51 protein-coding genes and 2 pseudogenes (1 of these 53 running past the window's edge) are annotated in these 55753 nt (G+C 69.4%); 20 read left to right on the plus strand and 33 right to left on the minus strand.

Going from position 1 to position 55753, the window contains the following annotated elements; translation table 11 throughout:
• From AB0436_RS11670 to AB0436_RS11680, 3 genes are all read right to left on the minus strand, one after another.
• Positions 1 to 34 carry the 5' portion of a subtilase-type protease inhibitor gene (locus AB0436_RS11670; RefSeq protein ID WP_366467608.1) on the minus strand. It extends 443 nt beyond the left edge of the window, so the window shows 34 of its 477 coding nt (coding positions 1-34); it begins with the start codon at positions 32 to 34; its stop codon lies off the left edge, out of view.
• Positions 35 to 332: 298 nt separating this feature from the next.
• Positions 333 to 1037, minus strand: coding sequence for a ribonuclease H (locus AB0436_RS11675; RefSeq protein WP_366467609.1), 705 nt, complete (start codon positions 1035 to 1037; stop codon positions 333 to 335).
• Positions 1038 to 1071: 34 nt separating this feature from the next.
• Positions 1072 to 1542 (minus strand): DUF5954 family protein, encoded by a 471-nt coding sequence (locus AB0436_RS11680; RefSeq protein ID WP_366467611.1) that lies wholly within the window; start codon positions 1540 to 1542, stop codon positions 1072 to 1074.
• A 176-nt stretch (positions 1543 to 1718) separates the two neighbouring features.
• Between AB0436_RS11680 and AB0436_RS11685 the strand changes: the two genes are divergently transcribed.
• Positions 1719 to 2441 (plus strand): FCD domain-containing protein, encoded by a 723-nt coding sequence (locus AB0436_RS11685; RefSeq protein WP_366467612.1) that lies wholly within the window; start codon positions 1719 to 1721, stop codon positions 2439 to 2441.
• Positions 2442 to 2450: 9 nt separating this feature from the next.
• Here AB0436_RS11685 and AB0436_RS11690 read toward each other — a convergent pair whose 3' ends face one another.
• The 4 genes and pseudogenes from AB0436_RS11690 to AB0436_RS11705 all read right to left on the minus strand — a co-directional run bounded on the left by AB0436_RS11690 (position 2451) and on the right by AB0436_RS11705 (position 6220).
• Positions 2451 to 3329: an LLM class F420-dependent oxidoreductase gene (locus tag AB0436_RS11690; protein WP_366467613.1), complete on the minus strand. Its 879-nt coding sequence runs from the start codon at positions 3327 to 3329 to the stop codon at positions 2451 to 2453.
• A gap of 59 nt (positions 3330 to 3388) precedes the next feature.
• Positions 3389 to 4015, minus strand: coding sequence for an FMN reductase (locus AB0436_RS11695; protein WP_366467614.1), 627 nt, complete (start codon positions 4013 to 4015; stop codon positions 3389 to 3391).
• Positions 4012 to 5141 (minus strand): annotated as a pseudogene (locus tag AB0436_RS11700) (LLM class flavin-dependent oxidoreductase). Before AB0436_RS11700 ends, AB0436_RS11695 begins: the two are co-directional and overlap by 4 nt.
• A gap of 17 nt (positions 5142 to 5158) precedes the next feature.
• Positions 5159 to 6220 (minus strand): aminoglycoside phosphotransferase family protein, encoded by a 1062-nt coding sequence (locus tag AB0436_RS11705; RefSeq protein WP_366467615.1) that lies wholly within the window; start codon positions 6218 to 6220, stop codon positions 5159 to 5161.
• A 230-nt stretch (positions 6221 to 6450) separates the two neighbouring features.
• Here AB0436_RS11705 and AB0436_RS11710 point away from each other — a divergent pair, with 230 nt between their 5' ends.
• From AB0436_RS11710 to AB0436_RS11725, 4 genes are all read left to right on the plus strand, one after another.
• Positions 6451 to 7488: a glutathione S-transferase C-terminal domain-containing protein gene (locus AB0436_RS11710; RefSeq protein ID WP_366467617.1), complete on the plus strand. Its 1038-nt coding sequence runs from the start codon at positions 6451 to 6453 to the stop codon at positions 7486 to 7488.
• Between the two features lie 68 nt (positions 7489 to 7556).
• Positions 7557 to 7883, plus strand: a complete 327-nt coding sequence (locus tag AB0436_RS11715) for a hypothetical protein (protein ID WP_366467618.1) — start codon at positions 7557 to 7559, stop codon at positions 7881 to 7883.
• A 109-nt stretch (positions 7884 to 7992) separates the two neighbouring features.
• On the plus strand, positions 7993 to 8499 hold the full coding sequence (locus tag AB0436_RS11720; RefSeq protein WP_366467619.1) for a hypothetical protein: 507 nt from the start codon (positions 7993 to 7995) through the stop codon (positions 8497 to 8499).
• Positions 8500 to 8671: 172 nt separating this feature from the next.
• Positions 8672 to 9904 carry a chitinase gene (locus tag AB0436_RS11725; protein WP_366467620.1) on the plus strand — a complete coding sequence of 411 codons (1233 nt, stop codon included), beginning with the start codon at positions 8672 to 8674 and terminating at the stop codon, positions 9902 to 9904.
• A gap of 164 nt (positions 9905 to 10068) precedes the next feature.
• Here AB0436_RS11725 and AB0436_RS11730 read toward each other — a convergent pair.
• Positions 10069 to 10461, minus strand: a pseudogene (locus tag AB0436_RS11730) (hypothetical protein); the annotation flags it as partial.
• Positions 10462 to 10962: 501 nt separating this feature from the next.
• On the opposite strand from AB0436_RS11730, the gene AB0436_RS11735 reads away from it, so the two are divergent.
• Entirely contained in the window at positions 10963 to 12441 is a 1479-nt protein-coding gene (locus AB0436_RS11735; protein ID WP_366467621.1) for a SpoIIE family protein phosphatase, read from the plus strand.
• Here the strand turns inward: AB0436_RS11735 and AB0436_RS11740 are convergent.
• A complete protein-coding gene (locus AB0436_RS11740) occupies positions 12438 to 13937 on the minus strand; it encodes a hypothetical protein (RefSeq protein ID WP_366467623.1) in 1500 nt (499 codons plus the stop codon). The two genes, AB0436_RS11735 and AB0436_RS11740, sit on opposite strands and share 4 nt — an antisense overlap.
• A gap of 232 nt (positions 13938 to 14169) precedes the next feature.
• Between AB0436_RS11740 and AB0436_RS11745 the strand changes: the two genes are divergently transcribed.
• Entirely contained in the window at positions 14170 to 15309 is a 1140-nt protein-coding gene (locus AB0436_RS11745; protein ID WP_366467624.1) for an aminoglycoside phosphotransferase family protein, read from the plus strand.
• Between the two features lie 57 nt (positions 15310 to 15366).
• On the opposite strand, the gene AB0436_RS11750 is transcribed toward AB0436_RS11745, so the two are convergent.
• The 3 genes from AB0436_RS11750 to AB0436_RS11760 form a co-directional block, all read right to left on the minus strand.
• Positions 15367 to 16698 (minus strand): peptidoglycan recognition family protein, encoded by a 1332-nt coding sequence (locus AB0436_RS11750; protein ID WP_366467625.1) that lies wholly within the window; start codon positions 16696 to 16698, stop codon positions 15367 to 15369.
• A gap of 293 nt (positions 16699 to 16991) precedes the next feature.
• Positions 16992 to 17492: a hypothetical protein gene (locus AB0436_RS11755; RefSeq protein ID WP_366467626.1), complete on the minus strand. Its 501-nt coding sequence runs from the start codon at positions 17490 to 17492 to the stop codon at positions 16992 to 16994.
• Positions 17493 to 17619: 127 nt separating this feature from the next.
• Entirely contained in the window at positions 17620 to 17862 is a 243-nt protein-coding gene (locus tag AB0436_RS11760) for a DUF397 domain-containing protein (protein ID WP_366467627.1), read from the minus strand.
• 238 nt (positions 17863 to 18100) lie between these two features.
• Here AB0436_RS11760 and paaK point away from each other — a divergent pair, with 238 nt between their 5' ends.
• Positions 18101 to 19402: a phenylacetate--CoA ligase PaaK gene (gene paaK / locus AB0436_RS11765; protein WP_366467628.1), complete on the plus strand. Its 1302-nt coding sequence runs from the start codon at positions 18101 to 18103 to the stop codon at positions 19400 to 19402.
• Here paaK and AB0436_RS11770 read toward each other — a convergent pair.
• Positions 19356 to 20867: an acyl-CoA synthetase gene (locus AB0436_RS11770; protein ID WP_366467630.1), complete on the minus strand. Its 1512-nt coding sequence runs from the start codon at positions 20865 to 20867 to the stop codon at positions 19356 to 19358. The two genes, paaK and AB0436_RS11770, sit on opposite strands and share 47 nt — an antisense overlap.
• Positions 20868 to 21042: 175 nt before the next feature.
• Here AB0436_RS11770 and AB0436_RS11775 point away from each other — a divergent pair, with 175 nt between their 5' ends.
• Complete coding sequence (locus tag AB0436_RS11775; RefSeq protein ID WP_366467631.1) at positions 21043 to 22893, plus strand: serine hydrolase; 1851 nt, start codon at positions 21043 to 21045, stop codon at positions 22891 to 22893.
• Positions 22894 to 23064: 171 nt separating this feature from the next.
• Positions 23065 to 23787, plus strand: a complete 723-nt coding sequence (locus AB0436_RS11780) for a DUF4232 domain-containing protein (protein ID WP_366467632.1) — start codon at positions 23065 to 23067, stop codon at positions 23785 to 23787.
• Between the two features lie 6 nt (positions 23788 to 23793).
• On the opposite strand, the gene AB0436_RS11785 is transcribed toward AB0436_RS11780, so the two are convergent.
• Genes AB0436_RS11785 through AB0436_RS11795 form a run of 3 tightly spaced genes read right to left on the minus strand, consistent with a single transcriptional unit; the run spans position 23794 to position 28577 of the window.
• Positions 23794 to 25365 (minus strand): NAD(P)/FAD-dependent oxidoreductase, encoded by a 1572-nt coding sequence (locus AB0436_RS11785; RefSeq protein ID WP_366467633.1) that lies wholly within the window; start codon positions 25363 to 25365, stop codon positions 23794 to 23796.
• Between the two features lie 39 nt (positions 25366 to 25404).
• Positions 25405 to 27630, minus strand: a complete 2226-nt coding sequence (locus AB0436_RS11790) for a serine/threonine-protein kinase (RefSeq protein WP_366467634.1) — start codon at positions 27628 to 27630, stop codon at positions 25405 to 25407.
• A complete protein-coding gene (locus tag AB0436_RS11795; protein ID WP_366467635.1) occupies positions 27612 to 28577 on the minus strand; it encodes an oxygenase MpaB family protein in 966 nt (321 codons plus the stop codon). The genes AB0436_RS11790 and AB0436_RS11795 overlap by 19 nt, the downstream gene beginning before the upstream one ends.
• Positions 28578 to 28765: 188 nt before the next feature.
• On the opposite strand from AB0436_RS11795, the gene AB0436_RS11800 reads away from it, so the two are divergent.
• Positions 28766 to 29599, plus strand: coding sequence for an aldo/keto reductase (locus AB0436_RS11800; protein WP_366467636.1), 834 nt, complete (start codon positions 28766 to 28768; stop codon positions 29597 to 29599).
• A 292-nt stretch (positions 29600 to 29891) separates the two neighbouring features.
• Here the strand turns inward: AB0436_RS11800 and AB0436_RS11805 are convergent, their stop codons facing one another.
• On the minus strand, positions 29892 to 30404 hold the full coding sequence (locus tag AB0436_RS11805; RefSeq protein ID WP_366467637.1) for a DUF664 domain-containing protein: 513 nt from the start codon (positions 30402 to 30404) through the stop codon (positions 29892 to 29894).
• A 241-nt stretch (positions 30405 to 30645) separates the two neighbouring features.
• Here AB0436_RS11805 and AB0436_RS11810 point away from each other — a divergent pair, with 241 nt between their 5' ends.
• A complete protein-coding gene (locus tag AB0436_RS11810; RefSeq protein WP_366467638.1) occupies positions 30646 to 30963 on the plus strand; it encodes a hypothetical protein in 318 nt (105 codons plus the stop codon).
• 47 nt (positions 30964 to 31010) lie between these two features.
• Here the strand turns inward: AB0436_RS11810 and AB0436_RS11815 are convergent, their stop codons facing one another.
• From AB0436_RS11815 to AB0436_RS11835, 5 genes are all read right to left on the minus strand, one after another.
• The gene (locus AB0436_RS11815) at positions 31011 to 31178 is read right to left on the minus strand and encodes a hypothetical protein (protein WP_366467639.1); all 168 of its coding nucleotides are present in this window, start codon (positions 31176 to 31178) and stop codon (positions 31011 to 31013) included.
• A 42-nt stretch (positions 31179 to 31220) separates the two neighbouring features.
• Positions 31221 to 31577 carry a PRC-barrel domain-containing protein gene (locus AB0436_RS11820; RefSeq protein ID WP_366467641.1) on the minus strand — a complete coding sequence of 119 codons (357 nt, stop codon included), beginning with the start codon at positions 31575 to 31577 and terminating at the stop codon, positions 31221 to 31223.
• Positions 31574 to 32260, minus strand: a complete 687-nt coding sequence (locus AB0436_RS11825; protein ID WP_366467642.1) for a DNA polymerase ligase N-terminal domain-containing protein — start codon at positions 32258 to 32260, stop codon at positions 31574 to 31576. Before AB0436_RS11825 ends, AB0436_RS11820 begins: the two co-directional genes overlap by 4 nt.
• A gap of 18 nt (positions 32261 to 32278) precedes the next feature.
• Positions 32279 to 33778 carry an MFS transporter gene (locus tag AB0436_RS11830; RefSeq protein WP_366467643.1) on the minus strand — a complete coding sequence of 500 codons (1500 nt, stop codon included), beginning with the start codon at positions 33776 to 33778 and terminating at the stop codon, positions 32279 to 32281.
• Positions 33779 to 33930: 152 nt separating this feature from the next.
• The gene (locus tag AB0436_RS11835; protein ID WP_164262258.1) at positions 33931 to 34134 is read right to left on the minus strand and encodes a cold-shock protein; all 204 of its coding nucleotides are present in this window, start codon (positions 34132 to 34134) and stop codon (positions 33931 to 33933) included.
• 402 nt (positions 34135 to 34536) lie between these two features.
• On the opposite strand from AB0436_RS11835, the gene AB0436_RS11840 reads away from it, so the two are divergent.
• Both AB0436_RS11840 and AB0436_RS11845 read left to right on the plus strand, forming a co-directional pair.
• Positions 34537 to 35367 (plus strand): PP2C family protein-serine/threonine phosphatase, encoded by an 831-nt coding sequence (locus AB0436_RS11840; protein ID WP_366467644.1) that lies wholly within the window; start codon positions 34537 to 34539, stop codon positions 35365 to 35367.
• 65 nt (positions 35368 to 35432) lie between these two features.
• Positions 35433 to 36428, plus strand: coding sequence for an MASE1 domain-containing protein (locus AB0436_RS11845; protein ID WP_366467945.1), 996 nt, complete (start codon positions 35433 to 35435; stop codon positions 36426 to 36428).
• Positions 36429 to 36446: 18 nt separating this feature from the next.
• Here AB0436_RS11845 and AB0436_RS11850 read toward each other — a convergent pair whose 3' ends face one another.
• Genes AB0436_RS11850 through AB0436_RS11860 form a run of 3 tightly spaced genes read right to left on the minus strand, consistent with a single transcriptional unit; the run spans position 36447 to position 39222 of the window.
• Entirely contained in the window at positions 36447 to 37016 is a 570-nt protein-coding gene (locus tag AB0436_RS11850; RefSeq protein WP_366467645.1) for an isochorismatase family cysteine hydrolase, read from the minus strand.
• Positions 36992 to 38746 (minus strand): MFS transporter, encoded by a 1755-nt coding sequence (locus tag AB0436_RS11855; RefSeq protein ID WP_366467646.1) that lies wholly within the window; start codon positions 38744 to 38746, stop codon positions 36992 to 36994. The genes AB0436_RS11850 and AB0436_RS11855 overlap by 25 nt, the downstream gene beginning before the upstream one ends.
• Positions 38746 to 39222, minus strand: a complete 477-nt coding sequence (locus AB0436_RS11860; protein ID WP_366467647.1) for a MarR family transcriptional regulator — start codon at positions 39220 to 39222, stop codon at positions 38746 to 38748. The genes AB0436_RS11855 and AB0436_RS11860 overlap by 1 nt, the downstream gene beginning before the upstream one ends.
• A 272-nt stretch (positions 39223 to 39494) precedes the next feature.
• Between AB0436_RS11860 and dhaK the strand changes: the two genes are divergently transcribed.
• From dhaK to AB0436_RS11875, 3 genes are read left to right on the plus strand one after another with little or no spacing between them, the layout of a single operon-like run.
• Entirely contained in the window at positions 39495 to 40487 is a 993-nt protein-coding gene (dhaK, locus tag AB0436_RS11865; protein ID WP_366467648.1) for a dihydroxyacetone kinase subunit DhaK, read from the plus strand.
• A gap of 51 nt (positions 40488 to 40538) precedes the next feature.
• Entirely contained in the window at positions 40539 to 41135 is a 597-nt protein-coding gene (gene dhaL, locus AB0436_RS11870; RefSeq protein WP_366467649.1) for a dihydroxyacetone kinase subunit DhaL, read from the plus strand.
• A complete protein-coding gene (locus AB0436_RS11875) occupies positions 41132 to 41536 on the plus strand; it encodes a PTS fructose transporter subunit IIA (RefSeq protein WP_366467650.1) in 405 nt (134 codons plus the stop codon). The genes dhaL and AB0436_RS11875 overlap by 4 nt, the downstream gene beginning before the upstream one ends.
• Before the next feature lie 114 nt (positions 41537 to 41650).
• On the opposite strand, the gene proP is transcribed toward AB0436_RS11875, so the two are convergent.
• Positions 41651 to 43204, minus strand: a complete 1554-nt coding sequence (proP, locus tag AB0436_RS11880) for a glycine betaine/L-proline transporter ProP (RefSeq protein WP_366467652.1) — start codon at positions 43202 to 43204, stop codon at positions 41651 to 41653.
• A 309-nt stretch (positions 43205 to 43513) separates the two neighbouring features.
• On the opposite strand from proP, the gene AB0436_RS11885 reads away from it, so the two are divergent.
• Entirely contained in the window at positions 43514 to 44629 is a 1116-nt protein-coding gene (locus AB0436_RS11885) for a chemotaxis protein (RefSeq protein ID WP_366467653.1), read from the plus strand.
• Here the strand turns inward: AB0436_RS11885 and AB0436_RS11890 are convergent.
• The 4 genes from AB0436_RS11890 to AB0436_RS11905 form a co-directional block, all read right to left on the minus strand.
• The gene (locus AB0436_RS11890; RefSeq protein WP_366467654.1) at positions 44623 to 46722 is read right to left on the minus strand and encodes a xanthine dehydrogenase family protein molybdopterin-binding subunit; all 2100 of its coding nucleotides are present in this window, start codon (positions 46720 to 46722) and stop codon (positions 44623 to 44625) included. The two genes, AB0436_RS11885 and AB0436_RS11890, sit on opposite strands and share 7 nt — an antisense overlap.
• 117 nt (positions 46723 to 46839) lie before the next feature.
• Positions 46840 to 47832: a xanthine dehydrogenase family protein subunit M gene (locus AB0436_RS11895; RefSeq protein WP_366467655.1), complete on the minus strand. Its 993-nt coding sequence runs from the start codon at positions 47830 to 47832 to the stop codon at positions 46840 to 46842.
• The gene (locus AB0436_RS11900; RefSeq protein WP_366467946.1) at positions 47829 to 48326 is read right to left on the minus strand and encodes a 2Fe-2S iron-sulfur cluster-binding protein; all 498 of its coding nucleotides are present in this window, start codon (positions 48324 to 48326) and stop codon (positions 47829 to 47831) included. Before AB0436_RS11900 ends, AB0436_RS11895 begins: the two co-directional genes overlap by 4 nt.
• A 124-nt stretch (positions 48327 to 48450) precedes the next feature.
• Positions 48451 to 48915: a DUF5709 domain-containing protein gene (locus tag AB0436_RS11905; protein WP_366467948.1), complete on the minus strand. Its 465-nt coding sequence runs from the start codon at positions 48913 to 48915 to the stop codon at positions 48451 to 48453.
• Positions 48916 to 49283: 368 nt separating this feature from the next.
• Here AB0436_RS11905 and rho point away from each other — a divergent pair, with 368 nt between their 5' ends.
• Positions 49284 to 50432: a transcription termination factor Rho gene (gene rho / locus AB0436_RS11910; protein ID WP_366467656.1), complete on the plus strand. Its 1149-nt coding sequence runs from the start codon at positions 49284 to 49286 to the stop codon at positions 50430 to 50432.
• A 131-nt stretch (positions 50433 to 50563) separates the two neighbouring features.
• Here the strand turns inward: rho and pgm are convergent, their stop codons facing one another.
• A complete protein-coding gene (pgm, locus tag AB0436_RS11915) occupies positions 50564 to 52204 on the minus strand; it encodes a phosphoglucomutase (alpha-D-glucose-1,6-bisphosphate-dependent) (RefSeq protein WP_366467657.1) in 1641 nt (546 codons plus the stop codon).
• Positions 52205 to 52524: 320 nt separating this feature from the next.
• Between pgm and AB0436_RS11920 the strand changes: the two genes are divergently transcribed.
• Positions 52525 to 54180 carry a glycoside hydrolase family 18 protein gene (locus AB0436_RS11920; protein ID WP_366467949.1) on the plus strand — a complete coding sequence of 552 codons (1656 nt, stop codon included), beginning with the start codon at positions 52525 to 52527 and terminating at the stop codon, positions 54178 to 54180.
• A 56-nt stretch (positions 54181 to 54236) separates the two neighbouring features.
• Here AB0436_RS11920 and AB0436_RS11925 read toward each other — a convergent pair whose 3' ends face one another.
• Positions 54237 to 55007 (minus strand): class I SAM-dependent methyltransferase, encoded by a 771-nt coding sequence (locus AB0436_RS11925; RefSeq protein WP_366467658.1) that lies wholly within the window; start codon positions 55005 to 55007, stop codon positions 54237 to 54239.
• 62 nt (positions 55008 to 55069) lie between these two features.
• Positions 55070 to 55699 (minus strand): helix-turn-helix domain-containing protein, encoded by a 630-nt coding sequence (locus AB0436_RS11930; protein ID WP_366467659.1) that lies wholly within the window; start codon positions 55697 to 55699, stop codon positions 55070 to 55072.
• Positions 55700 to 55753 lie beyond the last annotated feature (54 nt).

Consider the following 55753-nt stretch of genomic DNA (forward strand, 5'->3'; position numbering starts at 1 on the left):
TCATCTTCGAGCCGGTCATCTTCGAGCCGGTCATCTTCGGACGGTGAGGCATGACTCTCCTGTTCGTCGGGATCCCGCTCGCTGGGATCGATCGCGGACAGGAGTCTCGCCTGCGCGGAGAGTCATTGCACCTGGCCGATCGGTTTTCGGACGGCAATGTTCACGCAACCCGCCCGAATGGTCGTTCGGGCAGCTCAGAGAGGCCACGTCATGAGATACGAGCCGTCCAACATGTGGACAAATGGTAAGTGGTTTTCCGGTAAACCGCCCGCCGACCTGCTAAAACGCGCGCTTGCTTACTTCTTCAACTGGGGCCTTTCGGCCAGAACCAGCTACCCCGTGGCGGCATCTGCCGTGCGGCACGCCGGGTGCCCCCAGCCGTCCGCGTTCTTGGCGATCTTCTCGCCCGCCGCGTAAGCGCGCCCACAGCGGCAGCGACCGGGGAACTTGGCGTTGAGCGTCCGCACCGAGGCCGCCCGCTTCGACGATCCGCCGGAGCCACGCCGTGCCGTGCCGCCGGCGGAAGCGGTTCCGGACGAGGGTGGCGGCTGCGGTGAGCCGTGCGCACTGCCCGCGACCTGCTGGGCGACCGCCGCCGCGCTCGCCGCGCGGTCCGCGAAGTCATTGAGCGGGTCACCGTTCACCTGGTGCGCCGGCACATAGCGGAACTCCACGGCACGACCGGTGAGCAGCGCGTCGATCCTGACGACGAGCTCCTGGTTCGCGACGGGCTTGCCCGCGCTCGTCTTCCAGCCCTTGCGCTTCCAGCCGGGCAACCAGGTCGTGACGGCCTTCATCGCGTACTGCGAGTCCATCCGGATCTCCATCGGGACGTCCACCGGGACAGCCGCCAACAACCGCTCCAGAGCGGTGAGTTCAGCGACATTGTTGGTCGCAGTGCCCAGCGGCCCCGCTTCCCAGCGCACCGGCGCCCCAGCCCCGTCGGCAACGACCCAAGCCCAGCCCGCCGGTCCCGGATTTCCTTTGGACGCGCCGTCACAAGCGGCGATTACGCGTTCAACCATGCTGGGCATCATGCCAGCTCCACGCGTCTCCGGGCGCGGGCGCCTCTCAGTGCTCGGACTCCCGGTCGTCGAACTCCTCCGGGAAGGGACGGTCGGTGGCCTGCGGCGGTTCGGGGCCGTACTCGGTCATGATGACGCTCTGCTCGACACGGACGACGCGGTAGACGTTCTCGCCCAGGACGACCTGGTCGGCCCCGTTCTCGACCGCGTCAGCAGCCTGGGCGTAGCGACCGGGGCCCACGTGCGGATGTGCGGTGCTCCGGCGCAGTACCGCCGCCAGGTCGAGGCGCGCCTCGTCCTCGCTCGGCTGCGCCGGGAACATCTGCCGCCAGCCGGTTCCTTCGAGAACCATCGCCGCGTACGCGGTATACGGGCCCATACGGGTACGTTCGAAGGATCTCGACTCGATGGGGTATCTGCGGCGCAGCTTCTCCTCGCGAGCCCCTACCGCGAGCACGTGCCGCGCTTCCTCTTCGAAGGCACTCTCACTGCCTGCCGTCTCGTCGTGATCGCTCATGAGGTCATCATCGTGCCCCCGGGCGCTTCGCCGGAAGGCTCGCGGAGGGTGTCAGGCGCCAACGGGAAGGCGCCGCTTATCGGACATCTGATGTCTGACGGCTGGTAAACTGCGAGAGCAATCGGGCCGAGGTGGAGGAGAGGGAACAAGAGGTGCACAGCGGGCAGACTCGGGAAGTGCGTCGGGGGCGTTCTCTGCTGCGGCAGGAGGTCAGCGACGGCATCAAGCGCTACATTCTCGACAACAAGCTCGGCCCGGGCGACGCGCTGCCGACGGAGAGCGAGCTGAGCGCGACTCTCGGAGCGAGTCGGTCGAGTGTGCGCGAGGCGGTCAAAACTCTTGACGCGCTGGACATCGTGGAAGTCCGGCACGGGCACGGCACCTACGTCGGTCGGCTCAGCATGTCCGCGCTGGTGGAAGGCCTCACCTTCCGTGGGTTGCTGAGCCGGGAAGACGACTTCAAAGTGATGTCGGATCTGGTCGATGTGCGTGAACTGTTCGAGCGCGGCATGTCCGACCGCATCCTCGCCACACTGGCCGACGAACACTTCACTGATCTGAATCGACTGGTCGATGACATGGAGCAGTCGGGGAGCGGTGACGGAACGGGATTCGTCGAAGCTGACCGCGCCTTCCACGCGCTGCTGGTCGCTCCCCTGGGCAATGAGCTCATCGGGCAGCTGTCGCTGGCGTTCTGGGACGTATACACCGTCGTCGTGCCGCACCTGGGTGTGATCACCAGCGAGGACGAGGCCGAGACGGTGACCAACCACCGAAGGATCATCGATGCCGCCCGTGCCCGCGACGCCGACGCGTTCGCCCGCGCCATCACTGAGCACTATGCGCCGATCCGCCACCGCGTCGACAGGGCCCGGGCGGCGACTTCCGCGGGCGGCTGACCCTCGCCATCACCCCAGGGAGAAGGCCGATGCCAGCGTGCGCCATTGCGCACGCGGCAGGTCGTGGTGCCGGTCGCCCGTGAGGACCTGGAGCGCCACGTGGTCCGCACCCGCCTCCCGGTAGGCGTCCACCCGGGCGTGCACCGTTTCCGCGTTGCCCAGAGCGAAGAGCGCGTCCAGCAGCCGGATGCTCCCGCCACCGAGGAAGTCGTCGTCGGTGAATCCGAGCCGGAGCAGGTTGTTCGTGTAGTTCGGGAGTTGCAGGTAGGTGGCGAGGGTGTCCCTGGCGACGGTGCGAGCCCGGTCGAGGTCGTCGTCGAGGACGACCTTGAGCTCGGGAGCGAGCAGGGCTTCCGGACCCAGCGCCGAACGGGCCTGCGCGGTGTGCTCTGCGGTCACCAGGTAGGGGTGCGCGCCGAGGGAACGGCCTGCGGCCAGCTTCAGCATCTTCGGGCCGAGCGCGGCGAGTACCCGGCGCTCTGCCGGAAGCGGATCGGGCGCGGTGTCCAGTGCGTCGAGGTAGCCGACCATGGCCGAGTACGGACGGGCGTACTGCGGAGTCAACGCGTCATGGCTGACGCCCAGACCGAGCACGAACCGGCCCGGCGTGTCCTTCTCGAGCTCCGCTACCTGCCGCGCCACCTCGCCGGCCGGATGCTGCCAGATGCTCAGGATCCCGGTGGCGACGGTGATGCGCCGGGATGCTTCGAGGATCGGCACCACCTGGTCGACGGAGGGGCTGCCACCGATCCAGATCGTGCCGTAGCCGAGCTCGTCCAGCTCGGCCACGGCTTCCGCAACGTCGCTGCGGCGGTCGGGGTCGGCGGTGTGCAGGGCGGGGCTCCAGATGCCGACGCGACCAAAACGGGCCTGCTTTTCGGATGTCATGCAGCAGCGAACCAGCGTCCTGCCCCTGCTTATTCCGGGGTTCACCCCTTCGGGTGCGGTCAGTCGACGCGCAGGTCGGCGAGTTGCTGGGCGAACGGCACCATGTCCTCGTACCCGTCCTTGGCAGTGACCGCCGCGGGCCGGCCCGCCATCAGGGCGGCGAGCTCCTGCCCCGCGCGGGCGATGCGGCCCGGCAGATGCTCGGTGTGCGGGTCCCCGTCCGAGCCCCAGTCCTCCGAGGCCGCGTAGACGGCCGTCGGAACGACCACGGCCCGCAGATAGGCGAACAACGGACGCAGCGCGTGTTCCAGTACGAGCGAGTGCCGGGCGGTCCCGCCGGTCGCCGCCACCAGGACCGGCTTTCCGACGAGTGCGGTGTTGTCGATCAGGTCGAAGAACGACTTGAACAGGCCGCTGTACGAGGCGGTGAAAACCGGCGTGACCGCGATCAGTCCGTCCGCTCCCGTCACCGCGTCGAGCGCCTCGCGCAGGGCGGGGCCGGGGAAGCCGGTCACCAGGTGGTTGGCGATCGCGGCTGCCAGATCGCGCACCTCGATGACGTGTACATCGACCTCGGCCCCCTGGAGCTGCTCCATGGTGGCCGCCGCCAGCCGGTCGGCCAGCAACCTGGTCGACGACGGCCGGCTGAGCCCGGCCGTGACGACCACCAGCTTGCGCGTCGTCATGCCGCCACCTCCTCCTCACGCTTGGTACCGTCCTGCTTCTCGGCGCTCCGCGCCCGGTCCCGCTCCGCCACGAGCGCTGCGTGGGTGGGGCCGTCCGGTACCTCGGAGGGGCGGCCCTTGGCGAACTCCTCGCGCAGCACCGGAACGACCTCCGAACGAGCATGTCGAGCTGCTCCAGGACGGTCTTCAGCGGAAGGCCTGCGTGGTCCATCAGGAACAGCTGCCGCTGGTAGTCGCCGAAACTCTCCCGGAAGGCCAGTGTCTTCTCGATGACCTCCTGGGGACTGCCGACGGTCAAGGGTGTCTCCTCGGTGAACTCCTCCAGCGAGGGCCCGTGGCCGTACACCGGCGCGTTGTCGAAGTACGGCCTGAACTCCCGCACCGCGTCCTGCGAGTTCTTCCGCATGAACACCTGGCCCCCGAGCCCGACGGTTGCCTGCTGCGGCGTTCCGTGTCCGTAGAACTCGAAGCGCTCACGGTAGAAGGTGATGAGCCGCTTGAAGTGGTCCTTCGGCCAGAAGATGTTGTTCGCGAAGAAGCCGTCGCCGTAAAAGGCGGCCTGCTCGGCGATCTCCGGGCTACGGATCGACCCGTGCCAGACGAACGGTGGCACGCCGTCGAGCGGACGCGGCGTCGCGGTGAAACTCTGGAGCGGCGTACGGAACTTGCCTTCCCAGTTCACCACGTCCTTGCGCCAGAGCTCATGCAGCAGGGCGTAGTTCTCCACCGCGAGCGGGATGCCCTGGCGGATGTCCTGCCCGAACCACGGGTAGACCGGGCCGGTGTTGCCGCGTCCCATCATCAGGTCCACCCGCCCGTCGGCCAGATGCTGCAGCATCGCGTAATCCTCCGCGATCTTCACCGGGTCATTGGTGGTGATGAGCGTGGTGGAGGTGGAGAGGATGAGGTTCTCGGTACGCGCCGCGATGTGGCCGAGCAGGGTGGTCGGGGAGGACGGCACGAACGGCGGATTGTGGTGCTCGCCGGTCGCGAACACGTCAAGGCCGACCTCTTCCGCCTTGAGGGCGATCGCCACCATGGCCTTGATCCGCTCGTGCTCGGACGGTGCCTTCCCCGTGGTCGGGTCGGTCGTGACGTCCCCGACGGTGAAGATCCCGAACTGCATCCCTCTCACCTCTCCTATTAGTTGAATCTTGAATTGTTTTCTACAACGGCACCCCCCTCCTCTCTATTCCGGACGCTGTCCGGTCCGGCCGGCTCCAGCTCCTCCAGGGCCCTGACGAGCTGAGGACCGGCATGGCTCCAGGTCCATTCCCGGTGATCGGGACCGTACTGACGCGGTACCACTTCGACCAGCATGATCAGGTAGAGGTAGCTGCGGTAGAAGGCCAGCCGCCGGCGCAGCGAGGCGTCGAAGCGGACGGGCCCGCCGGTCGCCGCGTAGCCCGCCAGGAAGTCCTCGTCCTCCTCGATGTTCCCGAAGAGCGCCGTCGAGACGAAGTCCGCGACCGGGTCTCCCCAGAACATGCGCTCGCCGTCGATGACACCGCTGAGGGTCCGCGCCCCCGGTGCCCCCGCGATCAGCAGGTTTCCCTGCCAGAGATCGAAGTGCACCAGGGCGGGCCGGGTCACGTCGTCCAGCACGTCCCGCGCGGCGGAGAAGATTTCGCGGATCTCGGCCACCGGACATGGCAGCCGGGCCGCATAGCGCTCGGCATCGGCGAGCAGCGCGTCCGTCATGGTGGTGAAAGCCTGCCGCCAGGTCCGGGCCAGCGGACCCAGCTGACCGGCCGGGTAGCCGTAGCCGGGCCCCGTGACGGCGTGGAGCCGGCCGATGAGCCGACCGAGATCCTCCCTGAGGCGGCGGGCCTCCCCCGCCGACAGGCTGCCTTCGGCCTCGTGCCAGGGCGCTCCCTCGCGGGTGGTCATGATCAGATGGGGACCCGGCGTCGCTGCCGGGTCCAGTTCGCTGTGCACGATCTCGGGCAGGACGGGCTCCCGCAGTGCGGCCGCCGAGGCGTAGAAGGTGACCTCGCCCTTCAGCAGGTTCTGCTCGTAGCTCAGTCCCACGGCCGGGGCGGGGGGTATCTTCACCACCCAGTCACGCCCATCGTCGAGGGTGACGCGGACCACCGTGTTGTAGGTCCCCCCGGTCAGCGGCAGACGGCGAACTGTGCGCCCCTCTCCCACGCCCGCGGCTTCGAGCGCTGCCCCCACCGGATCCACGCCGTTCCCTGGGCTCATTCAGGTCCCCCTCCGGTCCATCGCGGAACTGTCTGTCTCTGCTCTCAGGTTCTACTTCCTCTCGACGGCTGCACGCCAGATCGCGGGCGAGCCGCTGTCCTCAGCCACGGGAGCCCATGGGTCGTCTTCGTGCGTTCGGCTGGGTTACGCGGCCGAACGGTGTCAGCCTGGGAGGCGTGGGTCGCGTGCGAACACCGCACGGAGCAGCGGCGAACGAACGGAGCACGGTGATGGACAAGGCCACCGAGGGCAGCGACGGCAACACCGGATACGGAAAGAAGCCGTTCAAGCGTTCCCGGAGCCATTTCGCGGACCGCATCACCGCGGACGGGCGGGACGGCTGGCCGACCGAGGCGCACCGCTACCGGCTAGTGGTCAGCCGGGCCTGCCCGTGGGCCAGCCGCGCCCTGGTCTCGCGGCGGCTTCTGGGACTCGAGGAAGCCCTCTCGCTGGCCGTCGCCGACCCGATCCAGGACGACCGCAGCTGGCGCTTCACGCTGGACCCGGGGGGCCGCGACCCCGTACTCGGCATCCGGTTCCTCGGCGAGGCGTACGACGCACGGGAGACCGGCTACCCGGGCGGGGTCAGCGTGCCCGCGATCGTGGACGTGCCCAGCGGCAAACTGGTCACCAACGACTTCCAGCAGATCACTCTCGACCTCGCCACCGAGTGGACCGCCTTCCACCGGCCGGGCGCCCCAGACCTCTACCCGGAGCCGCTGCGCGACGAGATCGACGAGGTGATGGAAGGCGTCTACCGGGACGTCAACAACGGCGTCTACCGGGCCGGTTTCGCCACCGAACAGAGCGAGTACGAAGACGCCTACCGCGATGTCTTCCGACGACTCGACCTGGTGTCGGAGCGGCTGACGGACCGCCGCTACCTGGTGGGTGAGAGCATCACCGAGGCCGACATCCGGCTGTTCACCACGCTGGTACGCTTCGACGCCGTCTATCACGGTCACTTCAAGTGCAACCGGTCGAAGCTCACCGAGGACCCGGTGCTGTGGGCCTATGCCCGGGACCTCTACCAGACACCCGGTTTCGGCGACACGGTCGACTTCGACCACATCAAACGGCACTACTACCAGGTGCACGCGGGGATCAACCCGACCCGGATCGTGCCGCTCGGCCCGGACCTCGCCGGCTGGTCGGCTCCGCACCACCGCGAGGACCTGGGAGGCCGTCCCTTCGGCGACGGCACCCCGCCCGGACCGGTGGCCGCCGCCGAGCGGATCGCCCCGGTCGGGTGTCCCGCACCGCGGTGACGACAGACCCGTCACTCTCCGGCCCCATCCAGCGGGCGGACACCCTGGCAGAGACCCACGATGGAGCGGTGACACACACCCAGAAGCTGGATCATCTCGCTCAGGTCACGACGGGCTGGGTCGCACGCGACCTGAGCTCTCCGCACGGCCGGCTCAGGGACGCGCTCATCAACTGGCGCCTGGCCTTCCCCCCTTCCTTCACCACCGACTCGGCCGGGGCAAGCACCGCCCGACTGGTGATCGCCCCGCCCGGCCCCGCGCAGCCCGACGACGCACTGCTGCTCCATCTGACGCGGGCCGAGGCGGACCGGCTCATCGGGCTGCTGCATCAGGACACCACCCAACGGCTGGACGATCCCGCCCGCGCGAACGAACATCTCGGCGTCAGCCGCTGAGCCGGTGCGGACCGGGTTCAAGGAGTTCGGCGATTTCGGGCCTCATCCGCTCGGGCGGCTGTCGGCGTAGCATTTTCGCGTCAGCCGACCGACCACAGCGGGAGCAGCCGTGTCCTCGACCTCCGTGCCCCGTGTCATCGCCTACGCCGCGGGCCTCGTCCGGGAGGCGTCCGCCGGACAGCGCGGAGCGCTGTGGCGGCTCGCGGAGCCGGGTCGCCAACTGGACGCCGACGTGGTTCGGCTGGAGCCGGGCGCCGAGGCGGCAGGGCGCGTCGAGCCCGATGTCGACGTCCTGTTGTGCGTGATCGCGGGCCGCGGACGGCTGCTGACCGACGTGGCCGAGCAGGATCTCGTCCCGGGCGGGATCGCCTGGCTCCCGCACGGTTCCCGGCGCGCCCTGGCGGCGGGCTCCGAGGGGTTGGTCTACCTCACCGCGCACCGGCGCCGCACGGACCTGGCCGTTGCACCGGCGGCCGTCGCGCCGGCTGCCGTCGAACGGGAGGGCGGCGAAGCGGCCTGTCTGCTGAACCTGGTGTGTCCCGAGTGCGGCCGTCTTGCCCAGGAATCCGGCGCGCGGTTCTGCAGCCGGTGCGGTGAACGGCTGCCTGGCGAGTAACTCCCGGAATTCGTCCGGCGCGAGCTGCCGCGTCCGCCTGCCGGACTGTCCGTTTCGGGCGGGATCCGCAAGCTTCGATCCCCAAGAAATAGCAATGGTCTAGTCCAAGTTGTTGACGCGCACTCGACAGCGCTCGATTCTGGCGGCCCCGCCCCACTCAGGAGACCGCCCCATGAAACGCATACGTGCACTGTTCTGCGGCGTGGCCACCGCCGCGCTGGCCGCCGCCGGCCTGGCCACGCTCACCACCGGCCAGGCAGCCGGTGCGACCGAGCACCCCACCGCTCTCAGCAACCGCTGGTACGCGGCCGCTCCCTACCTGATGCCGCTGGACAACGATCCGCCGGACGCGGTCGCCATCATGGACGCCACCGGACTCAAAGCCTTCCAGCTCGCCTTCATCCTGGCCCCCAATGGCGGTGGCTGCAGCCCCACCTGGGGCGGCACGTCGGCCGTTTCGTCGGACACCGCCGTGGGGTCCGTCATCAGCGCGATCCGCGCCAAGGGCGGCGACGTCTCGGTGTCGATCGGCGGATACGGCGGGACCAAGCTCGGGCAGGCGTGCTCCGACGCGGCGTCCACAGCGGCCGCCTATCAGCAGGTCATCACCAAATACCAGCTGAAAGCCATCGACTTCGACCTGGAAGAACCGGAGTACGAGAACACGGCCGCCGTAGCCCACGAGATCGGCGCGGCCAAGATTCTTCAGCAGAACAACCCGGGTCTGTACGTGTCGGTGACCACCGCGGGCACCGCCGACGGAACCGGCTGGTTCGGCAAGCAGATGCTGAACGAGGCCAAGGCGCAAGGCTTCACCCCCAACAACTTCTCGATCATGCCCTTCGACGGGGGCTTCAGCGGAGCAGCCGCCCAGACCAGCGCTCTGACGAATTTCAACGCGATCCTCCAGTCGACCTTCGGCTGGAACGAGGCGACCGCATACGCCCATGAGGGCTTCTCCGGAATGAACGGCCGCAGCGACAGCGGCGAGTACTTCCGGCAGGCCGACTTCCAGACCGTCCTCGACTTCGCCACCAGCCATCACATGGACCGCTTCACCTTCTGGTCGCTCAACCGGGATCGGGAATGCAGCCCCCCGGACAACGGCAAAACGTCCGGTACCTGCAGCAGCGTGCCCCAGTCGGCCTGGGAGTTCGCCAAGTACTCGGTGACCTTCGCCGGTGCGACACCGCCCACCGACCCGCCGACCACTCCCCCGACATCACCCTCTCCCACGCCGGGTGGATCATGCACTGCGGCAGCGTGGAGCGCAGCAGCCGTCTACACCCAGGGCAATACGGTCTCGCACAACGGTCACACCTGGCAGGCCAAGTGGTGGACCCAGAACGAGGAGCCCGGCACCACCGGCACCTGGGGCGTCTGGCAGGACGAGGGGCCGTGCTGACTTCCCCGGTCCGCGGCTGATACCGGCCGCCGACGCTGCGGCGGGATGACGGTCACACTCGGCCGTCACCCCGCCGCAGAGCTGAACACCACGGTGGAGCCCTGCAGATGGGCGAGCAGCGCCGCTCCCGACGGCAGCACGCAGAATTCCGCCGTGGAGGGCGAGAGCGCTGGAACGGCCCGCTGCATGCGCAACGCATCGACCGACTCCGCAAGAAGTTCGTATTCCGTGGTGTCGTCCCGGGCCGCGAATCGCATCAACAGGCCGTCCGCCAGCGCCTCCGCCGCCCTTTCCTGGCGACCCGGGTCGTCGCGCCAGGCGCGGAAGGCGCCCGGCACGTCCGGAGCGTCCACCGGCAGCTCGATCAGCGCCTGTGGCGGGAAAGCGGCACTGTCGGGGCGGGGGTCCAGCCGCTCGGAGATCCAAGTGGCCCGGTCCCTGAGCCACCACAGGGCCAACGGGAGGGTCGGCGCGCGATAGGTTCCCAGAGGCACACCGACACGTCGGCCACCGCAGACTCCGTACGCGGTGACGTGGCACAGGAATTCGTCGTGCACAGCCACTCCCCCCGGGCAGTTTGCGGCTAGGCAGGTCATTAGCCTGTCGTTCACGGGCCGACATTGTCACCATAGAATTCTGGCCAGATCAGTTGGCATATGCGCACAGCCGGCAAACGGAGGCTGGTGGGGTCACATCGGCCCGAGGTGACAAAGCCCCGGCTGGTCGGGGGAGGCCAGCCGGGGCGGTACCGGGTGCAGACGCGGAGGGCAACCGCCTCCCACGGGGGCGGGGACCACGGGTCCCGGCCGCGCCTACATGTAGTAGAACGATGAACCATGCCGGGGCGTTCCACCTCGGTTCATCTTTCCGGTGTGAGCTGCGGCACCCGGTACGCAGAGGGTCGCCGACTCCGGGGACCGAGCGCCATTGACATATGCCAGAGGCATCATCGTATCGAGTGTTGCCAATTCCCTTACGGGCCTTAGCTCACTGTGCAACAGTCGTAACCGGCCCATCCCGCAGCCTTCGGCCGCGCCGCGCCCGTATCGGAGTACGTCATGCCGTCCCATGTGTTCGCGGACCGCCCCGCCCCGCAGCCGCCGGAGCGGGAAACAGTCGACGCGCTCATCACCCGGACCCGCAGACTCCGCGGCGACCTCGACGCGGTCCGCCGGGACTCGGCGTCCCTCGACGACGACGTCCAGGGCCGCTGGCACCGGGCGCTGTGCGATCTCGCGGTTCATCAACTCGACGACCTGGGCACACATCTCGGCCAGCTCAAGGACGGTCTCCCTGCCGACGGCACGGATGGACCCCGCGACGAACACTCCTGGCACGCGGCCTTCTCCGAACACTTGACCGGCGCCCGGCCGGGATCGCTGATCAGCCGGGTCGGCAGCGCCGAATGGAACCTGATCACCGATGAGATGAGCTGGTCGGAGGAGGTCTACCAGATCTTCGGGCGGCCTCCGGAGAAGGGGCCCCTTTCCCTCGACGAGTTGCCCTCCTTGCTGCTGCCCGACGATCAGACGCGTCTCACCGCAATGGTCACCGACTGCCTCGTGGACGGGAAACCGATCGACGGCGAGTTCCGCATCATCCGGGGCGACGGCAAGCTGCGAACCCTGCACATGATGGGTGAGCCGGTACTGGACAGCGACGGCTGCACGGCTTCCATGTGGGCCGTCCTGCGCGACGTCAGCGACCTACGACGCAGCCAGCATGCGGTGCGCGAGTCACAGGACACCTTGCAGCGCAGGCAACAGATCGCCAGCACGGAGCGCCGGATAGCGGTCGAGCTGCAGCGGTCCGTACTGCCGCACTGGTGCGGCCCGGTACGACTCGCCCACGGCGACCCTGCGGCGCTGGACCTCGCAGCGCACCACCTGTCCGCCGCAGCCCCTACGCTCATCGGCGGCGACTGGTACGACACGATGGAACTGCCGGGCGGCGGCTCGCTGCTCACGGTGGGCGACCTCACGGGTCACGGTCTGAGCGCCGCCTCCGGAATGGCGATGCTGCTCGGTGCGCTGCGCGGGATGGCCGTGGCAGGCATCGCTCCGGGCCCTTTGCTGGGGCACCTGAACCATCTTCTGGAAGTCTCCGCACAGCCGGCCTTGGGCAGCGCCGTGTGCTGCACGTACGACCGGGGCGCCCGGAAGCTGGTCTGGGCCCAGGCCGGACACCCCGCCCCCCTGCTGTTCCGCGGGGGTACGGGGCGTGCCCTTGCGCCGCCGAGTGGGGCGCTGCTCGGTGCGGCGCCCGGCGCCGCCTACGGGCAGGCGGAAGTGCAACTCCTCCCCGGTGACCTGCTGGTCCTGCACACCGCCGGATTGGCGCGGCGCGACGCCATGGACGAATCCGGCCCGGACCGGCTGCTCGCACTCGCACCTCGGCTCGCCGCCGCCGGAACCGCCGAGGAGTGCCTGCGGGTGATCACCGACGAGTGCGGCGAGACGGAACGGCGGGACGATGCCTGCGTTCTGGTCGCCCGGGTCCCGCGCGGCGGCTCCCCGGATGGAGTCCCGGCCCGCTAGGCACCCGCGTTGCGTGGCCGCTTCGTCTGCTGGGGCAGGGCCAGGCCGATTTGCTCCCGCAGGTCCTGGATCGTCGCGTGACCGGCGTACTGGTTCGTGAGCCGGTACATCTCACGGAGCCGGTCCCAGGTGCGATGCGAGGATGTCTCCCCCATCGACACCAGCGCGAGACGGGCATAACGGTCTGCCTGCTCGGGGTCGTCGGCGATGAAGCAGGCGGACGCCAGCGAGATGTAGTCGAAGATCTTCGATCGCTGGCGGCCGTTGATCCGCAGCTGCAGCGCCTGCTTGGCGTGTTGCTGGGCCGCCACGGCGGCCGAGGGCTCATGGTCCGCGAGCGTACGGAAGGCGAGCGCCTGCATACCGTGCAGATCCGCCTCGTCGAACATCTGCATCCAGCTCGGCGGCGGCACGTCGCCCCGGTCCGACACGAAGAGTTCCTCGGCCTCGCCGAGCGTGCGGCGCATGGCCTGGCCACGGCCCATCGACGCCTGCGCCCAGGCCTCGATGGTGTGCAGCATGGCGCGGGTGCGCGGCAGGGTCTCTTCTCCGGAGCCGGTCTTTGCCAACTTCATCAGATCGAGTGCGTCGTCCGGGCGGCCGAGATGCACCATCTGACGTGCGGCGCGCGAGAGGGCCTCGCCGGCCCGGGGCCGGTCGCCGCCCTCGCGAGCCGCGTGAGCGGCGATGACGAAGTACTTCTGGGCCGTCGGCTCGAGACCGACATCGTGCGACATCCAGCCTGCGAGGACCGCCAGGTTGGCCGCGACGCCCCACAGTCTCCGCTGGAGTACCTCGGGGTGGCGGTAGGAGAGCATGCCGCCCACCTCGTTGAGCTGCCCCACAACGGCCTTGCGCTGGAGTCCACCACCGCGAGAGGCGTCCCACGCGCGGAAGACCTCGACGGAGTGCTCCAGCGCCTCGATCTCCTGCGAACCGATGGGAGCGGCCTCGTACCGGTCGAACGCCGTGGGGTCGGCCTGCAGCGGGTCGGAGATGCGGGGGGCGTCCGAGGCGAGGGCCGGATCGGTCTGTAGCCAGTCGTGGATGGCGCTGCTGAGTGCGGAGCCTGCGGCAAGCGCAGCGCCTGCGCCCACCAAGCCGCGTCGGTTGAGCATGAGGTCCATTCCCGTGAATTCGGTGAGGACCGCTGCCGTTCGTTCTGGCGCCCAGGGGAGGCCGTCCGGATTCGCCGTGTGTTCCGCGTTCCCGACGTCCTGCCGTTTCCCCGCGCGCCCAGGGCGTACGAACCCGAGGTCCTCGATGGTCACGACACGACCGAGCCGCTCGGTGAACAGAGCCGCCAGCACCTTCGGTACGGGATCGCGCGGGCTCTCGCCCATGTCGATCCAGCGCCGTACCCGCGACGTATCGGTCGCCAGCTGCTGGTGGCCCATCACGGCCGCCTGCCGGTTCACGAGTCTCGCAAGCTCACCCTTGGACCAGCCGGCCAGGCCGAACAGGTCTGCTAGGCGGGTGTTGGGTACTCCGGTCACGTCAAGCCCCCAGGTTCTCGGCTGATTTGACAGTAACCCTCTGTCAGATGCCCCGCGACTATTCGCCAGGGTTCGCCAGGGTGCGCCAGATGGTGTGCCACCCGCGGGCCGGTGTCAGGTAGGAACGCGCCACCCCGACCCGATGGCCGGGGCGTACTCCCCAGGGTATGTCCCGGCCGCCGCCGGGACGGCGCAGGCAACTCGTCGGCACACGAAGGGATCTGTATCCCCCATGTACACAGCATCGTCCTCCGTGTCCGCCCCACCTCGGTCGCACCGCGCTCTCCCGATAAGTGGCGGACCGTACCTCGACCCCTCCCACGCCGTGGCCGCTCTCGGCGCGGGCCGGGCCCGGCGGGCTGCGGGTCAGGGCAACCAACCGCTCAGCGGGAGACTCGACTTGTCCGGCCCCCAGGGCGCGCAACTGCGCATGGTCATCGCGTCGGTGCACCGCATCTGTCCCGAGTTCAATCCGGTGCAGGTGATGCGCCGCAGCAGCCGTTCGGTGCTGCTCGTCGGCACCACCGGACGGACGACGGCGGTCGCCAAGTGCTTAATCGATCACTCGCCCGCATGGTCGGAGCGCTTCCGGCAGGAAATAGCTGCCTACCGCGCGTTCGTCCGGCATCGCCCACCGGTTCGGGTGCCGCGGCTCATCGCCGCGGATCCCGAGGACTGTGTCCTGGTGATCGAGCGAATGCCCGGACGAGCGGCGGCCCTCCAGCGGCACCCGGTGCAGGCTCCGCCCCGTGCGGATCTCCGGTCGGCCCTGGGCGCCATCACCAAGGTCAACGGGTGGCGGCCGCCCGCCGGGATGTTCGACCAGCCGCTGGACTACGCCTCCCGGATTGCGCGCTACCACGAGCTCGGTCTCTTCACCGACCGCGATCTGGGTGATCTGCAGAAGCTCCTGCACGGTCTCGCGCACTCCGGCGGGCGGCAGGGCATGGGGCAGTTCTGCCACGGTGACGCGCTGCTCTCCAACCTCCTGCTGTCCCCGGCCGGTCCCGTACTCGTCGACTGGGAGCACGCCGGCTGGTATCTGCCGGGCTACGACCTGGCGACGCTGTGGTCGGTGCTGGGCGAGGCGCCGGTGGCGCGCCGGCAGATCAGCCAGCTGGCTCAGTCGGCCGGCCCGGCGGCCCGGGACGCGTTCCTGGTGAACCTGATGCTGGTGTTGACCCGCGAGATCCGTACGTACGAGACAGCGGTGCAGCGCACCATCCGCGAGGCCGCACCGACCGGTGGCGGCCAGCAGGCCCAGCCCGGCGTGCTGTCCCACGGCGAGGAGCAGCGGCTGTTGCTCCGGCGGCTGCACGACGACTGCGCGCTGGCCCGCCGTGCCGTGCGCGCCGCCGTCGGCACCCGCTGAGCCGGCGGGCACAGCGTTCATCCGAGGCCCCGGGGTCGCCCCCGGGGCCTCGGGACCTCAGCGGGTACGGACGATATCGACGTCGGCCGCCTTGACGAACGCGACCCGGTGACCGATCTGGACCGTCACATATTCCGTGCTGCCGGGGAAGTACGTGTGGTCGTACGGATAGGAGGAGTCGATGGTCGGTGCGTAGTAGTAACCCGTGGGGGCCTCGCCGCCCCCGGGGTAGGCCTGGCCGGGCTTGATGGTGTACTTCAGGGCCGTGCCGACATGGGGTGCGGTGAAGTCCGATGGGTAGTCGCTCTTCTCCGGGTAGGCGACCCCGTAAACCGGTACACCGGTGCTGCCGGCCTTCGGCTTGACCACGTAACCCGACGTGGGGGTGGTGGTCCTGGTGTGTGAGGGGCTCTGCATCCAGGCTTCCTGGCCGTACCACCAGATCGCCGTCCAGCCGGGCCTGCGCTCGGCGACGACCGCCTGCTGGGAGGCGCTGATCTTGCTGCCCCAGTCGGCGGCGCAGTTGGTGCCCGGTGACCCGTCGGTGTGCAGACCGGGGTCGGAGAAGAGGGGTGCGTCGGTCGAGGGCTTCGTGTACAGCGGCACGGCGCTCGACGGCTGAGGCGGCAGGTCGACGTTCTTCTCGCAGTCCCTGAAGGCCTGGATGTTCTCCTTGAACACCGGGTTGACGGTGACCAGTTGGCTGCTGGGCCGAGCGGTGGGGACCGTCGGCCTGCCCAGCAGCTTCATGAAGTAGTTCCAGTCCCAGTAGGTGCCGGGGTCCCAGTGCATGGCCGCGGTTCCCGAGGCGCTGGTGGGCGGCACATTGTCATGCCCGATGATGTGCTGGCGGTCGAGCGGGACGTCGTACTTGGCCGCGAGGTAGCGCACGAGTTCGGCCGTGGAGCGGTACAGCGCGGGCGTGTACCACCTCGCACCTTCGGTCGCCACACCCTCCTGTTCGATGCCGATCGACTGTTGGTTGATGTACCAGTTGCCGGCCTGCCAGGCGACGTCCTTGTCCTTCACCATCTGGGCCACGTGACCGTCGCTGGAACGGACCACATAGTGCGCCGACGTCTGGTTGTGCGGGTCCTGGAAGATCTTCAGGGTCTTGTCGAAGGTCTCCTCGGTGTCGTGCAGGACGATGTACTTGATCTTTGCAGTGTGCGGGCGATCGGCCGTGTCGTAATTGCCGTACGTCTCCTTGTCGGCGGGATCGCCGGTCTGCTGGTAGGCGGCGGGGGCCCAGGCACAGTCCAGGGTGCGCGGGCACTCCGGTCGGGTGCCCTGCGGACTCGCCTGCGCCGCCGGGCTGAGCAGCGCGAGACTGAAGGCGCTCGTTGCGGTCAGCGCGAGTGCGAGTCTGATCCTCTGCTTGGACGTCATGGGCGGCCCTTCTTGCCGGGGAGTTGCGCCGGGTGATCTCACACGCGGTATGCGCGCACTCTCCGACCTGAGGTGACAGCACGTCAAGGGCACCGTGTGAGCCGCCTGTTGAAACAGTTGTCCAGACCACTGGCATGCCGGTTGACCTGTGCGAAGGCGGCGGCCACCACATGCTGGCGAAGCCGCGTTACCCGACTTTTACGTCCGCCTGCGCGCGGACACGCCGATACGCCCCGCGGCATGAGAGGCCGGGGGGCGTTGTGCGGGTGCGTGGGGACTCAGGTTGAAGGGGCTCAGCCCTGCTGGAACATTTCGGCCGGCAGCGGCTTCAGCAGCGTGTAGAGATCGTCCGTGATCGGCCTGTCCCAGCTCGCGATGGTGACGAGGACGTTGTCGCTGCGGTCGAACTGGACACAGGAGATCCGCGTCTCGGAGAGCTTGAGGCGCCGGACGATGAGGAGATTATCTCCCTGCATCACGGGCGTGTCCTCGGCGTCCAGCACGTCGACGTGCTCGTCGTTCTCCAGCGCTGCGAGCAGTTGCGTGACCTCGAAGGGGACCTCCCCGTCGGCGAGGTCCCGGGCCGGTGAGCCTTCCGGCAGATTTCCGATGATCATCGCCGGGCCGCGACCGCCGAAGAGGTCGTACCGCAGAAACACACCCTGGCAGCTGCCGTCCGGAGCCGGCAGCAGTCCGGCGCCGAGATTGCCGGGCCAGTCACCCGGGTCCATGGCCAGGACGTCGAAGTCCGGACCCGCGGGAGTGGCGGCGCTGCGGCGGCGGAGGAAGGACATGCAGCCATGGTACGTGTCCTGGCGTGCTGCCGAAGCCCGGGCCGTCCCCGGTCGGCGGCACCGGCCCGCCCCCGGCCGGCGCCGTACCGGTCGCCGCGCCCGTCGGCGACCGGGTCGGCAACCGGAGTCAGGTCAGATCGAAATCCCCGTCGCGTGCCCCCAGTACGAAGGCCCGCCACTCACCCGGATTGAAGATCAGCGAGGGGCTGCCCGGTTTGCCGCCGTTACGCATCGCGATGAAGCCGTCGACGAAGGCGATCTGCACGTCGCCCCGCCCCTGGCTCCCGGATTGCCAGTCCGCATGAGTGAGATCGAGCTCCGGTTTGTCCCAGCCGGCCAGGGTTCGCTGAGGGGTGGTGCTCTCGGCCACGTCCGTGCTCCTCCCGCGTTCGTCGTCCGGGACCACCCTAGCGATGGACGCGGATAACGAACAGGCCACGGCAGAAGTACCCCCCTGCGTGCCTGGACTGCTCCGTGCACCTTGGACTGCACGGATGACGGCCGCGGCCCCACGCCGATCCCTTGACGCTCCCCTCCCCTCCTGAATTACTGATCACGCACAGCACAACCGAATGATCGGTTGTCCGGTTGGGACGGGAGTGGCCCCTATGACAGATCTGCTGGATGCGGCAGAACGGCTCAGCCGTGAGGATCTCGCGGCACTCCAGATCGATCGCCTGCGCGCCACACTGCGGCATGCCTACGAGAATGTCGGTTTCTACCGGGACTCCTTCGACCGGGCCGGCCTGCGCCCGGACGACTGCCGGACACTCGCCGACCTCGCCCAGTTCCCTTTCACCGTCAAGGCCGATCTGCGCGACCACTACCCGTTCGGCATGTTCGCTGTGAAACAGGCGGACATCCGCCGCATTCATGCCTCCAGTGGCACCACGGGACGCCCGACGGTGGTCGGTTACACCGAGCGTGATCTGTCCATCTGGGCCGATGTGGTGGCCCGCTCGATCCGCGCGGCCGGCGGGCGTCCTGGACACAAGGTCCATGTGGCCTACGGATACGGCCTGTTCACCGGCGGGCTGGGCGCGCACTACGGAGCCGAGCGGCTCGGCTGCACGGTGATTCCCGCGTCCGGCGGTATGACCGCCCGCCAGGTGCAGTTGATCCGGGATTTCCGTCCGGAGATCATCATGATCACACCGACCTACATGCTCACGCTGCTCGACGAGTTCGAGCGCCAGGGCATCGATCCGCGCAGCACCTCGCTCCGGGTGGGCATATTCGGCGCTGAGCCGTGGACCGAGGAAATGCGGACCGAGATCGAGGAGCGGTTCGCGATCGACGCCGTCGACATCTACGGGCTCTCCGAGGTGATGGGTCCGGGCGTCGCGCAGGAGTGCGTCGAGACGAAGGACGGCCTTCACGTGTGGGAGGACCATTTTTTCCCGGAGATCGTCGACCCGGTGACCGGCGAGGTGCTGCCGGACGGGGAGCAGGGCGAGCTCGTCCTCACCTCGCTCACCAAGGAGGCGATGCCGGTGATCCGTTACCGGACGAGGGATCTGACGCGGCTGCTGCCGGGGACCGCTCGGGTGTTCCGCCGGATGGAGAAGGTCACCGGGCGGAGCGACGATCTGGTGATCGTGCGTGGGGTGAATCTCTTTCCCACCCAGGTCGAGGAGATCGTGCTGCGTACGCCCGGACTCGCCCCGCACTTTCAGCTGCGGCTCACCCGGGAGGGGCGGCTCGACGCGCTCACCGTGCGGGTCGAGGCGAGGCCGGAGACTCCGTGGCAGGTACGCGATGCGGCAGCCGGGCAGGTGGCCCACGCCGTCAAGGACTCCATCGGGTTGTCCGTGCGGGTCGAGATCCTCGACCCGGAGACGCTGGAGCGGTCCGTCGGGAAGATCAAGAGGATCGTGGATCTGCGAAACGGTCCCGAAGCTCGCGCTTGAGCAGCTTGCCGCTGGCGTTGCGCGGCAGCGCCGTCACGAACAGGATCCGTTTGGGAGCCTTGAAGTGCGGAAGCATCTCGCGGGCGTGAGCGACGAGTTCGTCCTCGGTCGCCTCTTCCCTGCGGACCACGACAGCCGTCACCGCTTCGATCCAGCGCTCGTCCGGCAACCCGATCACCGCCACCTCCGCGACGGCCGGGTGGGTGTAGAGCGCGTCCTCGACCTGGCGGGAGGCGACCAGGACGCCGCCGGAGTTGATGACGTCCTTCACCCGGTCGACCACGGTGAAGTAACCCTCGGCGTCCCGCACCGCCAGATCACCGGAGTGGAACCAGCCGTCCCGAAACGCCTCTGCCGTCTCATCGGGCCTGTCCCAGTAGCCCTCGCAGAGTTGCGGGGAGCGGTACACCACCTCCCCGGCGGTTCCGTCCGGCGCGTCCTTGCCGTCCTCGTCGACCACCTTCGCCTCGACGAAGAGAACCGGCCTGCCGCAGGAATCCATCCGTCCCGCATGCTCGTCGGGTCCGAGCACCGTGGCGAGCGGGCCGATCTCGCTCTGCCCGAAGCAGTTGTAGAACGCCAGCGCGGGCAACTGCTCGCGCAGTCGTTCCAGGACGGGCACCGGCATGATCGACGCGCCGTAGAAGGCCTTGCGCAGCGCGCTCAGATCGCGGGCCGTGAAGTCCGGGTGGTTCGCCAGGCCGATCCAGACGGTGGGCGGCGCGAAAAGGCTGTCGGCCCGGCCCGCTTCGACCAGATCGAAGATCGTCGTCGCGTCCGGGGTATCAAGAATGGTGTTCTCCGCGCCCACCGCAAGATAGGGCAGCAGGAAGACGTGCAACTGTGCCGAGTGATAAAGCGGCAGTGAGTGCAGGGGCAGGTCACTCTCCCGCAGGTCCAGCGCGGTGATGGCGCTGACGTACTCGTGCACCAGCGCGCGGTGGGTCATCATCGCGCCCTTGGGGAGCGCGGTGGTCCCCGACGTGTAGAGCAGCTGGGCCAGATCTTCGGTCCCCGGTGCCCGCTCCGGGACAAAGGTCCGCGGGGTGCTCAGTTCGGCGAGCAGCGAGTCGTCGCTGCCCCGCAACAGCCGCACCGGCAGCCCCGCGGGGACCCGGGCCATCAGCTCCGGGTCGGTGAGTACCAGCGCGCTGCCCGACTGGTTGAGGATGTACGTCAGGTCTTCCCCGGTCAGGTTCTGGTTCACCGGGACGTGCACCAGCCCCGCGCGGGCGCAGGCCAGGAAGCCGATGAGGTAGGCGTCCGAGTTGTGACCGTAGGAGGCGACCCGGTCGCCGGGACGCAGCCCATGCCCGACGAGAACAGCGGCGGCTGTGGTGACCGCTTCGTCGAGGGAGGCGTAGGTCCAGGAGCGTTCCCCGTAACGGACCGCGGTGCGCCCAGGTACCCGCCGGGCACTGCGGCGCAGGACTCCGTCGACTGTGCTGCTGCGTACTTCGGTCATGGCGCGATCCTGCGGTCCGTGACCGAGCGGGTCAAGGTGGCGGGCTTGCCGATAGGCCATCAGGTTCCTTGCCGGCTCGGCGGACACGCGAGCGGAGGGTTGACAGCCCCGCATCGGCGGCAGAATGTTTCGGGGTCGGTGAAGTTTTCGAAAGATACTTTCAGGGAGTCGCCGGATGAGCGGACAGGCAGCAGGCGGGGACGCAGCGAGCGGAGAGATCAGCAGACGCCGGCTCGGCGGCGGAATGCTCGCCCTCGGCGGGGTACTCGCGCTGGCCTCCCTCCCGGCAGGGCCCGCACGGGCGGACCCCGGCGGCAGCGACAGTGCGGTGGCCGGCTCGCGCCGTACCACATTGCGGCACGGCTCCGCCGAACAAGCGGGACTGCTCGGCGCCCACTTGGAGCAGTTGGTGAAGGACGCGGAGGCGTTCCTCGGCCCCTCCCCCACCCACCCCTGGTATGCGGGCGCGGTTCTGCTCGCCGGTCGCGGCGCCACCGTGGCTCTGCACCGGCCGATCGGCCGGGCGGTGCGCTACGCGGCATACGACGAGACGTCCGACACCGGCGTGGAGTTCCCCGCGGACCAGCAGATCACCACGGCCCAGGACACCCTTTACGACCTGGCGTCCGTCACCAAACTCTTCACCTCGATCATGGCGGTTCAGCAGATCGAGCGCGGCTCACTCGAGCTGACGGCGACGGTGGCCTCCTATCTGCCCGATTTCGCGGCGGCGGGCAAGGAGAACGTGACGGTACTTCAGCTGCTCACCCATACCTCCGGATTTCGTGCGACGCTGGCTCTCTACAAGGAGCCGACCCGGGAGGGGAAGCTGCGGCTGCTGTGGAACGAAGCACCGATCAACCCGCCCGGGACCGCATATCTCTACTCGGACCTGAATCTCATCTCCCTGCAACTGGTCCTGGAAAAGATCACCGGTCGCACTCTTGACGTACTGCTCCGGGAAGAAATCACCGTTCCGCTGGGCATGCACCGCACGCGCTACAACCCTCCCGCTGCCTGGAAGCCGAAGATCGCCGCGACGGAGGACGCCCGGCTGCCCTGGTCGGGGCTGGACCGCGGACTCGTCTGGGGCGAAGTGCACGACGAGAACGCCTACAGCTTCGGCGGCGTGGCCGGCCACGCGGGGGTCTTCTCCTGCGCGTGGGACCTGGCCGTCCTGGCCCGCACCCTGCTCAACGGTGGGGCGTACGGAGCAGCCCGCATCCTCCGGGCCGAGTCGGTGGATCTGCTCTTCACCGACTTCAACACCGCCTTCCCCGGCGACAACCACGGCCTGGGGTTCGAGCTCTACCAGCACTGGTACATGGGAGCGATGGCGACGCCGCGCACAGCGGGCCACACCGGGTTCACCGGCACCAGCCTGGTGCTCGACCCGTCCACCGACTCGTTTCTGATCCTGCTGGGGAACTCGGTCCACCCGGTACGCAACTGGCGCAGTGGGAGCGCGCCGCGGGTCGCCGCCGGCAACAATCTGGCGCGTGCGGTGCCCGTACGTCCCGTGCAGGGGCGCACCGCATGGTTCACCGGCATGGCGAGCGCGAGCACGACCACCCTCGCGCTGCCTTCGCTCAGGCTGTCCCCGCTCGCCACCGGCTCCCCGGCCTCCACACGTCAGCGGGCGCGTCTCACCGCCTCGGTCTGGTGGGACACCGAGCCGCACTCCGACTTCCTGTTTCTGGAGGTGTCCGCGGACGCGGGGGCGACGTGGCAGGCGCTGCCCTTCTCCACCACGCTCGATGGGCGGCCACCACAGATGCATCCGACGGGTGCGGTGGAGGGATGGTCCGGCCGGGTGTGGCAACGGATGGAGGCGGATCTGACCGCCTGGCAGGGCAGGCAGCTCCAACTGCGCTGGCGCTGCACGACGGACCCGCTCTACGTGGGACGTGGGGTGTACCTGGGCGGGATCCTGGTGGAGGACGGCCGGCACGCGGTCTTCGACGAGATGCGGCCGCGTGACGCGGCAAGGATCGCAGCCGCCGGGTGGGTACGATCGCGGGACTGATGACAGGCGGTCAGGACGCGGGCGGAGCGGAGCGGTTGACTCGCCGACGCGAGATCCATGTCACAGGCAGCCGTGCCGGATTCTCTGCAACCGCTCGCGGCTGTCGGAGCGTGATGTCGGACGTAGATCACTTGTGGTGGACACCACCGCCGACACCGGAGGCCTGTACCCATGCACGCGCAGCTGAACCGATTCCCCCGACGTCTTGCCGCCGTGCTGGCTGTGACCGCGCTGAGCCTGGGCGCCGCCGCCTGTTCGTCTTCGTCCGATTCCTCCGGCGCCAAGGGGCCGGGGACGGACGGAAAGAAAGCGGCGAACGCCGGGCAATCCAGCACCGCGGCCTCCACCGGCGGCAAGAAGTCGAACAGCAGCTCTTCGGCCGGCGACTCCTCGGGCAGCAACTCCTCCGCGTCCACCAGCGGCACGTCCGACAAGGGCAGCACCGCCGGCGGCTCCGGGTCGACCCGGTGCCACACTGCCGGACTGAAAGCCGCCTTCGCCGCGGGCGGTGACGCGGTTCCCGACATGAAGTCCGACAAGCAGACCCAGGCCTCCGTCGCCCTCACCAACACCGGTTCGCGCAACTGCACGCTCACGGGCTTCCCCGGCGTGGACCTGATCGGCAATCAGGCCGACGACGGCACCTGGTCGCTGCCCCGTTCGTCCAAGCCGGTCACCACGATCACCCTGGCTCCCGGTGCCACCACTGATTTCACCATCACCCTGGGAGCCACCACCCAGACGGGTTCCGGCACCTTCGAGCCCGGTCTCGTCCGTATCACCCCGCCCAACGAGAAGACCCAGTTCTCGCTGAAGTGGCCTTTCGGCGGGGCGGTCATCCAGCAGGACGGCGCCACGCACCCGGCGACCTTCGTCAACCCGATCGGTTCCTGAGCGTCGTCACTTCCCCAGGACCGCCATGGCGGCGTTGTGGCCGGGGATGCCGCTGACTCCGCCGCCCCGGACGGCGCCCGCACCGCACAGCAGGACGTTCGCGTGCGCCGTCTCCACGCCCCAACGGCCGCTGGTCCCAGCGGCGTTGCCCGGCCCATCGGTTGTGAAGGGAAAGGCCAGGTCCCGGTGGAAGATGTTTCCGCCGGGCAGCCTCAGTTCGCGCTCGAGATCGAGAGGGGTCTTCGCCTCGATACAGGGGCGGCCGTCCTCGTCGAGCGCCAGACAGTCCGCGATCGGCTCCGCAAGATGGGCGTCGAGCTGAGCGAGGGTCGCCGTCAGCAGGGCGTCCCGCACCGAGTCATGGTCCTGTGCGAAGAGCCGGGCGGGGGTGTGCAGCCCGAAGAGGGTGAGCGTCTGGCAGCCCTCGGCGGCCGCCGAAGGGCCGAGAATCGACGGGTCGGTGAGCGAGTGGCAGTAGATCTCGGAGGGCGGCGCGGCCGGCAGGCGGCCACCCGCGGCCGCCGTGTATGCGGCAGCCAACTGCCCGTATCCCTCAGCGATATGGAAGGTTCCGGCAAAGGCCTCGCGGGGGTCGACGGAGTGATCACGCAGTCGCGTCAGCCTGCGCAGCAGCATATTGACCTTGAGCTGAGCGCCCTCGGCGGGCGACGGCTGCTGCTCGCCGAGCAGCGTGGCCAACGCCTGGGGCGAGGCGTTCACCAGGACATGGCCGGCCGCGACGGTGGCCTCGGTGTCGCCGGTACGGAACGTCACTTCGGCCCGGCGGCCGTCGGTCTCGATGCGGGTGGCCTCGTGCCGGGTGGCGAGGTCGGCGCCGGCGCCGCGAGCGGACGTGGCGAGGGCATCGGTCAGCGCTCCCATGCCACCCACCGGGACGTTCCAGTCACCGGTGCCGTTACCGATGACGTGGTAGAGGAAACAGTGGTTCTGCCGCAGCGACGGGTCGTGGGCGTCGGCGAAGGTGCCGATCAGCCCGTCGGTGAGGACGACGCCGCGGACCAGGTCGTCGGCGAAGTACTCCTCGATCGCGACGCCGATTGGCTGTTCGAAGAGCATCCGCCAGGCCGCATCGTCGCCGATCCGCTCGCGCAGCGATGACCGGCTGGGCAGCGGTTCGGTGAGCGTCGGAAAGACCCGCTCGGCAACGTGCCGGGTTCGCGCGTAGAACCGCTGCCATGCCGCGTACTCCCGGTCGCCCCCGGTCAGCGCCGCGAAGGACGCACGGGTGCGCTCCGGCCCGCCGCCCACCAGCAGCCCGGTGGGCCGGCCGCCGCGGACCGCGGGGGTGTACGAGGAGACGGTGCGCTCACCGACCGCGAAGCGCAGATCCAGTTCCCGCACGATCTTCTGCGGCAGCAGACTGACCAGGTAGGAGTAGCGCGAGAGCCGCACGTCCCGGCCGGCGAAGGGGCTGGTGGACACCGCGGCCCCACCCGTGTGGCCGAGGCGTTCGAGGACCAGGACGGAACGTCCGGCGCGAGCCAGATACGCGGCGGCGACCAGTCCGTTGTGGCCACCGCCGACGATCACGACGTCATACGAGTGAGGTACGGGCATGGCTCTTGGTAACACGTGTGGATCACCGTCCGCCAGATGTCAGTGGCTCTGCACACTCCGCTGCTGGCGCCGGGCGGCGACCCTGCGGTACAGATCGGCGGCCTCGACACCGCGGCCGAGCTGCTCGAGACAGTGCGCCTCGTCGTTACGGCTGGCCAGTGCGTCGGGGTGGTCGGTGCCCAACACCCGCTCGCGGGCCGCGGCCACCTGCCGGTAGATCACGAGGGCGTCCGCCCACCGGCCCAGCCAGCCCAGCCCGACAGCGATCTCCCGGTGGCTCACCAGGGTGTCCGGATGGTCGGCGCCCAGTACCTGCTCGCGGAGTCGGCAGACGTCCCGTGCCTCGGCGAGAGCGTCTTCCCAGCGCCCCAGCCGGCCCAGGTTGACGCCCAGGCCGTGCCGCGCGCGCAGGGTCTCCGGATCGTCGGGACCGTGTGCCCGGGCCCGGTCGGCGACCAGGGCCCGGAACAGATCGAGCGCCTCGGCGCTGCGGCCCAGCCGGCCCAGGCTGATGCCGACCTCGTACCGGGCGGCGAGGGTGTCGGGATGGTCCGGTCCGAGCGCCTGCACGCGTGCCTGTGCCACCTCCCGGTAGGTCTCCAGCGCCTCCGGCCAGCGCCCCAGCCGTCCCAGCGCGTACCCGACTTCGTACCGGGTGACCAGTGTGTCGGGGTGGCCGGCGCCGAGCACTTCGGACCGGGCTTTCGCGACGTCGCACGCCATGCGGTAGGAGTCCTCCAGGCGCCCCAGCATGCCGAGGTTGAACGCGAGGTTGTGGCGACACCGCAGGGTATCGGCGTGCTGGGGGCCCACGGTGCGCTCCCGAGCGGCCAGCACCGCTGTGTACACCTGATGTGCCTCGAAATGCCGGCCGAGCCGGCCCAGCACGAACGCCAGTTCCTGCCGGGCGGCGAGCGTCTCCGGATGATCGGCGCCCAGGCTGCGCTCCCGGCCTTCGGACACCCGGGTGAACTCGCGCAGTGCGTCCGCCGCTCGTCCCGTGCGGCTGAGCGTGAAGCCGATCTCGTAGCGGCTGGCGAGGGTGTCGGGATGGTCGGGGCCCAGCAGGTATTCGCGCTCCGCGGCGACGGCACGGTGTACCTCGCCCGCTTCGTTCCACCGCCCCAGTCTGCTCAGGCTGAGGCCCGCGCTGTGCCGGCCGGCGAGGCCGGCCAGCACCTCGGGCGCCGGCGTGGGGCGCCGGTTCGAGGAGGACACGGCCGGAGCTTCGGTAGCGTGCGGCGCGGCGGCTGTCGTCCACTCGCCGGTCAGGGCGGTCGCCCGGTCGGAAGGGGTGGAGACGAGAGTCCAGGTCCCGGTCGCCTTCGGACCGGTGGTCATCCCCCGCGTCCAGGACGGCAGGCCCGGGGCCGGGGACGGCCGTTGCTCCCCGGGCAGCGCGGGCAGTTGCGGAGTGGGAACCCCGGCGCGGAGGCGGTCGGCGAGGTCCCTGGCGTCCGCGGGCCGTTCTCCGGGCGCTTTGGCGAGCAGGTCGAGCACGAGCCGGTCGAGGAAGGCCGGCAGCTCGGCCCGATGGGTGCTCGGCGGCGTCGGAATGGTGTCCCGGTGGCCGACCAGCACCGCCCAGGCGTCCTCGAAATCGAACGGCGGGATACCGGTCGCGATTTCGTACAGCACGCAGCCCAGCGAGTAGAGATCGCTGCGGGGGTCGACCTCGCCGCCACCGATCTGCTCGGGGGACATGTAGTGCGGGGTGCCCATGGCGATGCCGGTGCCGGTGAGCTTCGAGGTGAGGCCGATGTCGTGGCCCAGTCGCGCGATGCCGAAGTCACAGATCTTCACTGTGCCGTCGGTGAGCCGCATGATGTTGGCCGGCTTCAGGTCCCGGTGCACGATGCCCTGTTCATGGGTGTACGCCAGAGCGGACGCGACCTGCCGGGCGATGTCGACGACATCAGGCACCGGCAGGGGCTGCTGGTCGTTGGACTCCAGGAGCTGGCTGAGGTTCCGCCCGTCGAGCAGCTCCATCACGAGGTACAGGACGCCTTCGTACTCCCCGAAGTCGTGTACGACGGTGACACCTCGGTGCTGGAGCGCGGCGGCCACCCGAGCCTCGCGGCGGAAGCGTTCGCGCAGCACTCGGGTGAAGGACTGATCAGGCTGCGGGCTCATCGGTTTGAGGCACTTGACCGCGACCTGGCGGCCCAGCGACTCGTCACGGGCCCGCCACACCTCGCCCATGCCGCCGCGACCGATCTGATCGAGCAGCCGGTACCGGCCGTGGATCAGCCTGGTGTCCGCCATGTCGTGCTGTCGCCCCCGTTGCTCAGCTTCGCCCTCCCCGGCCCGTCCAGTATGGCGTCCGGTGTCCGGAGTTTGTACGGTGCCGGACGGCTGCCGGGCCCCAGACGGGCCATCGCCTTCAGGATATGGCCGGGCGGCAGTTGCCAGCGCAGCCGGGCGGGGATGCAGCGCAGGGCATTCCCGGTGACGGTCAGCCTGCGGTCCACGGTCCCGGGGGCGGGTGCTTGTCTGCCGTAGAGCTCCTGGGCGTACCGGGGCAACGAGCCGTACGCGAGGCCTGCCACCTGCCGCCAGAGGACCTCGCGCGCCGGAACCAGGAGAGCGGGCACCGGGGGATGCGACAGGAAGTCGTCGACCCGGCGCGATTCCTCCGTGGCGGCCAGCTCGGGGCGCACCGCGTCGAAGTAATCGGCGAGCGCGGCCCGACTCGCCGGGACACCTGCCGGGTCGAGACCCACCAGCCGGGCGCCGGACCGGTTCTCGTCGACGTATCGGTCGGCCTGGGCGTCACTGATCGGAAATCCGGAGCGGCGGAGCACCTGGAGATACGAGTCGACTTCGGCGCAGTGCACCCACAGCAGCAGCTCCGACTCGCCGATGCCGTACCGCTCGCCGGTGCCGGGATCGGTGGCGCCGAGCAGGCTGTGTATCTTCCGCACCCGGGCGCCGGCCTGCTCGGCCGCCGCCGTCGTTCCGTAGCTGATGGTGCCGACGAAACCAGCCGTGCGCATCAGCCGGCCCCAGGATTCCCGGCCGCCGCTCCTGCCGTCGAACGCGGACGAGTTCTGGGTGACTCCGCGTACCGCGCGGGGGTGCAGCGCCTGAAGGTAGAGCGCCCGGATTCCGGCGACCCACATGATCGGGTCTGCGTGCGCCTGCCACGTCACCGATGCGGGCCCGAAGAGGCCCGGGTCGGCTGCGCCCTCGGTTCGCTGTTGCTCGCCCATGACCGCAGACTAACGCCGTACCCACGGCGCGTTCCTGCCCGATCCCCGCAGCGGCCGGCCGCACCGCATGAGGCGCGGCCGACCGGGAAGCCGATGCGACAGAGTGCCCGGTCCGTTGCACCCTGGATCCAGAGGGAGCGCGGGTCGCTCCCCGCCCATGCATCGTCCGGACGAGATAAGGAATGATCGTGAACGCAGTTCCCACCGTCACCCTGAACAACGGCGTCCAGATTCCGCAGCTGGGCTTCGGTGTCTACCAGATCGAGCCGGCGGCCACCGTGTCGGCAACGCTCGCCGCCCTCGAGACCGGCTATCGGCACATCGACACCGCGGAGATGTACGGCAACGAGATGGAGGTCGGGCAGGCGGTCCGCGCATCGGGTCTGGCTCGTGAGGACGTCTTCGTCACCAGCAAGCTGAGCAACGGGTGTCACGCCCGCGACGACGCGCTCAAGGCCTTCGACCGGACCCTCGACGATCTGCGCTTCGACTATCTCGACCTGTTCCTGATCCACTGGCCGATGCCGACTGTGGGCGACTTCGTGGAGACCTGGAGGGCCCTGGAGGAGATCTACCGGTCCGGCAGGGTCAAGGCCATCGGGGTCTCCAACTTCCAGCCGGATCATCTGCGCCGTCTCCTCGCCGAGACCGAAGTGGCTCCGGCGGTGAACCAGATCGAGATTCACCCCTATTTCCCTCAGGACGAGCTCCGTGCCTTCGACGCGGGTCACCGGATCGCCACCGAGGCCTGGTCGCCGATCGCCCGGGGCAAGGTGCTCGACGATCCGACCCTCACCGACATCGCCCGCCGTCTGGACCGGACGACGGCCCAGGTCACCCTCCGCTGGCATCTGCAGCGCAACGACATTGTCTTCCCCAAGTCGGTCACTCGCTCCCGGGTCGAGGAGAATTTCGCCTTGTTCGATTTCGAGCTGACCGAAACCGACATGGCCGCGATCACCGCCCTCGGCCGGGACGACCGCACGGGTCCCGACCCGGACACCTTCAACTACCTGCCGTAGCGGGTAGTCGGGCCGCGGCCGTGCGCGAGCCCTCCGCCGGCGGGCGCCCGGTGGTCCAGCGGAACCACGCCTGAGCGCGCAGCGCGTCGTGGTGACGCGACGATGCGGTGCCGACGACCCGCGCTCCGCGCGGTTCAGGGCCAGGCGCTCGCCGGCCCCGATCGGTGGGAGATGTCGTCCTGCCATGCGGCCGCTCGGAAGGAGGACTGTGGGCGCCTTTCGATGCCCAGAGTTTCGGCACTTTGCACCGCATTACGGCTGTTGCCGCGCGATTACGGCTGTTGCCGCGCGCTCAACCCTTCGACCGCTCCAGAGACCCCCGTACGAACGCCGCCTGCCCGGCGTGCTGGAGATCGTCGCCGATCACACTGATCAGCCGGACACCCAGCGTGACCGGCGGGGACCACGCCTCGTCGACCACCCGGTCCAACGCGTCGTCGTCGAGGCCCTGGACGAAGCGCAGGGTCCGCTCATGGACGGCGTCGTAATAGCCGAGCAGCAGATCGGCGTCGACCTTCACCTGCGCGATCTGTTCGGTGGTCTGGCCGTATCCGGTCTCTTCATGGCCGAAGGGGAGTTCGAAGCGCTCCGCCCAGCCCCCGGAATGCCACACCTGCTCCTCGCCCGCGGCGTCGGCCAGGTGGTCGTCCTGGACCCGGGTCAGATGCCAGACCAGCCAGCCGATCGAATTCGCCTCGCTGTCCAGGCGGGCACCGAGGTCATCCGCGGCGAGCCCGTCGACCGCGGAGTGCACGATCTCCTGAATACGTCCGAAAGCGTCCGCCAGTACCTCTGCGCTCTTCATCCGCTGCTCCTCGGCCGGTCGGGAGCCGCCCCGGCCGGCCGCACCGGGGTGGTGTCTCTGCGAGACCACCATGGTCGCTCATCAGTCCCGCCAGTGTGTTCGACACGCGGGTCCGGTGCAGGCGGGTGACGGGGTGGGTGGCCGACGGTGATCGCGGCCGAAAACGGGGCAGGCCAAGAGGTGGGGCGGGCCACTGCCCCGCCCGGCTCAGCGTTGGGCAGCCGACACCAGGAGTTCTCGTATGGCCACGTATGTCATCACCATCCCGGGCACCTTTCTGCAGGAGATCAGCGACGCGTCCCGGAACACGCTGCTGCGCAAGCTCCGCCCCTCCGACCCCCGGCACACGACGCTGGGCGAGGCCGAAGACCTCGATCTGCTCACCGTCAATGAGAACCGCACCTTCAGCATTCGGCTGGAAGTGGCCGCTGACAACATCCACAGTGCGGAGGAGACCGCGAAGCAGACCGCGTCCGCCGCGCTGCGCGAGGCGGGCTTCTCCGAAAGCACGGCGCCGCTCGGCACGGCGACCGTGACGGGCCTCGACACGGACGCCTGAAAGCACGTGGATCCGTCAGGGCTGGACCGCCCGGGCCCAGGTGTCCGTCAGCGCGCCGGGCGGCGTCCGCTGCGGCGCCAGCGCCAGGCGCCGTAGGCGATGTCCGCCACCAGGACCACGACCCCGACGATCCACAGATAGGACAGCCCTGAGACCAGCACGCCGATGATGCCCAGTACCAGGGCCACGATGACGAACAGCAGGACCGCAGTCATGTCGACGGGCTTTCTTCGAGAGGTTCGAGAGGGTGCAGCGGATCAGGGGCGGGCGAGTTGCCGTTCGCCGTTGGCGCCTGGCTGATAGGGCAGGTCGTAATGCTCGAAGACCGCCTTCTCCTCCTCCGCGGGCAGCACGTCATCGGTGCCCATCGAGGGTGCGCTCTTCACCTGGTCCCGGAGATAACCGACCTTGACGTAGTCCGGACCCAGGATGGCGTCGGTCAGCGGCACGAACGTCAGCCGACGGCGGGTCGGCAGACCGATCAGGACGGTGACGACGGCTGGTTCGTCGGTTCTGGTGTCGACGTAGACCGCCTCCAGCGGCCCGATCTTGCGTCCCTCGGCATCCACCACGTCGCGGTTCCGCCACTCGCGAATATCGGCTGCTCTGATCATCGGGCCTCCTCGTTTCGGCTGCTGTCGGCGGTGCTGTCGACGACCTGTTGCAGCGTGCGTCCGCTACGGACCGAGCGCGCCCGCCAGGGGTCAGGCGAACCATGCGCTGCGCCCTTCCCGCCGCTCTGCCCGGTGTGCTGGGTCTTCCCGTTCTTCTCCTTCTTCCCCCTTGCCTTGATCAACAGCCAGGCCTCGGGCTCACCGCTTCCGTCACCTCCGCCGCCGTGGAAACGGGTGAGTGCGTATTCGCCCTGGAGCTTCGTCCCGTGCAGGCGGAACGTCGCGTGCCCACGCTCCAGGGACTCACCGAACGGCACCGGCCGGCCCCGCCGGTCGTGGCTGAGGGACCGATAGGTTCCTTCGTCCCAGACGATGACGGTGCCACCGCCGTACTCACCCTGCGGAATGACGCCCTCGAATTCGCGGTACTCCAGCGGATGGTCCTCGGTCGGTACGGCGAGCCGCTTGTCACGGGGATCGGTGGAGGGTCCCTTGGGCACCGCCCAGGACTTCAGTACACCGTCCACTTCCAGCCGGAAGTCGAAGTGCATCCGGCGCGCGTCGTGGATCTGTACCACGAAGGAGAGCTCGTCCGCGCCGCCGCCGTTCTGGCCGCGCGGCTCCGATGTGGTGTCGAAATGCCGCTTGTCGCGGTAGGCCCGCAGTGCGTCGTCGTCACTCATGCCAGCGCCTCCTCGGAGTCATACGGCCGGAGCGCTCGGCGATCCGGCGGTGCCATCGGCCTTCGCCGCTCGTGCGGAGAGCGGGCTCGCGATGTCCTCCAGTGACCTGCCTTCCGCATCGACGGCGAAGAACAGGGCGACGACTCCGGCGGCGACCATCAGCGCGGCCCCGATCGAGAACGCCAGGACGGCGTCCCCGACCACACCGCTCGATGTGAGGCTGGAGAAGACCAGCGGGCCGGTGATACCGCCCGCCGCCGTGCCAATGGCGTAGAAGAAGGCGATCGCCAGCGCCCGGGTCTCCATCGGGAAGATCTCGCTCACCGTCAGGTAGGCGGAACTGGCACCGGCCGAAGCGAAGAAGAGCACCACGCACCAGCACGCGGTCATGGTGGTCGCATTGAGGTGGCCCTGGTCGAAGAGCCAGGCGGTGGCGAAGAGCAGCAGGCCGGAGAGGATGTACGTGCCGGAGATCATCTTCCGTCGGCCCACGGTGTCGAAGAGCCGGCCGAGCAGCAGCGGACCGAGGAAGTTGCCGATCGCCATGACGGCGAAGAAGTACCCGGTCGAACCGCTGGACACATCGAAGAAGTTGACCAGGATCGAGCTGAACCCGAAGGTGATGGCGTTGTAGAGGAAGGCCTGCCCGATGAAGAGTGAGAACCCCAGCGTGGCGCGCTTCGGGTAGGAGCGGAAGAGCGCGCCGGCGATCTCGGCGAAGCCGACGCTCTTGCGCTGCTCGATGGTGATGGCTTTCCCCGGTGCGGGCAGTGGTTCGCCCGTCTCCGCCTCGACCTCCCGCTCGACATCCGAAACGATCTTCTCGGCGCCCTCCGAGCGTTCATGAATGAACATCCAGCGTGGGCTCTCGGGTACATGCCGGCGGACCAGCAGGATGACCAGACCCAGCACCACACCGAGCGCGAAGGTGAGCCGCCAGCCGATGTTCTTGGGGAAGATGTCGGTATTGAGCGCCACGACGGAGAGCAGGGCGCCGCCCATCGCGCCCAGCCAGTAACTGCCGTTGATGATCAGATCGACCCGGCCCCGGTACTTGCTGGGGATCAGTTCATCGATGGCGGAATTGATGGCGGCGTACTCACCGCCGATACCGAAGCCGGTGAGGAACCGGAAGACGAAGAACCACCACACGGAGAAGGACAGCGCCGTCATCGCGGTCGCCGCGAGATACACCGCCAGGGTGATCAGAAAGAGCTTCTTGCGGCCGAAGCGGTCGGTGAGCCAGCCGAAGAACAGGGCTCCGGAGCAGGCACCGGCTACATAGAGGGCAGCCGCGAGGCCGGTGACCTGCGCGTCAGTGATGGAGAGCCCGCTGCCGTGCTCCGAGAGGCGGCTGGCGATGTTGCCGACGACCGTGACTTCCAGACCGTCCAGGATCCAGACGGTTCCGAGGCCGACGACGATCATCCAGTGCCAGCGGGACCATGGCAGCCGGTCGAGGCGAGCGGGCACCTCCGTGGTGACGGTGTGGTGCGCGGACTCTCCGGTGGCGCTCATCGGTTCCCTCCTGCCTGCGACGACTCCGGCGGCGCCGCAGCGACATGCTGCGGGTACCCCCAAGATCATCCGTGCAAACAGGACTTCTCGCCTGCGGAGCGATACGGCAGTGCCCGCCCCCGGCTGACCGGGGACGGGCACGAACGCCTAAATCAGGCGGGGACGATGTTCTCCGCCTGCGGGCCCTTCTGGCCCTGCGTGATGTCGAAGTTCACCTTCTGGCCCTCCTGCAGCTCACGGAAGCCCTGGGCGTTGATGTTGGAGTAGTGGGCGAAGACGTCCGGGCCCCCGCCATCCTGCTCGATGAAGCCAAAGCCCTTTTCCGCGTTGAACCACTTAACGGTGCCACTGGCCATGCTTGTGCCCTCCAAGGGGACTCGAAGTCGGTTCCCGCACCGCGCGGGAGCCGGAGGTGATCGCCCTGGTCCTCGGAGACGCCGAACAGCAAACCCGCCCGTGCATGTGCGCACGGGCGAGAGGTACTTCGGAACCACGACAGCTGAGTGAGACGCTACACGGCCGGAGGCGTGAGGACCCCGTCGGCTCATCCGTTGATTCTTCTACCGGGGCACATCCGACCCTTTCGCGGCATTCGGGTCTGCGGGATCCTCGGTCGGGAAATATGATGCAGGAGACCTCCCGCAGAGCGCAGGCCGTGATCGCCGTCGGCTGTGGGCTCGTCAGACGGGCACCGTGTCTGCCCCGTGACGACGAGCGCTGCGTCGCGGTCCGGGAACGAACGTACCGTGGAGCGGCCCATGAACCGGCGTCGTCCCTCTCGTTCAGCGACCGCCGACGAGCTGCTCACCACCCTCCAGCACCTCACCGCCCGGGCGCGGAAAGAGGTGGAACTGCACCAGGCCCGGGTGGAACTGGCCGAGGCGCTGCAGCGCGGGATGCTGCCGGCCACCCTCCCCGCCCTCCCGGGCCTGCAGACCGCTGCCCGCTACACCCCCGCCCGCAGCGGACTGGACATCGGCGGCGACTGGTACGACGGTTTCCTGCTCCCGGACGGTTCGCTCGGTTTCGCCATCGGGGACGTCCAGGGGCACGACGTCGAGGCAGCGGCCTTCATGGGACAGATCCGCATCGGCATGCGGGCCGCCGCCAGCACCGCGGCGGATCCGGGCGAGGTCGTGGGCCGGACCAATGACCTGCTGCTCTCGGTGGATTCCAACCTCTTCGCGACGTGCACGTTCCTGCGCTTCGATCCCCGTACCTGGGAACTTCACAGCGCTCGCGCCGGCCATGTGCCCGCGGTGTGGTTGTCGGCCGAGGGCCACTCGGGTATCGCCGAGGACGAGGGCGGCGTGCCGCTCGGCATCCTGGCCGAGCAGCACTACCCGGTCACCCGGCGGAGACTGACGACGGCCGGGGCCGTCGTACTCGTCACCGACGGAGTCGTCGAGGGGCCCTCCTTCCCGATCGACGCCGGACTGGAACAGGTGCGCGAGCAGGTGGCCGCTCTCCCGCACGCCACTGCGGACGAGCTGGCCGACGAGGTCATCCGGGCGGCCCGGCGCACCGGGCACCAGGACGACGCCGCCGTGCTCGTCCTGCGCCATGACGCGGCACCCGGGCCGGGCTGACCGCTGTTCCCGGGCGCGCGTGTCATGTGCGGCCGCAACTCCGGACGCGGTGTCTGATGGGCTCCGTGATCCGCAGCGAGGCAGCCAGAAGACGGACCGCAACCGCTCTGCGGGTGCTGGCCGTCGCCGCTGCCTACTACGTGTCGGGGCAGCTCGGCCTGGAGCGGCAGGTGAAGGTCCACGGCTCCATGGTCACCCCGCTGTGGCCCCCCACCGGTGTGGCGCTCGCCGCGCTGCTGTGCTGGGGACTGCGCGTCTGGCCGGGCATCGCGCTCGGCGCCCTGTTCGTGACCGCCGCGACCGGGGACTCCTTCAGCGCTGACGGTATCGTGATCGCGCTGGGCAACACACTCGCCCCGCTGGGCGCCTGCTACCTGTTGCGCATGGTCGACTTCCGCATTGAGCTCGACAGGCTCCGCGACGGCCTGGCGCTTGTCTTCCTGGGCGCGCTTCCCGGGATGCTGGTCAGCTCGACCGTGGGCTCGGTGGTGCTGCTGGCGGACGACAAGCTTCCGCGCAGCGCTTTCTGGCTGGTCTGGTTCGCCTGGTGGGCGGGGGACACCATGGGCGTGCTCATCGTGACGCCCCTGCTGCTCGTGCTGAGCAGAGCGCGGCTGCCACAGCTCACCGGCCGATCGGTCGAAGCCGTCGCGCTGGCGGTCGCCGCCCTGATCATCTCCCCGCTGGCCACCAGAAGCCATCTGACCATGCTCTTCCTGGTCTTTCCCCTGCTCATCTGGGCTGCTCTGCGTTTCGAGCTGGCCGGCAGCGCACCGTGCGCACTGCTGGTGGCCGTGCTGGCGGTGGTGGCAGCGACCGACCGCGTAGGGCCCTTCGCCCAGCTCACGCTCCTCGAAATCATGATCAACCTCACGACGCTGAACGGCTCGGTGGCGCTGACCTCCCTCTTGCTGGCCGCGATCGTCACCGAGCACAAGAACATCCGCCGCAGGCTGGAGCGAGCCTGCGAAGAACTGGCCGATGTGGTGGAGCATCTGTCCCCGAGCGGTAGATCCACCGGGTGGTTGCCGCCGGAGGAGGCGCCCGGGGAGGGCCGCTGACGCCCGGGCGAACCCCGATCACTTCCGCAGGGTTCCGATCCAGTCATCCACACCGATAACGTCCGCCTGGCGGGTGAACACCTTCTCGGTCAGCACCCGGTGCACCTCGGGATCGGCGTCAAGACAACCGTCCGCCAGCACCACGAGAGCGAAATCCAGGTCCGCCGCCTGCCGCACGGTCGACAGCACGACGCCGCTGGTGGCGATTCCGGCGAGCACCAGGGTGTCCACGCCCCCGGCCCTGAGCACCATGTCGAGGTCACTTCCGGCGAACGCGCTGACCCGCTTCTTGGTCACCACGATGTCGCCCGGCCGGGGTGCCACCGAGGGATGGATGCGGGCATCCGGATCACCCTCGGCGAATCCTCCACCCGCGGCGCCGCCGGCCAGCCTGTGGAAGCTCTTGTTGCGGGAACTGATCTCCGGATGCCCGGCACGGAAACCGACGACCACATGGATCACCGGCACGCCTGCCGACCGGGCCGCGTCGACCGCTTTGACCAGCCGTGGCAGATAATCGGTTCCCTCGTCGAACCGGTCAACAATGCCCTGCTGTACATCCATCACGAGGAGGGCGCTTTTCGCCATGACGGCTGTCCTTTCCCTGAGTTGTCCGAACCGCCCGGGCCGGTCGGCCCGGCTTTGTGGTGGCGGCCGCGCATTACCGAGGCCAGCGCGGCCACCAGGGCCATCACGGTGGCCACCCCGAAGACGGTCGCCAGGCCGTGGTGAAAGGGCCCGGAGACCAGTTCGGAGAAGAACCGGGTTCCGGTCAGCGTCTGTACCTGGTGCGCCGGAAGTCTGTCGAGCACACCGCTGGGGCCGAGCAGGTGGCCGATCGGGTTCTTCCCGAGGAATGTGGCGAACAAGGTACTCACCGGGGGCAGCCCGGACACCTCCCCGGCCGTTGCGGCGGGTACCCCCTGGGCCTGCAACCCGCTGTTCAGGGCGTGGGGCAACGAACCGGCGAGTCCGGTGATCATCAGGGAGAACGAAAGGCCGATCGACAGAGCCGTGCCCGAGTTCTGGAACGTGGAGCGCATCCCCGACGCCACTCCACGCTGTTCCGGCGGCACGCTCCCCATGATCGACGAGGTGTTGGGCGCCGAGAACATGCCCTGGCCGAAGCCGCTGAGCATGAGCAGCGCGGCGAATTCCGGATAGGAGAAGTTCACTGGCAGGGCCAGCAGACCGACGAATGCGGCGGCCACCAGAACCAGCCCCGTGGTGGAGAACAGACGGGCGCCGTAGCGGTCGGAGAGGACGCCGGAAAGCGGTCCGGCGATGAGGAAGCCGACGGTCAGCGGCAGCATGAAGATGCCCGCCCAGAGCGGGGTGCGTTCGAAGTCGTAACCGCGCAACGGCAGCCAGATGCCCTGCAGCCAGATGATCAGCATGAACTGCAGGCCGCCGCGGGCGATCGCGGTGAGCAGCGCTGCCAGGTTGCCCGCGGCGAAGGCGCGGATACGGAACAGTCCGAGGTGGAACATCGGTTCCGCGATCCGGGTCTCGACCACGCAGAACGCAGTGAGCAGCACTACCCCGGTGCCGAGGCCGCCCAGTACCCACGGGCTGGTCCACCCGGTCGGGTGGCCGCCGTAGGGCTGGATGCCGTAAGTGATGGCGGCCAGCAGGACGCCGGCGCCGACGGCGAAGGTGCTGTTGCCGACCCAGTCGATGCGACCCGGTTTGCGGGAGCCGGTCTCCCGCAGGCTGCGGTACGACCAGACGGTGCCGACCGCCCCGATCGGGACGCTGACCCAGAACACCGCCCGCCAGTCGATGGCGGCGAGCAGCCCGCCTGCCAGCAGCCCGAGGAACTGGCCTGCCAGCGCGGTGATCTGATTGATGCCGAGAGCCATACCGCGCTGTCTGGCGGGAAAGGCGTCGGTGAGAATGGCGGCGGAATTGGCGGTCAGCATGGACCCGCCGACCGCCTGCACCACTCTGAAGCCGATCAGCCACAGCGCACCGGCGGAGCCCCTGAACGGGTCGAGGGAGAGGGCGAGCGAGGCACCGGCGAAGATGGCGAAGCCCATGTTGTACATCCGGACCCGGCCGAACATGTCGCCGAGGCGGCCCAGCGCCACCACCAGGACCGCGGAGACCAGCAGGTAGCCAAGGATCATCCAGAGCAGATAACCGATGTTCCCCGGGGCGAGCGGATCGAGGCCGATCCCGCGGAAGATGGCCGGCAGCGAGATGATGACGATGGAGCCGTCGATGGTCGCGATCAGTACGCCGAGGGTGGTGTTGGAGAGCGCAACCCATTTGTAGCGGTCCCCGACGGCGCCCTCGGTGTGCGCCCGGGTGGCCATCACAGCCGCTCCGCGAGCCGGTCGAGCAGCGGCAGTACGGCCAGCAGTTCGCGCCGCTCGGCGGGCGTGAACTGCTCTTCCAGCACATCGGTCAGGCGCTGGACGGACTCGGACCGGCGGTCGATCAGCACCTTGCGGCCGGCGTCGGTGACCGTCATGACGGCGCGCCGGCCGTCGGCGGCGTCCGGAGCACGGCGCACCAGACCACGCTGCTCGAGAGCGGCGAGCGTGGTGGCCATGGCCTGCGGGCGGACCCGTTCCAGTTCGGCGAGCGAGCCGGGCGAATCCGCGCCGTCGCGGCTCAGCCGGGCCAGTACGGACACCTCGGAGAGGGTTACGTCGCCCACGCTGTGGGTCTGCCGCAGTCTTCGCGCGATACGGGCCACGACCAGCCGGATCGCCGCCCCGGCCCGGGCCGCGTCGTCATCCGCCACGTCGCCATCAGCTATGTCGTCATCGGCTGTGTCGCCATCCATAAGTACTAACAATAGGCTTATCAATGTGCCGTAACAATCGGAACGGCCGGGCCGCGGCGGCCGCACGGATAGGGCTCGACCGAACTGCCGGCAGCCGGCGGCGCGGGAACCGACCGGAGGCATCTTCCGGACGACGCCGGGAGGTTCGCACAATACTGGCTGTCGAACCCCGGAATCCCGGTCCGCAACCGGCACGATCAAGAACTGGCCGCATCTCTCCCGAGCTGCGAAAATCTGACTCGGGAGCTGACCACCCTCTCAAGGGAGTATCCATGCGCATGCTCATCAACGTCCCGGAAACCGTGGTCGCGGACGCCCTGCGCGGCATGGCCGCTGCCCACCCCGACCTCGCCGTCGATGTGGACAACCGGGTGGTGGTGCGACGGGACGCACCGGTGGCGGGAAAGGTGGGCCTGGTATCCGGCGGAGGTTCGGGACATGAGCCGCTGCACGGTGGTTTCGTCGGGCCCGGCATGCTCGCCGCTGCCTGTCCCGGCGAGGTGTTCACCTCTCCGGTGCCCGACCAGATGGTGCGCGCGGCGGCCGCCGTCGACAGCGGCGAGGGCGTGCTGTTCATCGTCAAGAACTACACGGGCGACGTGCTGAACTTCGAGATGGCAGCCGAGCTCGCCGAGGACGAGGGGGTGCGGATCGCCAAGGTACTGGTCAATGACGACGTGGCGGTGACCGACAGCCTGTACACGGCGGGCCGGCGCGGGACCGGCGCGACGCTCTTCGTGGAGAAGCTGGCAGGCGCGGCGGCCGAGGAGGGCGCGACGCTGGAGCGGGTGGAGGCCATCGCCCGGCAGGTGAATGAGGGCGCCCGGTCCTTCGGCGTCGCCCTGGCCGCGTGCACGACCCCGGCCAAGGGCAGCCCCACCTTCGACCTGCCCTCCGGGGAACTCGAGTTGGGCGTCGGCATTCACGGTGAGCCGGGGCGGGAGCGCCGGGCCATGATGACGTCGCGGGAGATCGCGGACTTCGCGGTGGACGCGGTGCTGGAGGACCTGCGGCCGACCGGGCCGGTGCTCGCCCTGGTGAACGGCATGGGGGCGACTCCGCTGCTGGAGCTGTACGGTTTCAACGCCGAGGTTCAGCGGGTGCTGTCCGAGCGTGGCGTGGCGGTCGCTCGTACCCTCGTGGGGAACTATGTGACGTCGCTCGACATGGCAGGCTGCTCGGTGACGCTCTGCCAGGTCGACGAGGAACTGCTGCGGTTGTGGGACGCGCCGGTGAAGACCCCGGCTCTCCGGTGGGGTTGCTGACTCGCCGCCGGTCACCGGCTCGTTCCGTGCCCGACTCATCAGGGAGGCCCTGTGCTCGACGCCGAATTCTTCCGCCGCTGGATGACCACGACGGCCGAGACCGTCGACAGAGAGGCGGATCGGCTGACCGAACTGGATTCGGCCATCGGCGATGCCGATCACGGCAGCAACCTGCGGCGCGGGTTCGCCGCCGTGACGGCCGCGCTGGAGAAGGACGCACCGGACACGCCGGGGGCGGTGCTGGTTCTCGCCGGACGACAGTTGATCTCCACGGTAGGTGGTGCTTCGGGGCCGCTCTACGGCACGCTGCTGCGCACCACCGGCAAGGCGCTCGGGGACACAGCCGAGGTCAGCCGCGAGCAGTTGGCCGAGGCGCTGGCCGGCGGGATCGCCGCCGTGGGCCGGCTCGGTGGAGCCGCGGCCGGTGACAAGACGATGCTCGACGCACTCCTGCCCGGCGCCGAAGCGCTGGCCGAGTCCTTTGCGGCAGCCGCCGCCGCGGCCGACGCGGGAGCGCTGGGGACCGTGCCCCTGAGGGCCCGGAAGGGTCGTGCCAGCTATCTGGGTGAACGCAGTATCGGGCATCAGGATCCCGGGGCGACGTCGTCGGCCCTGCTGCTCCGCGCACTCGCGGAGGTGGCCGCATGAGCCGGCTCGTGGGAATCGTGCTGGTGTCGCACAGCGCACCTGTCGCCGCCGCCGTCGCCGAACTGGCCACCGGGCTCACCGGCGGGTCGACGACCGCGCCGGTCGCGGCCGCGGGAGGCACTCCTGACGGCGGACTCGGCACCAGTTCGGAGCTGATCGTCGCGGCGGCCTCCGCGGTCGACCGTGGCGCGGGGGTCGCGGTGCTGGTCGATCTCGGCAGTGCGGTGCTCACGGTCAAGGCGCTGCTGGCCGAGGGCGACGAACTCCCGGACGGCACCCGGCTGGTGGATGCCCCGTTCGTGGAGGGAGCGGTGGCGGCCCTGGTCACCGCGTCGGCCGGTGGCGACCTGGACGCGGTGGAGGCGGCGGCCGCCGAGGCGTACGACTACCGCAAGGTCTGAGGTTCACATACGTCCGGCCGCCGCCGGCCGAGGCCTTCGCGGCCGACGGGGGCCGGGTCGTCATCATCGGCCGTCGTGAGGGGGTGCTGCGCGAGGCCGCCGATGAACTCGTTATCAGCCCGTCGTCCCCGGCCCGTCCCCGCGGCCGTCCCGGTGGCCGTGCCTCCGGGCCCAGGGGTGGCGCAGCCGGATCCAGATGTCTCTGGCCTCCCGCCCGGCGGCCGTTCGGCTGTGGGCCACGGCACGGCGGGCCTGGGCCGGTGTCTCGACCATGGGCCCCGAGCCGCGCAAGGGTTTGCCGGCCGTTTCGTGCAGGAACAGCGTCGAGATGAGCCCGATCACTCCGGCCACCATCAGGTAGTAGGCCGGCACCATCTTGTTCCCGGAGGCCTCGACCAGGCCGGAGGCGAACAGCGGAGTGGTGCCGCCGAAGAGCGAGACCGAGACGTTGAAGGCGATCGACAGGGCTCCGTATCGCAACCTGGTCGGGAAGAGGGCCGGGAGCGTCGATGCCGACGTACCGGCGAAGCAGACCAGCAGCAGTCCGAGGATCCCGCAGCCCACGGCCGGCCAGAGGATGCCGCCTTGCCGGATCATGACGAACGAAGGGTAGGACAGCGCGATCAGGGCGACGCTGCCGGCCATGAAGACGGGCCTGCGCCCCCACCGGTCGGACGTCCGGCCCACTGTGGTGATCGTCAGCACCACCAGCAACATGGTGGCGAGCACCAGCAGTTGAGCGGTCGTCTCGTTCTGGCCGAGCGTGGACGTCATGTAGGTCGGCAGATAGGACGTCACCATGTAGTTGGTGACGTTGTACAGCAGGACCAGGCCCATACAGATGAGTACGGCTTCCCAGTGCTGAGTGAAGATCTCCTTGAGCCGGCCCTTGCCGGACTGCCTGGCCTCCTCGACCGGATCCTCCTCCGTTTCGCCCCGCGCCAGAGCCTGCTCATGGACGTACGCCGCCTCCTTCTTGAAGGCCGGGGTCTCCTCCAGCTTGAGGCGCATGTAGAGCCCGATCGCGCCCAGCGGACCCGCCACCAGGAAGGGGATGCGCCACGCCCAGTCGATCATCCCGTGTTCTCCCACGATCAGCGTCAGCACGGTGACCATGCCGGAGCCGAGTGAGTAGCCGATGAACGTACCGAAGTCCAGCCAGCTGCCGAGGAACCCACGACGCCTGTCAGGGGCGTACTCGGCAATATAGGTGGTCGCGCCCGCGTACTCACCTCCGGTCGAGAAGCCCTGGACCAGCCGGCAGATCAGGAGCAGCACCGGCGCCACGAAGCCGACCGCACCGTAGCTCGGCAGGAAACCCACCGCGAAGGTACTGATCGCCATCATGATCATGGTGGTGGCGAGGACTTTCTGCCGGCCGATGCGGTCGCCCAACGGGCCGAAGACCAGGCCCCCGAGCGGACGTACCAGGAAGGCCGCCGCGAACGTGGCGAAGGTGGCCACCACCTGGGCGCCGGGCGAGCTCGACGGGAAGAAGACCTTACCCAGCGTGCCCGCAAGATAGGCGTAGACACCGAAGTCGAACCACTCCATGGTGTTGCCGAGGGCGGCCGCGGTCACCGCTCTGCGGACCTTGGGCCGGTCCGCCACCGAGACGTCTGCGGCGTTCAGCGACTTCTTGCGGCGACGCAGCAGAGTACGGACCATTCGGTCCGTCGCAGCGTTCCCCTTGCTGCCTGGCCGGCTTCCCTGAGGGCTACGGGGCCGTCGAGACGGGTCCGCCACGATGCCCTCCTCCCTGCCGTATCGGTCATCAGCCGTCCGACCCCCGATTCTGGCGCCTGATCACTGTCGGGCGCCTGTTCGGCGCGGCCGTAGGAGTGACGGAGCAGAGCTGGACGCACCCGCAATGCCACCCGGTACTCCTGCGGTTGGCCCGTCCTCCGCCGGGCGTCCGGATGCAGCCGCGCGGCGGCTGTTGGATCGTGTGGGGGGACGAGTACCAGAAAGGGAGTCATGGAAACCAACGCTCTGACGCCTGCGCTCCTGCAGACCCTGCGCAGGCACCAGCCCCACCCGGTGGTGTCCGTGTCCATGCCCACGCACCGGCGTGAGCCCGACAACGCCCAGGACGCCGTGCGCCTGCGCAATCTCCTCGCGGAGGCCGGGCGCCGGATCGATGCGGACGAGTCGGTGTCCCGGCAGTCGCGGGTCGGCCTGAAAGCCCAGCTCGACCGGGCGCTGGCCGATGTCGATCTGCGTCGCTCGCTGGACGGCCTGGTCATCTTCGCCGGTACGGACGAACACCAGGTGTGGGTCCTGCCCCGGCCGGTGCCCGAACGGGTGGTGGTGAGCGACAGCTTCCTGACCAGGAACCTGGTCGCCGCCAAGGCGCAGGCCATCCCCTTCTGGGTCCTGGTGGTCGCCGCCGACCGCAGCACGCTCTGGCACGGATCCGGAGAGAGACTGCGCGAGCACCGGGGCAACGGTTTCCCGGTCACTCCGGAGGAACTGGACAACGACGTGCAGCGCGAGCAGCGGGTGGGCGATGTGGCCGGCACGTTCCGGGACGAGGAGACCCGCCGGTATCTGCGCACGGTGGACAGCACGCTGGCCGCCGTCCTCGCCGCCGAGCCACGCCCGCTCTACGTGGTGGGCCTGCCCCCCGCGCTGAGTCTGCTGGAGGACGTGGGCACCGCCACCCGTGACGCGGTGGGCAAGGTGCTCAGCGGCGGCCTGGTGGACGGACCCGCGTCCGAGCTGTACCGACAGCTCGAACCGAGTCTGTCGGATTTCCAGCGACGGGCCGCGGAACGCACCGCGGACCGTCTCAACGCCGCGCGCGGCAAACGGAGGTTCGCCGCCGGGCTCGACGAGGTGTGGGAATCGGTCCGTGAGGGGCGCGTCGCCCTGGTGGCCGTGGAGGAGCACTTCCAGCAGACCGTCCGGATCGAGGAGGGTCATCTTGTGCCACTGGATCCGGCACTGCCGCACCCGTCCGGTAACGGTGTCCGCGAGGACATCGTCGACGAGTTGGTGGAGCTGGCCCTGGACGGCGGCGCGGAAGTCGTCTTCGTCCCCGATGACATGCTGGCCGGCCACAGTCGTATCGCGGCCGACCTCCGCTACTGACGCGGCGGAGCAAGGACCCGGTCCGGGGTGAGCGGCAGTTCCCGTTGACGTACACCGGTGGCGTGGTGCACCGCGTTGCCGATGGCGGCGGCCGTGCCGACCACGCCGATCTCCCCGATGCCCTTGCTGCCCATCGGGTTGAGGTGTCGGTCGTCCTCCTCGATCCAGTGCGCCTGGATATCGGTGACATCCGCGTGGCAGGGCACGTGGTAGGCCGCGAGGTCGCTCTCGGTGAAGTCTCCGAAGGCCGGATCCATGGTGCTGCCCTCCATCAGCGCCATCCCGATGCCCATGGTCATTCCACCGATGAACTGTGACCGCGCGGTGCGTGGGTTGAGGATGCGTCCGGCCGCGTACACGCCGAGCATCCTGCGGACCCGCACCTCCCCGCTGACGGTGTCCACCTGCACTTCGGCGAAGTTCGCGCCGAAGGCGTGCCGGGCGTAGGGCGATTCCTGTTGCGCCTGTTCGGTGATGTCCGCGTCGGCGGAGAGACCTCCGGCCGGCAGCGGGCCCCGGTGGGCCCCGACCCGGGCCGCGAGCTCCGTACAGGCCTCGTGAACCGCCCATCCCCAGGACGCGGTGCCGGACGATCCGCCGGCCACGGAGGCCTGCGGGAGGTCGCTGTTGCCGATCTCGAGGCGCACCGAGCCCGACGGAACGCCGAGCGCGTCGGCGGCAATCTGGCCCAGCACGGTGCGCGCGCCTGTTCCGATGTCCGTGGCATTGACGCGCACCAGGTAGCTGCCGTCGGCCGATACCTGTGCGGTGGCCGCGCTCGGCATGACGAGGACCGGATAGGTGGCTGCGGCGACCCCCGTGCCGATCAGCAGGGCGCCCTCCCGGCGCGAGGCCGGCCGCGGATCACGGTCCGCCCAGCCGAAGCGCCGGGCCCCTTCCCGCAGACATTCCACGAGGTGGCGACTGCTGAAGGGCCGGCCGCTGTCCGGCTCGGTGTCCGGCTCGTTGCGTACGCGCAGTTCGACCGGATCGAGGCCGATCGCTTCGGCGAGTTCGTCCATCGCCGACTCCAGGGCGTACATGCCGGGGGTCTCTCCCGGGGCGCGCATCCAGGAAGGGGTGGGCACGTCCAGCGCGACCGCACGGTGCAGGGTGCGGCTGTGCGGTGATGCGTACATGACCCTGGTGGGCACCGCGGCCTGTTCCACGAACTCCTTGACGCGGGAGGTGTGGGTGGTGACCTCGTGGCTGACCGAGACCAGCGTTCCCTCGGCATCCGCGCCGAGCCGCAGCCGGTGCAGGGTAGGCGCGCGGTGGCCGACGTTGGCCGGCATTTCCTTGCGCGGCAGGGAGAGTTTGACGGGGCGACCGGTGTGCAGGGCGGCCATGACGGCGAGCACCACGTGGGGGCGGGGGGTGCCCTTGGAGCCGAATCCGCCGCCCACGTGTTCGCAGCTCACGGTGATCCGGTCGGCCGGAATGCCGAAGAGCGCGGCCAGCGCTGTCCGCACATAGCTGGATCCCTGGCTGGAGTCGTGCACCCGCAGCCGTCCGCCGTCCCAGTACGCGGTGGCCGCGTGCGGCTCCATCGGCTGGTTGTGCAGCGGCGGCACCCGGTAGGACACGTCGATCCGAACGGGTGATGCGGCGAAGGCGGCGTCCACCTCGCCGCGCTCCCGGAGGGCCGGATAGCCGCCGTTGGCCACATCCGGCGTGTAGGCGCCGGGGTGATCGGCGGTGAGGGTCACATCGTGAGGTTCCGCCGCGTACTCGATGCGCACCGCCTCGGCTGCGGCCCGCGCCGTCTCCAGCGTCTCCGCCACCGCGAGCGCCACGTACCAGCCGCGATGCGGTACCTCCAGGTCCTGCAGCACGGCGAGGGTGGCGTCACCGGCGTCGCCGAGCCGGGGGCTCGAGTCGGGGGTGAGCACGGCCAGCACGCCGGGCAGCGCCAGGGCTGCGCTGTCGTCCACGGCGACGACCCGGCCGCGCGCCACGGTGGCGGCCACCGGCCAGGCATAGGCGCAGTCCGCAGGGGTGTGCTCCGCGGCGTACCGGGCAGTGCCGGTGACCTTTTCCCGGCCTTCGCTGCGTTCCGCGGGGGTGCCGAGTGCGGCGGCTGTGGGGCGCATGGCGGGGTCCTCTCACTGCGACTTGGCTGGGTTGTCCGAAGCGGCTGGTGGGTGCTCGCTTGCGGCGGGCGGTGGGCTTGCGGCGTCCGATCCGGGTTGCTTTCCTGCGGTTGCGCCTCAGCTCTGTCCCACCAGCCCTTCCAGTACGGCGCACGCGAGATTGCGGGCCAGCACCAGCTTGAACGCGTTGTCGCGGAGCGGCTCGGCCGCCGCGAGCTCCGCGTCCATGGCGCGTCCGATGTTCTCCTGGGTCGGCGCGGTGCCGAGGAGTTCGGCTTCCGCTGTCCTCGCACGCCACGGCCGATGGGCGAGCCCGCCGAACGCGAGTCCGATGTGCCGGACCTGGCCCCCGCCGCTCAGCGCGGCCACTGCGGCAACGGAGACCAGCGCGAACGCGTACGAAGCCCGGTCGCGGGTCTTGCGGTAGGCCGAAGGCAGCCCGGACGGGGCGGGCGGCAGCACCACCGCCTCGATGAGCTCGCCCGGGCGGATCACCGTGTCCTGATCGGGCCGGTCCCCGGGAAGACGATGGAATTCGGTCACCGGGACGGTGCGCGGGCCGTCCGCGCCGCGCAGTTCGACCGTGGCATCGAGAGCGGCGAGTGCCACCGCCATGTCCGAGGGATGGGTGGCGATGCACTGCTCCGAGTAGCCGAGCACCGCGAAATCGCGGTCCGACGCCGACTCCCGCGCCCCGCAGCCGCTGCTCGGCTCCCGCTTGTTGCAGGGCTTCGCGGTGTCCTGGAATGCGGGGCAACGGGTGCGCTGAAGCAGATTGCCGCCGGTGGTCGCGACATTGCGCAGCTGGCCGGATGCCCCTGCGAGCAGGGCCTGCGAGAGCGCGGGATAGCGGGCACGGACCAGTGGATGTGCGGCCAGATCGCTGTTGCGGACGGTCGCTCCGATCCGCAGCGCTCCGCGCGGCAACTCCTCGACGGCGTCCAGCGGCAGTCTGCTGATGTCGATGAGCGCGTCCGGGCGCTCCACACCCAGCTTCATCAGATCGACCAGGTTGGTGCCGCCGCCGAGATAACGGGCACCGGGGTGCGCCGCGTGGGCGGCGGACGCCTCCTCGATGCTGTGGGCTCGTACATAGGCGAAGGGCTTCACCGCGTCACGTCCTGAACGGCATCGACAATGTTCGGGTAAGCGCCGCAGCGGCAGAGATTCCCGCTGAGCCGCTCGCGGATCTCCGCAGCTGTGAGTGCTACGGCGCCCTCCGCCGGCTGTCCGGGATCCGTGACATGGGAGGGATGGCCCGCCGCTGCCTCGGCGATGACACCGACGGCGGAACAGAGCTGGCCCGGGGTGCAATAGCCGCACTGGAAGGCGTCGCGGTCGAGAAAAGCCCGCTGCAACGGGTGCATTCCCTCGGCGTCGGGGGCGAGTCCTTCCACCGTGGTCACCTCAGCTCCGTCCTGAGCCACGGCCAGCAGCAGACATCCGTTGGCGCGTCTGCCGTCGACCAGGACGGTGCAGGCCCCGCACTGTCCGTGGTCACACCCCTTTTTGGCACCGGTGAGATCGAGCTGTTCGCGCAGCACGTCGAGAAGCGTCGCGCGGCGATCGACCACCAGCGGGCGCGGCTCACCGTTGACCTTCAGCGTGACGTGCGAATGAGTGCGGTCATGGTGCTGGGCCGCGTACTCGACGGCCTCGTCGGGTGTGTTGTGGGGCTCCACTGCTGCAGCCTTTCTGCGCTTCTGCCGGCTTGCGACCAGCTTCGGATCAGCGGGTGTCGCCGCCACTGTCGTCCGCGACGACATGCACGGCGGCCTCTTCGGCGGAGGCGGCCCCGCCGTCGACACCGACGTCCTCGGCCAGCATGTCCTTCTCGGCTTCTTCGTGTGCTCCTTCGTCGGGCCCGACCAGCCGGCCCGACCGGACGTCGCCCACCTCGTCGTCCAGGGGTTCGCCGTCGCTGTCGGACGCGTCACCGATGCCGTCGTCCTCGACCTCCGGTATCAGTGTCGGTTCGGCCACTTCTTCGGAAAGACGCTCGTCCAGCGTCTCTCTGTCGTGCTGTTCCCGCGCGGTGGTGCCCACGTGCTCGACGCCCAGCGGCCGCTCGGGCGGGGACCAGCCCTCGTCGTAGGGATCCGCCCCCCGGTCGTTGAGGGTGTCCTCCGGGTCGAGGATGCCCGAGTCGTCGGTGACCTCGCTCCCGTCCGGCTGGTAGACATCGTCACCCATAGCGCTGTCCTGTCCGATCGCCACGGTGTGCTCCTTCGTCCTGCTGGTGCTGCAGCCGCTCCCCTGTCCAGACTGGGCCACACCACGCTTCCCGGCCTGCGGGGAACGGCGAGTGGGTCGCGTTACCCCGGACCGAGTGTGTGGTACTCTGCGGTCAGCACTTGTGTACGCCCATCAGTAGGCGCCGGTGCCAGTGTGTTCTCTCGCTTTCCCCTCTCGCTGTGAAGCCTTCTCTTTCATGATCGGCGATCCAGCGCTCCAGCACCACTCCTCATTTCCCGGCCCGGGCCTCTTTGCCCTCCGTAACGGGGCGTGACCGCACCGCCTCCGCCGGGCCTCTCGTTCGCCTGTCCGCGAAAGGACCCCGCATGCCCAGCACCCTCGAACGCCCACCTGCCCGACAGCACCCCGTGGCCCCGGCCGCCGGTGTCCTCGACCTCACCCACCGCGGTCACGGCCTGCTGCGCACCCTTGACGCGCACGGCTCGGGCCCCTCCCCCCACGACGTACAGGTTCCCGCCGCCCTGATCCGCCAACACGGCCTGCGCACGGGGGACTTCGTCGAAGCGTTCCGCGAAAGCCCCGGGGGCCCGCTCCGCGTCGATCGGGTCAACGGCCGCCCGCCGGAGGCCCTGCGCGGCCGGCCCCAGTTCCATGAGCTGACCCCACTGCACCCCGGCGAACGGCTGCGTCTGGAAACTCCCGGCGGCAGCGCGACGACCCGGCTCATCGACCTGATCACGCCGATCGGCAAAGGACAGCGCGGGCTGATCGTCGCGCCGCCCAGGACCGGCAAGACCGTCCTGCTCCAGCAGCTCGCGGCAGCCATCGCCGAGAACCACCCCGAATGCCGGCTGATGGTGGTGCTCCTCGACGAGCGCCCCGAGGAGGTCACCGACATGCGCCGCTCCGTACGGGGCGACGTACTCGCGTCGACTTTCGACAGAGCGGCGAAGGAACACATCGCGCTCGCCGAACTCGCGGTGGAGCGGGCCAAGCGCCTCGTCGAACAGGGTGAGGACGTCGTCATCCTGCTCGACTCCCTCACCCGGCTCTGCCGCGCGCACAACAACGCCGCCGCATCCGGCGGCCGCACCCTCAGTGGCGGCGTCGACGCCGGCGCCGTGCAGGGACCGAAGCGGCTCTTCGGGGCCGCCCGGCGCGCGGAGGAAGGAGGATCGCTGACCATCCTGGCCACGGCACTGGTCGACACCGGCTCCCGCGCGGACGACTACTTCTTCGAGGAACTGAAGAGCACCGGCAACATGGAACTCAGGCTGGACCGCGCACTGGCGGACAGAAGGATCTTCCCCGCCGTCGATATCCCGCCCTCCGGCACCCGCCGCGAGGAACTCCTCCTTCCCGGTGGCGAGTTGGCGGCCGTACGGGATCTGCGCCGCGCTCTGCAGTCCAGGGACGGCCAAGCCACCCTGGAGGCCCTGCTGGACAGGATCCGGCGCACCCCGGACAACGCGGTCTTCCTCCAGCAGATCCGTCGGACCGTGCCCGGCGCCTGACCCGACCCACCGGCCCCCACACTGCTCACGGCCCGTTCCCGACCGCGATGCCCCCGAACAGGTCGCCGGTCCGCGGCCGGAAGGGGGATTGCCGGTGCGGCTCCGGCAACCACCGCCCGTCAGGAGGCGGCTCAGCCGGCCAGGGCCGCGGAGACCACGGCCCTGGCCTCCTCCTGCACCCGGCCCAGATGGTCGGCGCCCAGGAAGGACTCACCGTAGATCTTGTACACGTCCTCGGTGCCCGACGGCCGCGCGGCGAACCAGGCATTCTCCGTCATCACCTTGATCCCGCCGATCGATGCCCCGTTGCCCGGCGCCTCGGTCAGCACGTCGGTGACGCGCTCCCCGGCCAGGGTGTCCGCGGTGACCTGCTCGGGCGAGAGCCTGGCCAGGACCGCCTTCTCCTGCCTGGTGGCCGGGGCGTCGATGCGTGCGTAGGCAGGTGAGCCGAACTGTTCGGTGAGCTCGGCGTAGTGCTCGGAAGGCGTCTTGCCGGTGACCGCGAGGATCTCTGACGCCAGCAGCGCCAGGATGATGCCGTCCTTGTCGGTGGTCCACACCGAGCCGTCGTGACGCAGGAAGGAGGCGCCTGCCGACTCCTCGCCGCCGAAGCCCAGCGAGCCGTCGACAAGTCCGTCCACGAACCACTTGAACCCGACCGGCACCTCGACCAGTCGGCGTCCGAGGTCGGCAGCCACCCGGTCGATCATCCCGGACGACACCAGAGTCTTGCCGATGCCCGCGTCCTGGGGCCATCGCTCACGGTGAGTGAAGAGGTAGGCGATGGCCGCGGCGAGATAGTGGTTCGGGTTCATCAGCCCGGCGTCCGGGGTGACGATGCCGTGCCGGTCCGCGTCGGCGTCATTGCCCGTCGCGATCTGATACTGATCACGCCGCTCGATCAGCGAGGCCATGGCGTGCGGCGACGAACAGTCCATCCGGATCTTTCCGTCCCAGTCCAGTGTCATGAACCGCCAGGTCGGGTCGGCGAGCGGATTGACTACCGTCAGATCGATCCGGTGCTGCTCGGCGATACGTCCCCAGTACGCGACGGACGCACCGCCCAGCGGATCCGCGCCGATCCGTACCCCCGCGTCGCGTACCGCGTCCAGGTCGAGGACGGCCGGCAGATCTCTCACATAGCTGTCGAGGAAGTCGTACCGTCCGGTCGTCGATGCTGCCAGCGCGCGGGCGTACGGCAGCCTGCGCACGTCCTTCAGCCCGCCTGCGATGATCTCGTTGGCCCGGTCCTGGATCCACCCCGTCGCGTCGGAGCCGGCCGGGCCGCCGCTGGGCGGGTTGTACTTGAACCCGCCGTCGGCGGGCGGGTTGTGGGACGGGGTGACCACCACGCCGTCCGCGAGCGCCGAGGTACGGCCCCGGTTGTGGGTGAGGATCGCATGTGACACGGCCGGCGTCGGTGTGTAGCCGTCGGCGGTGTCGATGAGCACGCTCACGTCGTTGGCGGCGAACACCTCGAGGGCGGTGACCCGGGCCGGCTCCGACAACGCGTGCGTGTCGGCCCCGATGAACAGTGGCCCGTCGGTGCCCTGCCGGGCCCGGTACTCACAGATCGCCTGGCTGGTCGCGGCGATGTGATCCTCGTTGAACGCGGTGGCGAAGGACGAACCGCGGTGCCCCGAGGTCCCGAACGCCACCCGCTGGGCCGGCTCGCCGGGATCCGGGTGCAGGGCGTAGTACGAGGTCACCAGCCGGGCGACATCGGTCAGGTCCTCCGGCCGCGCCTGCTGTCCCGCTCGTTCGTGCGGCATCTGCCCACTCCTCCAGGTCGATCGTTGAGATCAGTTTGTCAGCTCATACTCCCGGGTCCGGGATGTGGTGGGCGGGTGCCTCGCCGCGTCGCGATGCGCGACCGGGCCGGCCCGGCGGCGATGCCCGTGGCCGACGGGTCGTCACTGCACCGGAAGATGCTTCAGGTCTTGACAATCCCATTGGTCTGGACCACCTTTCAGTACCAGCGGTGGCCACCGTCCCAGCAGTTGCTCCCAACACTCCGTCCCAGTACACCCCCCGGAGGCATCTCGTGGACCGTGCACCCCGAAGATCCTGGCTCGGCGGCGCGCTCGCCGTCATCGCAGCGGCGGCCCTCTCGGCAGCCGGCCTGACCGGCACCGCCCAGGCCGCGGACATCAACGTCGCCAAGAACGCCGGATTCGAGTCGGGCCTGACCAACTGGACCTGCACCGCGAGCAGCGGAGCCACCGTCACCACCCCTGTGCACAGCGGCAGCGCGGCCCTGAAGGCCGCTCCGTCCGGGCAGGACAACGCCCAGTGCGCGCAGACCGTGGCGGTACTTCCCAACTCGACCTACCAGCTGAGCAGTTGGGTACAGGGCAGTTATGTGTACCTCGGTGCGAGCGGCACCGGAACCACCGACGTGTCGACCTGGACGCCCGGCTCCTCCGGCTGGTCCCAGCTGTCCACGAGCTTCAAGACCGGGGCGTCCACCACGTCCGTCACGGTCTACGTCCACGGCTGGTACGGGCAGCCCGCCTACTATGCCGACGACTTCTCGGTGATCGGCCCGGACGGGGGCGGTGGCAGCGATCCGGGGCCGACCGTCCCCGCGGCGCCCGGCGGGCTCACGGCCGGGTCGGTCACCAGGAGTTCGGTGGACCTGTCCTGGAACCCGTCGTCCGGTGCGACCGGTTACAACGTCTACCGTGACGGTGCAAAGGTCCAGTCATCGACCGGCGCCTCGGCGACGGTGACGGGGCTGTCGGCCGACACTTCGTACCAGTTCCAGGTGACGGCGACCAACGCGGCGGGCGAATCACCCAGGTCCGGCGCCGTCACGGCCCGTACCTCCGCCGACACCGGTGGCGGAACGGGCGGTGGTTCCGTACCCGAACACGCGGTGACCGGCTACTGGCAGAATTTCAACAACGGCGCGACCGTGCAGAAGATCAGTGATGTACCGGCGAATTACGACATCATCGCGGTCGCGTTCGCCGATGCGACGACGACACCGGGGGCTGTCTCCTTCACCCTCGACACCGCCGGGCTGAACGGCTACACCGTCGACCAGTTCAAGGCCGACATCAAGGCCAAGCAGGCAGCGGGCAAGTCGGTCATCATCTCCATCGGCGGCCAGAACGGCACGATTTCGGTCTCCGACACCACCTCCGCGAACAACTTCGCCAACTCCGTCTACTCACTGATGCAGGAGTACGGCTTCGACGGAGTCGACATCGACCTGGAGAACGGCATCAACTCCACGTACATGTCGCAGGCACTGAAGTCGCTCTCGGCCAAGGCGGGCCCGGGGCTGGTGATCACCATGGCGCCGCAGACGATCGACATGCAGTCGACGTCGAACGGGTACTTCCAGACGGCGCTCGACATCAAGAACATTCTCACCGTCGTCAACATGCAGTACTACAACAGCGGTTCCATGCTGGGCTGCGACGGCAAGGTCTACTCCCAGGGCTCGGTGGACTTCCTCACGGCCCTGGCCTGCATCCAGCTGGAGGGCGGCCTCGACCCGTCCCAGGTCGGTCTCGGAGTACCCGCGTCGACCAGGGGGGCGGGCAGCGGCTACGTATCGCCGAGCGTCGTCAACAACGCGCTGGACTGCCTCACCAAGGGGACCGGCTGCGGCACTTTCAAACCGGCCAAGACCTACCCGGGTCTGCGCGGCGCGATGACCTGGTCGACCAACTGGGACGCCTTGTCGGGCAACGCCTGGTCGAACGCGGTCGGACCGCACGTGCACGCCCTGCCGTAGGGCCGTCGGCTCCGCCCACGGTGCAGCACCCCGCTCCCCGGCGGCGTGCTGCACCGTCACCGCCGGCGGGCCACCACAAGACGCCAGTGCGGGCTCCCATCGGCGCGGCGGCCAAATTCCTCCAGGGGCCACAACTCCACCGAGAACCCGGCCCGGACCAGATCCTCGCGCACTTCCTTCAGTGGGAAGGTGCGGTAGTACATGACGAACTGCGGCCGCCACAGCAGATTGCGGACCCGCATCGCCACGTCGAAGCCGAGCAGCGTCCAGTACAGCGGTGAGCCCGGCGGCTGCGGAGCGCCGATCGGGAAGGCGAACACCCCGCCCGGCCGCAGCGCACGGTGCACCCCGGCGAACAGACCGGGGCGCTCGGCCGGCAGGAAATGCCCGAACGCCCCGAAACTCACCGCCAGATCGAAGGCTCCGCGGAACGGCAGGGCGCGGGCGTCAGCTCGTACCCACTCCACCGCGGGCGTCCGGTCAGCTATCGCGTCAACCTGCCTGGCGGCGGCCAGCATCCCGGCGCTGAAGTCCACACCGGTGACGCGTCCCTCGCAGAGCGACCGCAGCGCCCCGGCCCCCGCGCCGGTGCCGCAGCAGACGTCGAGGCCGGCGTCGAAGGGGCCCAGCGGCCGCAACTCGCCGGCGACCGCATCCAGGACCCGGTCGGGTGTACGAAAGGGAGTCCGGTCGAACTTGGGGGCCAGCAGGTCGTAGCCGCGTTCGATGGAGGAGAGCGCCTGGACGGTCAGCTCGCGGAAGGTGGGACCGTCGGGGGCGAACGGCGCCCAGGCACCCGACATCGCCGCCTTGGCCTGCGAGAACATCAGCAACCGCCTCCGCTACGTGTCTCGGCCCTGCGCCGGGTCGAACGTCGTCCGCGTACAGGCTATGCGGTGCCCGCACGTTCGCCTGCGAGAACCTCGCGCACCAGTACGGCCAACTCGGCGTCGTCGGTCCGGGAGAGTTCGTCGAACGCCCCCGAGCCGCGTCCCAGCAGGACCCCGATGAACGCCGCCACCGCGATCTCGGCGCGCAGCTGCGGGCGGTCGAGGCCGTCGCGGGTGAATCGCCCGGCCAGTGGCTCGACCAGCCTGCGGTGCAGTTCGGCACGGGCCGCCGCCTGCGCGGCCGGGTCCTCGTGCGGCCGCACGGCGGCCTGAAAGGCGGGTCCGGGGCCCTGGCGGCCCACCCGGTCCAGCAGGCCGAGCAGCCGGTCGCGGTCGAGCAGGTCGGCCGGGACGGCGCCGCCGGTCTCGGCCTGCAGCGCGGCGATGTACAGCTGGGTCTTGCCCCCGAAGTAGCGGGCGATGAGCGCCGGGTCGACACCGGCACGTTCGCCGATCTCCCGGACGGTGGTCCGCTCGAAGCCGCGGTCGGCGAAGAGCGCGGCGGCCGCCTGCAGGAGCAGTTCGCGGCTGCGTGCGGCGTCCCGCTTACGTACCGGCCGCTGGTCGCGCGACGGGCCGGGGCCGGCGGCCGCCGGGGGCTCGCCGCCGGCCTGCCGCTCACTGCTCATCCGTCCGCCTTCGTTCCGGGTGCCTGCCACCGTGTTCCCTCTGTGTTCGCTCTG

Origin of the sequence: Streptomyces sp. NPDC051322, from assembly GCF_040689485.1 — a bacterium.
GTDB lineage: Bacteria > Actinomycetota > Actinomycetes > Streptomycetales > Streptomycetaceae > Streptomyces.

Bases quoted from the DNA above. Each gene is read 5' to 3' on its own strand.
- AB0436_RS11830 (WP_366467643.1), bottom strand. From the start codon at position 33,778: ATGAGCGCCACCGGAGAGTCCGCGCACCACACCGTCACCACGGAGGTG.
- AB0436_RS11905 (WP_366467948.1), bottom strand. From the start codon at position 48,915: ATGGGTGACGATGTCTACCAGCCGGACGGGAGCGAGGTCACCGACGAC.
- AB0436_RS11890 (WP_366467654.1), bottom strand. From the start codon at position 46,722: ATGCGCCCCACAGCCGCCGCACTCGGCACCCCCGCGGAACGCAGCGAA.
- AB0436_RS11805 (WP_366467637.1), bottom strand. From the start codon at position 30,404: ATGAAGAGCGCAGAGGTACTGGCGGACGCTTTCGGACGTATTCAGGAG.
- AB0436_RS11855 (WP_366467646.1), bottom strand. From the start codon at position 38,746: ATGGCCACCCGGGCGCACACCGAGGGCGCCGTCGGGGACCGCTACAAA.
- AB0436_RS11770 (WP_366467630.1), bottom strand. From the start codon at position 20,867: ATGACCGAAGTACGCAGCAGCACAGTCGACGGAGTCCTGCGCCGCAGT.
- AB0436_RS11780 (WP_366467632.1), top strand. From the start codon at position 23,065: ATGCACGCGCAGCTGAACCGATTCCCCCGACGTCTTGCCGCCGTGCTG.
- AB0436_RS11790 (WP_366467634.1), bottom strand. From the start codon at position 27,630: ATGGCGGACACCAGGCTGATCCACGGCCGGTACCGGCTGCTCGATCAG.
- AB0436_RS11785 (WP_366467633.1), bottom strand. From the start codon at position 25,365: ATGCCCGTACCTCACTCGTATGACGTCGTGATCGTCGGCGGTGGCCAC.
- AB0436_RS11860 (WP_366467647.1), bottom strand. From the start codon at position 39,222: ATGGATGGCGACACAGCCGATGACGACATAGCTGATGGCGACGTGGCG.
- AB0436_RS11750 (WP_366467625.1), bottom strand. From the start codon at position 16,698: ATGACGTCCAAGCAGAGGATCAGACTCGCACTCGCGCTGACCGCAACG.
- AB0436_RS11820 (WP_366467641.1), bottom strand. From the start codon at position 31,577: ATGATCAGAGCAGCCGATATTCGCGAGTGGCGGAACCGCGACGTGGTG.
- AB0436_RS11810 (WP_366467638.1), top strand. From the start codon at position 30,646: ATGGCCACGTATGTCATCACCATCCCGGGCACCTTTCTGCAGGAGATC.
- AB0436_RS11885 (WP_366467653.1), top strand. From the start codon at position 43,514: ATGGAAACCAACGCTCTGACGCCTGCGCTCCTGCAGACCCTGCGCAGG.
- AB0436_RS11735 (WP_366467621.1), top strand. From the start codon at position 10,963: ATGCCGTCCCATGTGTTCGCGGACCGCCCCGCCCCGCAGCCGCCGGAG.
- proP (WP_366467652.1), bottom strand. From the start codon at position 43,204: ATGGTCCGTACTCTGCTGCGTCGCCGCAAGAAGTCGCTGAACGCCGCA.
- AB0436_RS11710 (WP_366467617.1), top strand. From the start codon at position 6,451: ATGGACAAGGCCACCGAGGGCAGCGACGGCAACACCGGATACGGAAAG.
- AB0436_RS11835 (WP_164262258.1), bottom strand. From the start codon at position 34,134: ATGGCCAGTGGCACCGTTAAGTGGTTCAACGCGGAAAAGGGCTTTGGC.
- AB0436_RS11815 (WP_366467639.1), bottom strand. From the start codon at position 31,178: ATGACTGCGGTCCTGCTGTTCGTCATCGTGGCCCTGGTACTGGGCATC.
- AB0436_RS11875 (WP_366467650.1), top strand. From the start codon at position 41,132: ATGAGCCGGCTCGTGGGAATCGTGCTGGTGTCGCACAGCGCACCTGTC.
- AB0436_RS11745 (WP_366467624.1), top strand. From the start codon at position 14,170: ATGTACACAGCATCGTCCTCCGTGTCCGCCCCACCTCGGTCGCACCGC.
- AB0436_RS11775 (WP_366467631.1), top strand. From the start codon at position 21,043: ATGAGCGGACAGGCAGCAGGCGGGGACGCAGCGAGCGGAGAGATCAGC.
- AB0436_RS11725 (WP_366467620.1), top strand. From the start codon at position 8,672: ATGAAACGCATACGTGCACTGTTCTGCGGCGTGGCCACCGCCGCGCTG.
- AB0436_RS11825 (WP_366467642.1), bottom strand. From the start codon at position 32,260: ATGAGTGACGACGACGCACTGCGGGCCTACCGCGACAAGCGGCATTTC.
- AB0436_RS11695 (WP_366467614.1), bottom strand. From the start codon at position 4,015: ATGACGACGCGCAAGCTGGTGGTCGTCACGGCCGGGCTCAGCCGGCCG.
- rho (WP_366467656.1), top strand. From the start codon at position 49,284: ATGCCCAGCACCCTCGAACGCCCACCTGCCCGACAGCACCCCGTGGCC.
- AB0436_RS11680 (WP_366467611.1), bottom strand. From the start codon at position 1,542: ATGAGCGATCACGACGAGACGGCAGGCAGTGAGAGTGCCTTCGAAGAG.
- AB0436_RS11690 (WP_366467613.1), bottom strand. From the start codon at position 3,329: ATGACATCCGAAAAGCAGGCCCGTTTTGGTCGCGTCGGCATCTGGAGC.
- AB0436_RS11930 (WP_366467659.1), bottom strand. From the start codon at position 55,699: ATGAGCAGTGAGCGGCAGGCCGGCGGCGAGCCCCCGGCGGCCGCCGGC.
- AB0436_RS11925 (WP_366467658.1), bottom strand. From the start codon at position 55,007: ATGTTCTCGCAGGCCAAGGCGGCGATGTCGGGTGCCTGGGCGCCGTTC.
- AB0436_RS11705 (WP_366467615.1), bottom strand. From the start codon at position 6,220: ATGAGCCCAGGGAACGGCGTGGATCCGGTGGGGGCAGCGCTCGAAGCC.
- AB0436_RS11850 (WP_366467645.1), bottom strand. From the start codon at position 37,016: ATGGCGAAAAGCGCCCTCCTCGTGATGGATGTACAGCAGGGCATTGTT.
- AB0436_RS11755 (WP_366467626.1), bottom strand. From the start codon at position 17,492: ATGTCCTTCCTCCGCCGCCGCAGCGCCGCCACTCCCGCGGGTCCGGAC.
- AB0436_RS11795 (WP_366467635.1), bottom strand. From the start codon at position 28,577: ATGGGCGAGCAACAGCGAACCGAGGGCGCAGCCGACCCGGGCCTCTTC.
- AB0436_RS11840 (WP_366467644.1), top strand. From the start codon at position 34,537: ATGAACCGGCGTCGTCCCTCTCGTTCAGCGACCGCCGACGAGCTGCTC.
- dhaK (WP_366467648.1), top strand. From the start codon at position 39,495: ATGCGCATGCTCATCAACGTCCCGGAAACCGTGGTCGCGGACGCCCTG.
- pgm (WP_366467657.1), bottom strand. From the start codon at position 52,204: ATGCCGCACGAACGAGCGGGACAGCAGGCGCGGCCGGAGGACCTGACC.
- paaK (WP_366467628.1), top strand. From the start codon at position 18,101: ATGACAGATCTGCTGGATGCGGCAGAACGGCTCAGCCGTGAGGATCTC.
- AB0436_RS11675 (WP_366467609.1), bottom strand. From the start codon at position 1,037: ATGATGCCCAGCATGGTTGAACGCGTAATCGCCGCTTGTGACGGCGCG.